General features: G+C 69.9%; 48 protein-coding genes and 1 tRNA gene (1 of these 49 running past the window's edge). 20 read left to right on the top strand and 29 right to left on the bottom strand.

From position 1 onward, the window contains the following. The 8 genes from VGN50_RS11685 to VGN50_RS11720 form a co-directional block, all read right to left on the bottom strand. Positions 1-5,674: DUF4082 domain-containing protein (locus VGN50_RS11685; protein ID WP_327444959.1), on the bottom strand; the 5,674-nt coding region annotated here is incomplete at its 3' end. Next, positions 5,671-6,666, bottom strand: coding sequence for an NAD-dependent epimerase/dehydratase family protein (locus VGN50_RS11690; protein WP_327444960.1), 996 nt, complete (start codon positions 6,664-6,666; stop codon positions 5,671-5,673). The genes VGN50_RS11690 and VGN50_RS11685, both read right to left, overlap by 4 nt. Further along, on the bottom strand, positions 6,663-7,757 hold the full coding sequence (locus tag VGN50_RS11695; protein WP_327444961.1) for a Gfo/Idh/MocA family oxidoreductase: 1,095 nt from the start codon (positions 7,755-7,757) through the stop codon (positions 6,663-6,665). The genes VGN50_RS11690 and VGN50_RS11695 overlap by 4 nt, the downstream gene beginning before the upstream one ends. Before the next feature lie 202 nt (positions 7,758-7,959). Continuing rightward, on the bottom strand, positions 7,960-9,321 hold the full coding sequence (locus VGN50_RS11700) for a sugar transferase (RefSeq protein ID WP_327444963.1): 1,362 nt from the start codon (positions 9,319-9,321) through the stop codon (positions 7,960-7,962). A gap of 534 nt (positions 9,322-9,855) precedes the next feature. After that, entirely contained in the window at positions 9,856-10,494 is a 639-nt protein-coding gene (locus VGN50_RS11705; RefSeq protein ID WP_327444964.1) for a NeuD/PglB/VioB family sugar acetyltransferase, read from the bottom strand. A 39-nt stretch (positions 10,495-10,533) separates the two neighbouring features. Beyond that, positions 10,534-11,145, bottom strand: coding sequence for an aminoacyl-tRNA hydrolase (gene pth / locus VGN50_RS11710; RefSeq protein WP_327444965.1), 612 nt, complete (start codon positions 11,143-11,145; stop codon positions 10,534-10,536). A 72-nt stretch (positions 11,146-11,217) separates the two neighbouring features. Then, a complete protein-coding gene (locus VGN50_RS11715) occupies positions 11,218-11,889 on the bottom strand; it encodes a 50S ribosomal protein L25/general stress protein Ctc (RefSeq protein ID WP_327444966.1) in 672 nt (223 codons plus the stop codon). 147 nt (positions 11,890-12,036) lie between these two features. Continuing rightward, positions 12,037-13,029, bottom strand: coding sequence for a DMT family transporter (locus VGN50_RS11720; RefSeq protein WP_327444967.1), 993 nt, complete (start codon positions 13,027-13,029; stop codon positions 12,037-12,039). A gap of 73 nt (positions 13,030-13,102) precedes the next feature. Here VGN50_RS11720 and VGN50_RS11725 point away from each other — a divergent pair, with 73 nt between their 5' ends. Next, the gene (locus tag VGN50_RS11725; RefSeq protein WP_327444968.1) at positions 13,103-13,657 is read left to right on the top strand and encodes a CGNR zinc finger domain-containing protein; all 555 of its coding nucleotides are present in this window, start codon (positions 13,103-13,105) and stop codon (positions 13,655-13,657) included. A gap of 105 nt (positions 13,658-13,762) precedes the next feature. On the opposite strand, the gene VGN50_RS11730 is transcribed toward VGN50_RS11725, so the two are convergent. Further along, positions 13,763-14,743, bottom strand: a complete 981-nt coding sequence (locus VGN50_RS11730; RefSeq protein WP_327444969.1) for a ribose-phosphate diphosphokinase — start codon at positions 14,741-14,743, stop codon at positions 13,763-13,765. Next, positions 14,740-16,218, bottom strand: a complete 1,479-nt coding sequence (gene glmU, locus VGN50_RS11735; RefSeq protein WP_327444970.1) for a bifunctional UDP-N-acetylglucosamine diphosphorylase/glucosamine-1-phosphate N-acetyltransferase GlmU — start codon at positions 16,216-16,218, stop codon at positions 14,740-14,742. Before glmU ends, VGN50_RS11730 begins: the two co-directional genes overlap by 4 nt. Positions 16,219-16,511: 293 nt before the next feature. On the opposite strand from glmU, the gene VGN50_RS11740 reads away from it, so the two are divergent. After that, positions 16,512-17,237, top strand: coding sequence for a pyridoxamine 5'-phosphate oxidase family protein (locus tag VGN50_RS11740; protein WP_327444971.1), 726 nt, complete (start codon positions 16,512-16,514; stop codon positions 17,235-17,237). 127 nt (positions 17,238-17,364) lie between these two features. Continuing rightward, complete coding sequence (locus tag VGN50_RS11745; RefSeq protein ID WP_327444972.1) at positions 17,365-17,925, top strand: GNAT family protein; 561 nt, start codon at positions 17,365-17,367, stop codon at positions 17,923-17,925. A 329-nt stretch (positions 17,926-18,254) separates the two neighbouring features. On the opposite strand, the gene VGN50_RS11750 is transcribed toward VGN50_RS11745, so the two are convergent. After that, complete coding sequence (locus tag VGN50_RS11750; protein WP_327444974.1) at positions 18,255-18,740, bottom strand: hypothetical protein; 486 nt, start codon at positions 18,738-18,740, stop codon at positions 18,255-18,257. Positions 18,741-19,488: 748 nt separating this feature from the next. Further along, positions 19,489-19,941 (bottom strand): hypothetical protein, encoded by a 453-nt coding sequence (locus VGN50_RS11755; RefSeq protein ID WP_327444975.1) that lies wholly within the window; start codon positions 19,939-19,941, stop codon positions 19,489-19,491. 302 nt (positions 19,942-20,243) lie between these two features. Here VGN50_RS11755 and VGN50_RS11760 point away from each other — a divergent pair, with 302 nt between their 5' ends. The 4 genes from VGN50_RS11760 to VGN50_RS11770 all read left to right on the top strand — a co-directional run bounded on the left by VGN50_RS11760 (position 20,244) and on the right by VGN50_RS11770 (position 24,895). Next, entirely contained in the window at positions 20,244-20,630 is a 387-nt protein-coding gene (locus tag VGN50_RS11760; protein ID WP_327444976.1) for a hypothetical protein, read from the top strand. A gap of 1,263 nt (positions 20,631-21,893) precedes the next feature. After that, positions 21,894-23,447, top strand: coding sequence for a replication initiator (locus VGN50_RS11765; RefSeq protein WP_327444977.1), 1,554 nt, complete (start codon positions 21,894-21,896; stop codon positions 23,445-23,447). Between the two features lie 15 nt (positions 23,448-23,462). Next, positions 23,463-23,642, top strand: coding sequence for a helix-turn-helix domain-containing protein (locus VGN50_RS13185; RefSeq protein ID WP_414694595.1), 180 nt, complete (start codon positions 23,463-23,465; stop codon positions 23,640-23,642). Beyond that, positions 23,642-24,895, top strand: coding sequence for a site-specific integrase (locus VGN50_RS11770; RefSeq protein WP_327444979.1), 1,254 nt, complete (start codon positions 23,642-23,644; stop codon positions 24,893-24,895). The genes VGN50_RS13185 and VGN50_RS11770 overlap by 1 nt, the downstream gene beginning before the upstream one ends. A gap of 12 nt (positions 24,896-24,907) precedes the next feature. Here VGN50_RS11770 and VGN50_RS11775 read toward each other — a convergent pair. Further along, positions 24,908-24,986, bottom strand: a tRNA-Gln gene (locus VGN50_RS11775). A 155-nt stretch (positions 24,987-25,141) separates the two neighbouring features. Between VGN50_RS11775 and VGN50_RS11780 the strand changes: the two genes are divergently transcribed. Both VGN50_RS11780 and VGN50_RS11785 read left to right on the top strand, forming a co-directional pair. Continuing rightward, positions 25,142-26,176 (top strand): acyl-CoA desaturase, encoded by a 1,035-nt coding sequence (locus VGN50_RS11780; protein WP_327444980.1) that lies wholly within the window; start codon positions 25,142-25,144, stop codon positions 26,174-26,176. 25 nt (positions 26,177-26,201) lie between these two features. Further along, positions 26,202-26,858 (top strand): TetR/AcrR family transcriptional regulator, encoded by a 657-nt coding sequence (locus VGN50_RS11785; RefSeq protein ID WP_414694596.1) that lies wholly within the window; start codon positions 26,202-26,204, stop codon positions 26,856-26,858. On the opposite strand, the gene VGN50_RS11790 is transcribed toward VGN50_RS11785, so the two are convergent. Next, entirely contained in the window at positions 26,855-27,664 is an 810-nt protein-coding gene (locus VGN50_RS11790; protein ID WP_327444981.1) for a methyltransferase domain-containing protein, read from the bottom strand. The two genes, VGN50_RS11785 and VGN50_RS11790, sit on opposite strands and share 4 nt — an antisense overlap. A 67-nt stretch (positions 27,665-27,731) precedes the next feature. On the opposite strand from VGN50_RS11790, the gene VGN50_RS11795 reads away from it, so the two are divergent. Beyond that, positions 27,732-28,253 carry a MarR family transcriptional regulator gene (locus tag VGN50_RS11795; RefSeq protein WP_327444982.1) on the top strand — a complete coding sequence of 174 codons (522 nt, stop codon included), beginning with the start codon at positions 27,732-27,734 and terminating at the stop codon, positions 28,251-28,253. 5 nt (positions 28,254-28,258) lie between these two features. Here the strand turns inward: VGN50_RS11795 and VGN50_RS11800 are convergent, their stop codons facing one another. The 6 genes from VGN50_RS11800 to metG all read right to left on the bottom strand — a co-directional run bounded on the left by VGN50_RS11800 (position 28,259) and on the right by metG (position 36,127). After that, entirely contained in the window at positions 28,259-30,085 is a 1,827-nt protein-coding gene (locus tag VGN50_RS11800) for an ABC-F family ATP-binding cassette domain-containing protein (RefSeq protein WP_327444983.1), read from the bottom strand. 10 nt (positions 30,086-30,095) lie between these two features. Beyond that, entirely contained in the window at positions 30,096-31,031 is a 936-nt protein-coding gene (locus VGN50_RS11805) for a 4-(cytidine 5'-diphospho)-2-C-methyl-D-erythritol kinase (RefSeq protein ID WP_327444984.1), read from the bottom strand. 45 nt (positions 31,032-31,076) lie between these two features. Continuing rightward, entirely contained in the window at positions 31,077-31,949 is an 873-nt protein-coding gene (gene rsmA, locus VGN50_RS11810; protein ID WP_327444985.1) for a 16S rRNA (adenine(1518)-N(6)/adenine(1519)-N(6))-dimethyltransferase RsmA, read from the bottom strand. Positions 31,950-32,039: 90 nt separating this feature from the next. Continuing rightward, entirely contained in the window at positions 32,040-33,209 is a 1,170-nt protein-coding gene (locus tag VGN50_RS11815) for a ubiquitin-like domain-containing protein (RefSeq protein WP_327444987.1), read from the bottom strand. Positions 33,210-33,453: 244 nt separating this feature from the next. Next, the gene (locus VGN50_RS11820; protein ID WP_327444988.1) at positions 33,454-34,317 is read right to left on the bottom strand and encodes a TatD family hydrolase; all 864 of its coding nucleotides are present in this window, start codon (positions 34,315-34,317) and stop codon (positions 33,454-33,456) included. Beyond that, positions 34,304-36,127: a methionine--tRNA ligase gene (gene metG / locus VGN50_RS11825; RefSeq protein WP_327444989.1), complete on the bottom strand. Its 1,824-nt coding sequence runs from the start codon at positions 36,125-36,127 to the stop codon at positions 34,304-34,306. The genes VGN50_RS11820 and metG overlap by 14 nt, the downstream gene beginning before the upstream one ends. Positions 36,128-36,211: 84 nt before the next feature. Here metG and VGN50_RS11830 point away from each other — a divergent pair, with 84 nt between their 5' ends. Continuing rightward, a complete protein-coding gene (locus tag VGN50_RS11830) occupies positions 36,212-36,982 on the top strand; it encodes a type II CAAX endopeptidase family protein (RefSeq protein ID WP_327445030.1) in 771 nt (256 codons plus the stop codon). 48 nt (positions 36,983-37,030) lie between these two features. Here VGN50_RS11830 and rsmI read toward each other — a convergent pair whose 3' ends face one another. Then, positions 37,031-37,873, bottom strand: a complete 843-nt coding sequence (gene rsmI / locus VGN50_RS11835) for a 16S rRNA (cytidine(1402)-2'-O)-methyltransferase (RefSeq protein WP_327444990.1) — start codon at positions 37,871-37,873, stop codon at positions 37,031-37,033. Positions 37,874-37,913: 40 nt separating this feature from the next. On the opposite strand from rsmI, the gene VGN50_RS11840 reads away from it, so the two are divergent. From VGN50_RS11840 to VGN50_RS11850, 3 genes are all read left to right on the top strand, one after another. Beyond that, complete coding sequence (locus VGN50_RS11840) at positions 37,914-39,467, top strand: dolichyl-phosphate-mannose--protein mannosyltransferase (protein ID WP_327444991.1); 1,554 nt, start codon at positions 37,914-37,916, stop codon at positions 39,465-39,467. 82 nt (positions 39,468-39,549) lie between these two features. Next, entirely contained in the window at positions 39,550-41,385 is a 1,836-nt protein-coding gene (locus tag VGN50_RS11845; protein WP_327444992.1) for a GAF domain-containing SpoIIE family protein phosphatase, read from the top strand. 78 nt (positions 41,386-41,463) lie between these two features. Continuing rightward, entirely contained in the window at positions 41,464-42,456 is a 993-nt protein-coding gene (locus tag VGN50_RS11850) for an MEDS domain-containing protein (protein ID WP_327444993.1), read from the top strand. Positions 42,457-42,557: 101 nt separating this feature from the next. On the opposite strand, the gene VGN50_RS11855 is transcribed toward VGN50_RS11850, so the two are convergent. Next, positions 42,558-44,978, bottom strand: coding sequence for a glycoside hydrolase family 31 protein (locus VGN50_RS11855; protein WP_327444994.1), 2,421 nt, complete (start codon positions 44,976-44,978; stop codon positions 42,558-42,560). Between the two features lie 183 nt (positions 44,979-45,161). On the opposite strand from VGN50_RS11855, the gene VGN50_RS11860 reads away from it, so the two are divergent. Further along, positions 45,162-46,205 carry an NAD(P)-dependent alcohol dehydrogenase gene (locus VGN50_RS11860; protein ID WP_327444995.1) on the top strand — a complete coding sequence of 348 codons (1,044 nt, stop codon included), beginning with the start codon at positions 45,162-45,164 and terminating at the stop codon, positions 46,203-46,205. Positions 46,206-46,269: 64 nt separating this feature from the next. Here VGN50_RS11860 and VGN50_RS11865 read toward each other — a convergent pair whose 3' ends face one another. Continuing rightward, positions 46,270-47,166: an oxidoreductase gene (locus VGN50_RS11865; RefSeq protein WP_327444996.1), complete on the bottom strand. Its 897-nt coding sequence runs from the start codon at positions 47,164-47,166 to the stop codon at positions 46,270-46,272. Positions 47,167-47,278: 112 nt separating this feature from the next. Here VGN50_RS11865 and VGN50_RS11870 point away from each other — a divergent pair, with 112 nt between their 5' ends. Beyond that, a complete protein-coding gene (locus VGN50_RS11870; protein WP_327444998.1) occupies positions 47,279-47,548 on the top strand; it encodes a hypothetical protein in 270 nt (89 codons plus the stop codon). Between the two features lie 19 nt (positions 47,549-47,567). On the opposite strand, the gene ppsA is transcribed toward VGN50_RS11870, so the two are convergent. Both ppsA and VGN50_RS11880 read right to left on the bottom strand, forming a co-directional pair. Continuing rightward, on the bottom strand, positions 47,568-49,934 hold the full coding sequence (gene ppsA / locus VGN50_RS11875; RefSeq protein ID WP_327444999.1) for a phosphoenolpyruvate synthase: 2,367 nt from the start codon (positions 49,932-49,934) through the stop codon (positions 47,568-47,570). After that, entirely contained in the window at positions 49,931-50,779 is an 849-nt protein-coding gene (locus VGN50_RS11880) for a pyruvate, phosphate dikinase/phosphoenolpyruvate synthase regulator (protein ID WP_327445000.1), read from the bottom strand. The genes ppsA and VGN50_RS11880 overlap by 4 nt, the downstream gene beginning before the upstream one ends. A gap of 523 nt (positions 50,780-51,302) precedes the next feature. Here VGN50_RS11880 and VGN50_RS11885 point away from each other — a divergent pair. Then, a complete protein-coding gene (locus tag VGN50_RS11885; RefSeq protein ID WP_327445001.1) occupies positions 51,303-53,096 on the top strand; it encodes an FG-GAP-like repeat-containing protein in 1,794 nt (597 codons plus the stop codon). A 10-nt stretch (positions 53,097-53,106) separates the two neighbouring features. Here the strand turns inward: VGN50_RS11885 and VGN50_RS11890 are convergent, their stop codons facing one another. Next, positions 53,107-53,583, bottom strand: a complete 477-nt coding sequence (locus VGN50_RS11890; protein ID WP_327445002.1) for a hypothetical protein — start codon at positions 53,581-53,583, stop codon at positions 53,107-53,109. A 95-nt stretch (positions 53,584-53,678) separates the two neighbouring features. Between VGN50_RS11890 and VGN50_RS11895 the strand changes: the two genes are divergently transcribed. After that, positions 53,679-54,383 carry an ANTAR domain-containing protein gene (locus tag VGN50_RS11895; protein ID WP_327445003.1) on the top strand — a complete coding sequence of 235 codons (705 nt, stop codon included), beginning with the start codon at positions 53,679-53,681 and terminating at the stop codon, positions 54,381-54,383. 90 nt (positions 54,384-54,473) lie between these two features. On the opposite strand, the gene VGN50_RS11900 is transcribed toward VGN50_RS11895, so the two are convergent. From VGN50_RS11900 to VGN50_RS11910, 3 genes are all read right to left on the bottom strand, one after another. Next, positions 54,474-55,004, bottom strand: coding sequence for a DinB family protein (locus tag VGN50_RS11900; protein ID WP_327445004.1), 531 nt, complete (start codon positions 55,002-55,004; stop codon positions 54,474-54,476). A gap of 119 nt (positions 55,005-55,123) precedes the next feature. Further along, positions 55,124-55,507, bottom strand: coding sequence for a hypothetical protein (locus VGN50_RS11905; RefSeq protein WP_327445005.1), 384 nt, complete (start codon positions 55,505-55,507; stop codon positions 55,124-55,126). A gap of 142 nt (positions 55,508-55,649) precedes the next feature. Then, positions 55,650-55,997: a YciI family protein gene (locus tag VGN50_RS11910; protein ID WP_327445007.1), complete on the bottom strand. Its 348-nt coding sequence runs from the start codon at positions 55,995-55,997 to the stop codon at positions 55,650-55,652. A 165-nt stretch (positions 55,998-56,162) separates the two neighbouring features. Between VGN50_RS11910 and VGN50_RS11915 the strand changes: the two genes are divergently transcribed. Together VGN50_RS11915 and VGN50_RS11920 are read left to right on the top strand one after the other, a co-directional pair. Next, on the top strand, positions 56,163-56,591 hold the full coding sequence (locus tag VGN50_RS11915; RefSeq protein WP_327445008.1) for a hypothetical protein: 429 nt from the start codon (positions 56,163-56,165) through the stop codon (positions 56,589-56,591). Positions 56,592-56,781: 190 nt separating this feature from the next. Further along, positions 56,782-57,671, top strand: the 5' portion of a protein-coding gene (locus tag VGN50_RS11920) for a hypothetical protein (RefSeq protein WP_327445009.1). It continues 136 nt past the right edge of the window; only the first 890 of its 1,026 coding nucleotides appear in the window; its start codon is at positions 56,782-56,784; the stop codon falls past the right edge of the window.

Here is a 57,671-nt window from a genome sequence, read left to right on the forward strand (position 1 = left end):
TCGGCGCCTGCGCGGTCGTGCCGATGTACGGCGTCACCGTGTACAGCGTGATCGCGCTGCCACCGTTGGAGGGCGCAGTCCAGCTCACCACCGCCGAGCCACTACCCGCCGTCGCCGTCACCGCAGTGGGCGCAGCCGGTGCGGTCACAGCGACCGGAGTGACAGCGGACGAGGCCGCCGAGGCCGCTCCGGCGCCCACCGCGTTGGTCGCCGAGACGGTGAACGTATATGCCGTGCCGTTGGTCAGCCCGGTCACCGTCGCCGTGGTGGCGGGCGGGTTGCCGCTCACAGTGGTCGGCGCGAGAGCCGTGGCACCGGCATACGGCGTCACGGTGTAGCCGGTGATAGCGCTGCCCCCGTTGGCGGGCGCAGTCCAGCTGACGGTCGCGGACGCGTCCCCAGCCGTGGCACTCACGGCAGTCGGCGCCTCAGGAGTCGTCGCCGGGGTGACCGCCGGTGAAGGCTGGGAGTCGGGGCTGGTCCCCATGGTGTTGGTGGCGGACACGGTGAAGGTGTAGGCCGTGCCATTGGTCAGGCCGCTCACGGTGACGGACGCCGACGGTGGGCTACCGCTCACCGTGGTGGCCGTCAGAGCAGTGGACCCGGCGTACGGCGTCACGCGGTAGCTGGTGATCGGGCTGCCACCGTTGGAGGGCGCGGTCCAGCTCACGACCGCGGATCCCGGGCCTGCAGTGGCCGTGACGCCTGGAGGCGCAGCCGGTGCGGTGGCAGGGGTGACCGCGCCCGAGGGCGCAGACTCCGGCCCGGTGCCGACTCCGTTGGTCGCCGACACCGTGAACGTGTATATCGTCCCGTTGGTCAGCCCGGTCACCGTCGCCGCGGTCGCCGGGGGGCTGCCCGCAACGATCGTGGGCGACTGCGCGGTCGTGCCGATGTACGGGGTGAGCGTGTAGCTCGTGATGCCGTCGCCGCCGCTGGAGGGCGCGGTCCAGCTCACGGTCGCCGAGCCGTTCCCCGCGTTGGCCGTGACGGCGGTCGGGGTACCGGGGGCGGACACCGTCACGGGCGTGACGGTGTTCGACACGGGCGAGTCGGGTCCGGTGCCGACTGCGTTGGTCGCCGACACCTTGAACGTGTAGGCAGTCCCGTTCGTGAGCCCCGTCACGGCTGCGCTCGTCGAGGGGGGGTTGCCGGTCACGACGGTGGGTGTCAGGGCGGTGGTCCCGGAGAACGGGGTGACGGTGTAGCCGGTGATCGGGCTGCCACCGGTGAACGGCGCCGTCCAGCTCACCGCGGCCGAGCCGCTGGCGGCCGTCGCGGTCACGCCGCTCGGCGCGGCTGGGGCCGTCGGGGCGCTGACGAAGGAGACGTCGACCCAGTAGTTCTCGGAGTTGTACGTGCTCGTGGGGAACGCGCTCGCGGAGCCGTAGCCGTAGACCCCGTTGCCCCCGCTGACCCCGTCCTTGAGGGCGTGCAGCGGTGGGTTGTCCACGCCGGCGGTGGCGAAGAAACCCGAGTCCCCTGCGTAGTGTCCGACCGGCGCGAAGTACGACGCGACATAGACGGTCCCGGCCGTGATCGGCACCGGTGTCGCGAAGGTCAGCCGCTGCCAGCCCGACGCCGACTCGTTGGTGAACGTCCCGGTGGCCAGCTTGGTCCCGGTCGAGGTCCACAGGTTGCCGATGTGCGTCCCGGTGTTGGCGGTGCTCTTGTAGAAGCGCATCCCGGTGATCGAGCCGTTGGCATCCGCCTTGAACTTCACGCCCAGCTCCGTCGACTGGGGGTCGTTCTCGTCAGGGGTCGTCGGCGTGGCCGTCGCCGACCAGATGGAGCACACGCTCGCGCAGCCGGCGGTCGACGGGACGACGGGGTTCGAGGCGGCCGACGCCGGCCCGGTCCCGACTCCGTTGGTCGCGCTGACGACAAAGGTGTAGGTGCTGCCGTTCGTCAGACCGGTGACCGTCGTGGTCGTCGCCGGCGGGCTGCCCGCGACCGTCTTGGCGGCCTGCGCGATGGAGCCGAGGTAGGGCGTGACGGTGTAGCTCGTGACGGCGTTGCCGTTGTTGGCGGCCGCGGTCCAGCTCACCTGGGCCGAGGCGTTGCCGGCCGAGGCGGTGACACTCCCTGGCGAGCCCGGCACGGTGGGTACCGCGGGCACGACCGGGGTCGATGCCGCGGAGCTCGCGCTCGTGCCCACTGGGTTGACCGCGCTCACAGTGAACGTGTACGCCGTGCCGTTCGTCAGCCCCGTCACGGTGGTGCTCGTGGCCGGGGGCGTGCCCGTCACCGTGGTCGGCGCCAGGGCCGTCGTTCCCGAGTAGGGAGTGACGATGTAGCTCCCGAGGGGGCTGCCACCGTCGGCCGGCGCAGTCCAGGTCACCGTCGCGGACTGGTCACCAGTCGTCGCGCTCACACCCGTGGGGACGTCTGGCACCGTCGCCGGTGAGGTGGCGAAGCTGACGTCAACCCAGTAGTTCTCGGAGTTGAAGGTACTGACGGGGAAGACACTGGAGCCGCTGTAGCTGTAGACACCGTCGGCCCCACTGACCCCGTCCTTCAGGGCGTGCAGAGGGACGTTGTCCACGCCGGCGGAGGCGAAGTAGCTGCTGTCTCCGGCATAGTGCCCGTTCGGCGCGAAGTAGGAGGCGACATACACCGCACCGGCCGTGACCGGCACAGGGCTCGCGAACGTCAGCTTCTGCCAGCCCGTCGCACTCTCCCCGCTGAACGTCCCAGTCGCCAGCTTGGTCCCGTCAGCGGCCCAGAGGTTCCCGATGTGGGTCCCGGTGTTGGATGTGCTCTTGTAGAACCGGATCCCCGTGATGACCCCGTTGAGGTCGGCCTTGAACCTCACACCCAGCTCCGTCGACTGAGGGTCACCCTCGTCCGGCCTCGTCGGCGTCGCCGACGCCGGCCAGATCGTGCACGCGCTGCAGCTGAGCGACGACGGAGTGGTGGCGTTCGACGCCGCCGAGGCGGCCCCGGTGCCGACCGCGTTGGTCGTCGCCACAGTGAACGTGTATGCCGTGCCGTTGGTCAGCCCCGTCACCGTCGCCGAGGTGGCCGGTGGGCTACCGGAGACGGTCGTCGGCGCCAAGGCGGTGGAGCCGGCATACGGCGTCACCATGTAGCTGGTGATGAGGCTGCCGCCGTCCGAAGGCGCCGTCCAGCTGACCACGGCAGAGGAGTGCCCGGGCGTCGCCGTCACGGACGACGCCACTCCCGGCACGGTCGCGGGTCCGGTGTTCTGGGTGAACATCACATCCACCCAGTAGTTGCGTGCGTTGGTGTTTCCCATCGGGAAGGTGCTCGTGCTGCTGTTCTGGAACAGGCCGTTGACGGTGCCGTTGACGTTGCGCAGGGCGTGCAGTGGTGGGCTGTCCACGGTGCTGTAGGTCTGGGGCAGTGGGGAGGGGTTCGGGTAGAAGTACGAGTCGTCCTGGGCGGTATGACCTGAAGGGGCGAAGTAGGAAGCGACATAGACGGTGCCCGCATTGATCGGGACGGGGCTGGCGAAGCTGACCTGCTGCCACCCCGAGGCCGACTCACCCGAGAACGTGGCCGAGGCGATCTTCGTGCCCGAGGCGGTCCACAGGTTCCCGACGTGGGTTCCGGTGTTCGTGCTGGCCTTGTAGAAGCGGATGCCGGTGACCTTGCCGGACACGTCGGACTTGAACTTCACGCCGACCTCGACGGCCGTCGCGGTGCCCGAGTCGCTCTTGGTCGGAGCGCTGGACGTGCCCCAGATCGAGCAGGTGCAGCCGACGTCGACGGTGACACCGGCAGAGGGTGTCTCCATGTTGCCCGAGTCGTCCACTGCGCGGGTCTTGATGGTCGCGGTCGGGCTGCCGTGCACGGTCCAGCTGTAGGTCCAGCTGGTCGTCCCGGTGGCCGGGTGCCAGGTGCTGCCGCCGTCGGTGGACACCTCGACCCCGGCCACCACGCCGCCGCCGGTGTCCGAGGCCGTGCCCGAGACGGTGACCTTGGTGCCGTCACCGAGGTTGGCCGCGCTCGCCGGCGAGGTGATCGTGGAGGTCGGGGCGGCCGTGTCAGCCGAGGCGGTCGCGCGGGTCACCCCGGAGATCGGCGCGTAGGGCTGGGCGCCCATGTCAGCGAACAGGTTGACCGTGGCCTGTTGCATCGTCGGGTCGGGCGTTCCTCCGGCGCTGTCCAGCCCGAAGGACCACTGGACCGTCCCTGCCCCGAAGACGAGCGCCCCGCTGGGGGCCCGGTACAGCGAGAGGTGGTGGGTGGCCGTGCTCCCGGTCTGGGTGGTGCTGCCGTAGTCGGTGAACACCTCGGCCGAGGTCGACGTCGTGGAGGAGAGGTCGAACTCACCCGCCGGCCTGAAGCCGTTGTCCGGCTCGGCATCCCACTCATAACCCAGGGTCCCGTCGCCGGCGCCCAGCGTGACCGACTGTGACCCGGTCAGGCTCGCCACCGGCGTGTTGCGCCAGAACCGGAGCTTGGCGTAGGCCGCCGGGACCTTGATGTCCGTAGTTCCGGAGTTGACGACGAAGAGCTGGCCGGTGAGAGCATTCTGCGGCCGCCCACCATCGCCAGGCGGGCTGAACCGCGGGTCCTGCCAGGTGCCCGTCCACGTCGGCGGGTCCTTGGGATCCACTACTCCGTCGTAGTGAGTCTCCTTGTAGCAGACGAGGGTTCGCTCGGCCGTAGCCGTGCCGTCGATGCTCGGCTCGGTCCGGGTCTTCCAGAACGTCTCGTTGCCGGTGAAGAAGGCCAGGTTCACCCCGGCGTCCCTGGCCGCTTCGACGTTCGTGCGCTGGGTGCCCGACCAGTACTCGTCGTGACCGGCCGTCATGAAGGTCTTGTGGTTGGTCAGCAGGGCGCCCCCGGCGGCCGTGCCGACGTCGATACCGGTCGTGTAGGACACGTCGTAGCCGTTGGCCTCCATGAACCGGATCATCGGGTACTCGGCATACATCAACCAGCTGTGGCCCTGGTCGTCATCCGCACTGTGGAACGGCCGGTTGTACGAGACCTTCGCGGCACCCTGGTACGCGTGAGGGGTGCCCGGCGGGCAGTTCACCGTGCAGGAGTACAGGCTGTTGCCGCCATAGGTGTTGTACGCCTGCCACGTCTCGTCGTCGGTCTGGAACAGGACGTCGGAGTGGCTGGTGTCGTTGCGCACGATGAAGACGATGTGGCTCGCCGCACCCGTGACGTCGTCCCGCACCAGGTGGGCGATGTACACCCCGGACACCGCGGTCGTGGGCACAGTCCAGGACGCCGACACGCCCCAGTTCCCGCAGTCGATCAAGCCCGTGGGGTTGGGGTCGTTGAGACAGGCCGGCTGGGTCTGCGGCAGAGCCACGCTCGGCTTGAGGCCAGACGCCAGCTTGCGGGCTCCGTTGCCCTGGTAGTAACCCAGGCGAAGGATGTCGAAGTGGTAGTTCTTCGACGGGGTGTTGACCTTGAACTGGACGGTCTCGCCCGGACTCACGCTGATCGACGTCGCGAAGCCCTGGATCGTCGACGACCCGGAGCCGGAGATCTGCCAGTCGCTGGCCGGGTCACCCGTCTGCGTGTTCTCGCAGGCGATCACGCTCACGACCGGGGGACCACACGGGTTGGCCGCGGCCGCCGTACCTGCCGGCAGGACCACCAGCGAGCCCAACGCCATCGCCGCGCTCGCCACGAGGCCGAACAGGGCGCGGCGTATCCGCGAATGGTCCAGACCGAGTCGCCTCATGACACACGCACTCCCCTGCCCGCGGCCACAGCCTCACGCTGGGGCTGCCACCACGTGACCAGCTCACGTAGTCCCTGCTCGAGACCGACCTGAGCGTGGAACCCGAGATCCCTCGCGGCCGCCCGGGTGTCGGCCAGCCGGCGCGTGACGCCGTTGACCGCGCGATCTGGACCGTGTTCGACAGACAGATCGGAGTCCATCGCGCGCAGCAGCGCCTCTGCCAGCCCGAGCAGGCTGGTCTCGGTGCCGCTGGCGACGTTGTAGATCCCCTCGCGCACCTCGCTCGCCGCCGCGAGCAGGTTCGCCCGCGCGATGTCGCGCGTGAAGACGAAGTCCATCGTCTGCTGCCCGTCACCGAAGATGAGCGGCGGCACGCCGTCGGCGATCCGCTCCATCCACCGCACCAGCACCTCGGTGTAGAGGCCGTGCACGTCCATCCGGGGCCCGTAGACGTTGAAGTACCGCAGGCCCACGTAGTCGAGACCGGACATGGCCCGGAAGCTGCGCGCCATGCCCTCGTTGAAGGACTTCGCGGCACCGTAGAAGGTGTCGTTGTTGTGGTGGTGGTGCCGCTCCCCCGTCGGGAACTCCTCGGCAAGGCCATAGACCGACGCCGAGGAGGCGAAGACCAGCTTGTCGACGTGGTGCTCGGCCGCCGCCTCCAGAACGGTGAAGGTCCCGTCGACGAGCACCTCGAGCGCCAGGCGCGGCTCCTCCGCACACTGCGTGATCCGGATTGCCGCCTGGTGGAAGACCAGGTCCTTGCCGCAGGTCAGGTCGTGGACGAGGTCACGGTCCCGCAGGTCGCCCCGGACCAGGCTGACCCGGCCGGATGCCAGGGCCCAGCCGAGGTTCTCGACCCGTCCTCGCACCAGGTTGTCGAGGACGTCGACGTGGGTGACGCCTGCGCACAACAGCTCGTCGACGATCGTCGACCCGATCGTTCCCGCGCCCCCCGTGACCAGCACGGTCGCGCCCTTCAAGGAGCTCACCACGCACCTCCCCAGCCGACGCCCACCGAGGCCGCGGCGAGTGACCGGCCCATCGGCATACCCACAGGGGCCATCGCGCCCGCGCGGCGTTGGCTCTCGGAGGCGGCCTCGAGTACGGCCAGGACCCGCAGCCCGGCGTTCCCGTCCGTGAGCGGTGCGCGCTCCTCCGTGATGGCCGACGCGAACTCGGCCACCATCGCGCCCAGCGCCTCCCGCTCGGGCAGCGCCGGCGCATGCATGTCGCCGAGCCGGTAGTTGACGTTGACCGCACGCCGCTCGGCGGCGTCAGCTGTCTCCGCTGTGAGGTCGAGGTCAACGCCGCGGTCATAGACGGAGAGTCTTTGCTGGGGGTTCAGGTCGTCCCACACGACGGTCCTGCGGCTGCCGCCGATGACCATGTGCCGGATCTTGGTGGGGCTGAGCCAGTTCACGTGGATGCTTGCCATGCCGTGGCCAGGCAGCGGCATCGTCAGATACCCCAGGCAGGAGCTTCCGGCGCCGATCGGGTCGGCGCCATGCGCAGAGACCTCCAGCGGCGAAAGTCCTTGCGGAAGAATGAAATCCAGGATCGAGAGGTCATGTGGCGCCAGGTCCCAGAAGACGTCGACATCTCCTCGGACGAGCCCGAGGTTGATCCGTACCGAGTCGACGAACAGGATGTCGCCCAGCTCACCGCCGTGCGCCAGCGCACGCAGGTGCTGCACCGCCGGCGTGTAGCAGTAGGTGTGGTCGCACATGAGCACCAGGCCCAGCTGCTCGGCGCGGGTCACCATCAGCTCGGCGTCGGCGCGCGTGGAGGCCACAGGCTTCTCGACGAGTACGTGCTTGCCCGCGTCCAGGGCGGCAAGCGCGATCGAGCAGTGGGAGGCAGCGGGCGTGGCCACGGCCACCGCATCGAGGTCAGGGCGCGCCAGCAGAGCGTCGAGGGACGTCTCCACCTCGACAGTGCTGCGTTCTCCGATGACGCGGCGGGCCCGGTCCCGGTCGAGGTCGCAGACGGCCACGAGGTCCCATTCCCCACTGGCCCGGAACGTCCTCACCAGGTTGGGGCCCCAGTACCCCGCTCCCACCACACCGACACGTAGCGTCATGCCACAACCCCCTTCGCGGACCGCCCTGCTGCACCTGACGCAACCCTGCCGGGGGTGCGGGAGGCGCGCCTCGTCCTGATGCGGTAGTGCGGAAGTACTGCAGCGGTGGCGAACCCGTTGGGGGGCAATGCACTAGGCGCGACAGATCGCCACTTCTCGCATCCCCCTGCATCCGCGATCATGACGTCCCGCCACCTCTCATCTAGTACGCCCCAGCACCCCGAAGCACGGCCCGAGCGGTGCGCATCAGGATCTGCAGGTCGAGTACGAGGCACCAGTTGTCCACGTACCACAGGTCGAGCCGTAGGGACTCGTCCCACGACAGGTCGCTGCGACCACTGACCTGCCACAGCCCCGTCAGGCCCGGCTTCACCCGAAGCCGCCGCACCGCGTCGGGCTCGTACGCCTCGACCTCGCGCTCCAGCGGCGGACGCGGTCCCACCAGAGACATCTCGCCCCGGGCGACGTTGATCAGCTGAGGGAGCTCGTCGATGGAGAACCTGCGCAGGAAGCGGCCCACCCGGGTCACCCGAGGGTCCGACTTCATCTTGAAGAGGACGTCGTTGCCAGCGTCGGGAGCCAAACCAGTCTCGGCCCGGAGCGCCGTCAGCCGCGCCTCCGCATCGACACACATCGTGCGGAACTTGACCATGTCGAACACCCGGCCCTCGGCTCCGACTCGCTTCTGCCGGAACAGGACCGGCCCGGGTGAGTCCATGCGGATGACGAACGCAACGACCAGCATGAGCGGCAGCGCCAGAAGGGCGAGGCCACCGGTCAGGATCCGGTCGAACGCCACCTTGACCACCCTGCGCCCTCCGGACATGACGGGGCGCTCCACGTGCAGCAACGGCATACCGGCGGTGGGGCGGATGGACAGTCGCGGGCCCGCGACGCCGAGCAGTCCCGGAGAGACCACGAGGTCCACCTCGCGCTCCTCCAGGGACCACGCGAGGCGTCGCAGCTCTGCGCCGTCGAGGTCAGGGTCGCTGGAGACCGCGACGACATCGGCGTCGAACAGGTCGACGGCCGACATGGCCTCCTCCGGGTAGCCGAACACCGGGATGCCGTCCACGTCGGAGGGCGCGTCGCGAGGACCGTCGAGGCCCGAGACGCAGGCCGCGACGACGCGCATCCCCTGTTCGGGGGCCCGGTTGATCTCCCGGATCATGGAGTGAACCGTCCTGGCATTGCCGATCACGACGGTGGCCTGGGTCTCCGCGCCGCGGGCTCGACGACGGTAGAGGTCCCTGCGCAGGACGGCCCGGCCCCACAGACCGAGGCCGCCCAGCAGGACTGCGACGACGGCAAGGACATCGCGAGGCACGTCCCAGTGCAGGGCGTAGGAGACCAGCGCAACCAGGCCGACGAGGACCACGCTGGAACGGAATACCGCCCGATACTCCTCGGGGCCCACTCCGAGGTAGCGGCGTTCGTACCCGTGAGCCATCGCCAGGGCGGACAGCCACAGCACCGGGACGAGTCCCACCAGGGCAAGGCGATACGGCCTGCTCTCGTCCGACGCAACGGTCAGCGCGGCGAAGATCCCAGTGCTCAGGGACATGCCGAGGTCCGTGGCGACCGCCCGGCGACGGTAGGGCGTCTCCCAGGTGAGCCGATGTGGGCGCAGCAGCCTCTCAGCCTCGGCGTCTCGCCGACGGCCGCTCCGATGTGCGTTCGACTGCGCTCGAGCTGAGCCGGCGCCGACAGCGCTCAGCTGCGTCTCACGTCCCGACACGAGGATCTCGCGCCGCCCCCACCCTGCTGACTCCGCCATTTCTCTCTCCCCCGAGTGACTCTGCCGAGCACGCTAGTCCCGCACCAGGGCTTCCCCATAGGTCATTTGGTGGAGCGACAAGCGGTCGGATGCCCTTGCGGCAGAGGCAAACTCGCGGCATACGCCGGGCGCCGGACGCCGGACCACCCACCCTGTCCTACGTCACCCGGCGTAACCGCGTCCGCCACCGGGGGGAGCGTCCGGGGGCCCGAACAGCCGATGGACTGCGGTTCCCTTCGTTTGCCGACGCCTCGCACGCACTCGCAGCGCGCGGAGCCGCGGGCGCGCCTGGTCCCGGCTGACGGGAAAGATGGTCAGTGACTAGTCACTGACCAGCCGTCGGGCTGGGACGCCCACCCAGGTCTCGCCAGGGGGCACGTCCCGGGTCACCACCGCGCCCATGCCGAGGATCGACCCGGCCCCCACCGTCACCCTTTCGCGGACGGAGCACGACATCCCGAGGTATGCCGCGCGGCCCACGCGGACGCCTCCCCCCAGCGTCACGCCCGCACACAGGGTGGCGAAGTCCCCCACGACATCGTCATGGGTCAGGGTCACCTTGGGCATGGCCACCACGTGGCTCCCCACCGTGACCGCAGCCGTGAGGACGACACCAGCGAGCAGGACCGTGCCGGCACCAACGGAGCACGAGCCCGGGACCGCGACCGACGGGTGGACCACCCGGGCGTACCGACCAGGGTCGACCCCGGCCACCTCCAGGCGGGCAGCGAGCTGCTCACGGACCGCCCCCCTCCCGGCGCACAGGACGAGCGGAGCGTCGCCACGCAGGACCACCTCCTCGACCCCACCGAGAACCGGAAGCCAGCCTCCGGCCGCCGTCCCCCATCGGGTCGAGTCGTCGTCGACGCAGCCCGCGACCTCCAGGCCGGCGGCCGTCGCCGCCTCGGCCGTCTCGAGCGCGAGGCCACCCGCCGCGACCAGCACCAGTCCGTTCCCCACGCCCTCACGGTAGGGGCGGGAGCGCCGGTGCGCAGGTGTTCAGGCCGGAGAGTGGAACTTCTGCTGCGCCACCGCCAGCCCCTCAGTGACGACCAGCTCGACGGCGTCGGCAGCGTCTCCCACGAGGAACGGCAGCTCCTTGCGCTCGGCGCCGGAGAAGTCGCGCAGGACGAAGTCGGCGGCATCCATGCGTCCCGGCGGCCGGCCGATGCCCACCCGCACGCGCAGGTAGTCCTTGGTGCCCAGGGCCGAGCTGATCGAGCGCAGGCCGTTGTGGCCGCCCTCGCCCCCACCCCTCTTCAGGCGCACGTCACCCGCCGGGATGTCGAGCTCGTCGTGCACCACCACGAGCCGGTCGGGCTCAGTGGAGAAGAAGGACATCAGCGCCTTGACCGGGCCGCCGGACTCGTTCATGTACGAGGACGGCACGGCGACGACGGCTGCCGGCCCGGGAGCGCCACCGGCCAGCATCCCGATCCGGACGGTCGCCGCCGCGGCGCGCGCCTTGTGGGCCGTGAGCTTGGCGCCCGAGCGGGCGGCCAGCTCGTCGACGACCATGGCACCGACGTTGTGCCGGTTGCCCGCATACCGCGGCCCGGGGTTGCCGAGACCGACGACCAGCCAGCGGCCTCCCGCACTGTCACTGCTCACGGGCCGCAAGTATGCCGGAAGGCCAGGCCCGCGACGGACCTGGCCTTCCGGCATACCCAAAGGGAGTGAGGCTCAGGCCTCCTCGGCGGGAGCCTCTGCGGCAGGAGCCTCGGCGCCCTCGGCGGTCTCGGCGGTCTCGGTCGGCTCCTCGTGCTCGATGCCGGCCTCCTCCTCGGCCTCGGCCAGCTCGGCGTCCAGGGCCTCCTGGGAGATCTGGGCCGTGACGTTGACGACGAGGGTCTCGCCGTCGAGGACGAGCGTGGAGCCCGCGGGCAGCTCGAGGTCGGCCGCCTTGATCTGCGTGCCGGCCTCGAGACCCTCGACGGAGACGACGACGTTCTCGGGGATGTGCGTGGCCTCGACCTCGAGCTGAACGGTCTGGGCGTCGATCGTGACGACGGTCTCGGGTGCGGCCTCGCCCTCGACGTGGACGGGCACGTCGACCGTGACCTTCTCGCCACGACGGACGACGACGAGGTCGACGTGCTCGATGACCGGCTTGATCGGGTCGCGCTGGACGTCCTTGGCGAGCGCCATCTGCTCGTCACCGTCGATGACGATGGTGAGCAGGGCGTTGGCGACCTTGAGGGCCATCATCGTGTCGTGGCCCGGCAGGGTGATGTGCACCGGCTCGGCGCCGTGGCCGTACATGACGGCGGGGATCTTGTGGTCGCGGCGGATCTTGCGGGCTGCGCCCTTGCCGAACTGCGTGCGCTTCTCTGCGACGAGCTTGTTGTCAGACACGAGAACTCCTGGGACAGATGGGACGTGGTCTCGCCAGATGGCGGTGGGCCTCGACGCGGGGCGCAGCACGGAGGGCTCCACCGCGTCGATCACGGACGGTGCCGGCCTGAGCCGTGCGGTGTCCCTCGCCGAGGCAACCCCGAGAGTCTAGGCGACGCCTGCGGGCAGAGGGAAATCCGTCTGCTCTTCCAGCCCGGTCGCACCGGTCTCCCGTGCTCTGCGCAGCTCTCCGACCCGCACGGCAGCCACGCCCGCGACGATGCAGACCCCGCCACCCAGCTGCATCAGTCCCGGCAGCTCGCCGAGGATGAGCCAGGCGAAGACCACCGCGAAGAGGACCTCGGTGAGGCCCACGAACGACGCCACGGTCGCGCCCAGCATGCGCGTGGCCGTCACGCCCAGCAGGTATGCCACCGCGGCAGCCACCAGGGCCAGCTCACCCACCGCGAACCACCAGGGCGCATGCCGCCCCATGAGGACGACCTGACCACCGCCGAAGTGGAGCGGGATCACGCCGGCGGCACCGAGCAGGCCCAGGATGACGGCGCCCGCGCCCATGCCGAGCCCGGCCAGCGCCACAGGGGGCAGTTCACTCTCCTCGGCCGCGAGGATGAAGAAGGTCGCGAGCCCGGTCGCCGCGACCAGGCCCCAGGCCACGCCGACGAGGTCGGGCCGGGACTGCCCCGCGAGGTCGAGCACGAGCACCAGACCCAGGAGCGCCAGCACGACGCCCAGGCCCGTCAGCCCGCTCGGGGCGCGCCGAGCCCGGATCCAGGCCACGAGGACCACGAGGACGACCCCGAGATACTCCAGCAGCAGGGCCACGCCGACGTCGAGGCGCTGGACGGCATAGAAGTAGGCGACCTGGCAGCCGGCCACGGCCACCGCCCCGTAGGCCAGGATGCCCGGGGCGCCGGCCCGCACGAGCGCCCAACGGCCACGGAGCGCCAGCACCGTGGGGACGGCGAGGACGAGCGTCGCGCCCGAGACCCGCAGCAGGACGATGGCTCCCGAGCTCCAGCCCTCGACGAGCAGGGACTTGGCGAATGGCCCGCTGCTGCCGAACGTCGCCGCCGAGGCGAGGGCCAGCCATAGTCCGAGACCTTGGTGACGGCCCTGCTGGCTGGTCGTGCTGGTCATCGCGCGGTTCCCATCGTCATGAGCAAAACGTCTTATACTGATGACGCTAACGAGGGTGGAGTCAGGAGTCAAGATGCTTTTTGCCCATGACACCGAGGTGGCGCTGCGCGGGGCGGCCGCCCTGGTCAACACTGCTGCGACCCGGCCCACCGGCACCGACGACCTCACCAGTGTGGAGGCGCTCGACGCGTTCGTCACCGAGTGGGGGTGGACTGGCTCACGGGCTCACGACGAGGCCGAGCTGCAGGCGGTCCGTGAGCTGCGCCCGAGGCTGCGAGCGCTGTGGACCGCGGACGAGGACACCGCCGTCCGGGACGTCAACGGGCTCCTCGCCGAGGCGGGGGCGCTCCCCCAGCTGGTCCGGCACGGCGAGTGGTCCTGGCACCTGCATGCCACGTCGCCCGACGCGCCCTTGGCCACCCGGATGGCGGTCGAGGCGGCGATGGCGGTGGTGGACGTCCTCCGGGCCGGCGAGCTCGACCGGCTGCGGATCTGCGCGGCCGACGACTGCGACGATGCCGTCGTCGACCTGTCGAAGAACCGCTCCAAACGCTACTGCGACGGGGGCTGTGGCAACCGCCGCAACGTCGCGGCATACCGAGCCCGCAAGTCCGCCACCCTCCCCTGAGGCTTCCCCACCCCACCCCGCGCCCCGTCCTCTCCCCACCCGCGCCCTTTCTCCCTAACCTCTGCTAGCGCTAGCAGAGGTTAGGGAGAGCGCTAGGGAGACCCGTCAGGCGTGCCCGTCGAACAGGCTCGTCACGGACCCGTCCTCGAAGACCTCTTGGATCGCCCGGCTGATCAGCGGTGCGATCGACAGGACGGTGAGCTTGTCGAACTCGTGAGCCTCGTCGATCGGCAGCGTGTTCGTGACGATGACCTCGGACGCCGTGCAGGCCTTGAGCCGGTCGATCGCAGGACCCGACAGGATCGCGTGGGTCGCTGCGATGACCACCCCAGCAGCGCCATCGGCCATCAGCGCGTCAGCGGCCTTGGTGATGGTGCCGCCGGTGTCGATCATGTCGTCGACCAGGACGCAGACGCGCCCCTGCACCTCACCGACGACCCGGTTCGCCACGGTCTCGTTGGGCCGGTAGATGTCACGGGTCTTGTGGATGAACGCCAGCGGCGCGCCACCCAACCGCTCCGACCACTGCTCGGCGACCTTGATCCGGCCCGCGTCGGGCGAGACGACGGCGAGCTGCTCGTCTCCGTACTTGTCGCGCACATACTCGGACAGGATCGGCAGCGCCATGAGGTGGTCCACGGGCCCGTCGAAGAAGCCCTGGATCTGCGCGGTGTGCAGGTCGACGGCCATCAGGCGGTTCGCGCCCGCAGTCTTGAACAGGTCGGCCATCAGCCGGGCCGAGATCGGCTCGCGGCCGCGGTGCTTCTTGTCCTGGCGGGCATAGCCGTAGAACGGCAGCACGACCGTGATCCGTTTGGCCGAGGCGCGCTTGAGGGCGTCGACCATGATCAGCTGCTCCATGATCGCCTCGTTGATCGGCGTCGTGTGGCTCTGGATCACGAACGCGTCCGACCCGCGCACCGACTCCTCGTACCGCACGTAGATCTCGCCGTTGGCGAAGTCATAGGCGCTGGTCGGCACGAGCTCGGTCTTGAGGAGCGCGGCAACCTCGTGCGCCAGCTCGGGGTTGGCTCGCCCGGCGAAGACCATGAGGTTCTTCTCGGTCGCCTTGAGAATGCCGGTCACGCCTCGGCCCGCCCTTCGCTGGATGCATCGGTATGCCGCGTGCTCGCGGCCTCGGCCGCCGCGGCGGTCTTCGTGCCAGCCCGGGCCGCTGCGACCCAGCCGTCGATGTTGCGCTGCCGGCCTCGGGCCACGGCGATCTGGCCGGGGTCGACGTCGCCGGTGACCGCAGACCCGGCCCCGACGTAGGCGCCGTCCGCGATGGTGACTGGGGCGACGAGCACGGAGTTGGACCCGACGAAGCTGTAGCGGCCCACCGTGGTGTGGTGCTTACCGACGCCGTCGTAGTTGGCGAAGATGGTGCCCGCGCCGATGTTGGCGCCCTCCTCGATGGTGACGTCACCGGCATACGTGAGGTGGGGGACCTTGGCCCCCTCGCCGATGGTGGCGTTCTTGGTCTCGACGAACCCGCCGATCTTGCCCCTGGCACCGAGCTCGGTGCCCGCGCGCAGGTAGGAGAACGGACCCACCCTCGCCTCGGGGCCGATCACGGCGAGGATCGCCTCGCTGCGCTTGACCTCGGCCCCATCGCCCACCTCGGTGTCGGTCAGGGTGGTGTCCGGCCCGACCGTGACGCGCTCGCCGATCGTCGTCGCGCCGTGCAGCTGGGTGCCGGGCAGGATCGTCGTGTCGCGGCCGATGGCGACGTCGGCGTCGACCCAGGTCGTGTCGGGGTCGACGATGGTGACACCCTCGCGCATCCAGCGCTCGGTGATCCGGCGGTTCAGCTCCTTGCCCAGCCGCGCCAGCTGCACGCGGTCGTTGACGCCCTCGGTCTGCCAGAGGTCCTCGATCAGGTGGGCGCTGACGCGGCCACCGGAGGCGCGGGCGATGGAGAGCACGTCGGTGAGGTACTTCTCGCCCTGGGCGTTGTCGGTGCCGACCTTGCCGAGGGCCTGCTGGAGCACCTGCGCGTCGAAGGCGTAGATGCCCGAGTTGATCTCGGTGATCGCGTGCTGGTCGGGCGTGGCGTCCTTCTGCTCGACGATCCCCTCCACGTCGCCGCTCGCGCCGCGCAGGATGCGGCCGTATCCGGTGGGGTTGTCCAGGTGGGCGGTGATGACGGTGACGGCGCTCTGGGTCGCGGCGTGCTCCTCGACGAGGGCGTGCAGCGTGGCGCCATCCAGCAGCGGGACGTCGCCGTAGGTCACGAGGATGGTGCCCTCGAGACCCTCCGGCAGGGCTGCGAGCGCGCACTCGGTCGCTCGACCGGTGCCCTTGATCTCGTCCTGGTCGGCGATCACGGCCGCCGGGTCGACCTCCGCCACGTGGGCGGCGACGAGGTCTCGCTCATGGCGCACCACCACGGCCAGGTGCTCGGGGCCCACGCTGCGCGCTGCCGCGATCGCGTGCCCGAGCAGCGTGCGTCCGCCGATCCGGTGCAGGACCTTCGGAGTCGCGGACTTCATCCGGGTGCCCTCGCCCGCGGCGAGGACGATGACGGCGGCAGGTCGGGACGAGCCGGTGGCTGAGTTCACTCGCGAAGCTCCAACGGGGGTGGGTGGCGGTGCGGCAGACGGCGTCATGCTACCCGGCAGGCCGGCGCACTGAACCCCGCGTGGGCGCGCACCGCGGGGTGGGCTGCTCTCGCGCGCCAGCTCGGCTCGTGGCAGACGGTGTCGTGGGCCCTCGTGGTCACCTCGCCGCTGATGGTCCCGCGGACGGTTCTCGGGGTGCTCGCCGTCATCGGCTGCGCCGACGTGGCAGTCCGGGCCAGACTGACCGCCAACGCCACCGCCAGTCCCGCTACCCCCACCCGGAGAGCTCGTCCATGACTGAGACACCAGACCTGCAGGTCCGCCGCAAGAGCTACCGGCAGAGCACCGATCCCGCGGTCCTCGAGGAGATCCTCGCCGACGGCTGGGTCGCCCATGTCGCGCTCGTGCGCGACGGACTCCCCGTCGTCCTGCCTTTCATGTATGCCGTCGGCGACCTCGGCGACGGGAACGGGCGCCAGCTGCTGCTGCATGGGTCCACCGCCGGCGGGCTGTTCCGCGACGCGGACGGCTCGGGCGTTCCGGTGTCCGTCGGCGTCACGCACCTGGACGGCCTCGTGCTGGCCCGCTCGCTCAACGACAGCTCGGCCAACTTCCGCAGCGCGATGATCTTCGGCCACGCCCACGTCGTCCCGGCCGAGCTCAAGCAAGAGGCGCTGTGGCTCATCGGCGACCACCTGCTGCCGGGGCGCCGGGACGAGATCCGTGACATGACGGCGAAAGAGCTTGCTGCGACTCAGGTTCTGCGCGTCGGACTCGACCACACGAGCGTGAAGGTCCGGTTCGACAACGTGCTCGGCGAGGCGCCGGACGATGGCGAGGACCACTCCGTCTGGGCAGGGGTCGTCCCGGTGGCCCTGCGCGCGCAGGACCCGGTCACGAGCGCCGGCACCGAGCCAGGCGCCACCGTTTCCGCCTCCGTCGGCATCGTCCGGTCACTGCTGGACGAGCGAGCCGCCGCCCGCGCCGAGGCCCTGCGCGCTCTGCCCGACAACATCTGACCCCGGCACCCCGCCCAGGTGGTGGCAGATCGACCCGCCTCGTCACATCCAGGTCGATCTGCCACCACCTCACTCCCGGCAGCCTCGGGCGTTGCCCCTGACAGCGCATCCCGGAACGATGAGGGGCGTGCTTCCGACCACAGTGCCGCGACTCGAGCATCCCCCCGTCCTCCTGCGACCCTTCGCGGCCAAGGACCAGGACGTGGTCGCGTCTGTCGCATCAGACCCGCTGATCCCGCTGGTCACGACCGTCCCCGCCAGTGGGCGAGCCGAGGAGGTGGCTGCGTACATCCAGCGGCAGCATGACCGCCTGGGCGAAGGTGCCGGGTACTCGTTCGCCATCGCCGACAGCACGACCGACGAGGCAGTGGGCCAGATCGGGCTCTGGACCCGCGAGGTTCACCTGGGTCGGGCGTCCGTCGGCTACTGGGTCGCGCCAGCGTTCCGTCGCCACGGGTACGCGCGAGCCGCCCTCATGACCTTGTCCCAGTGGGCGAGCACGCTCGATGGCATCCATCGACTCCAGCTGTTCGTCGAGCCGTGGAACGAAGGGTCGTGGCGTGCGGCGGAGGCGTGCGGCTACCACCGCGAGGGTCTGCTGCGCCGCTGGGAACGGGTCGGAGACGAGTACAGGGACATGTATGCGTACAGCCGGCTCACGACCGAGGGGCGCCCACCTCCTGGGTGACACGGTCGGAACGACCATCGGTGACCGACGCGTCACGGATGGTCGTCGGTCGGCCCGAGCATCAGCCATCCGTGACATCAGGAACCGGATGACTGCGGGCGCGACCGCCGCGCAGCCCTGTGCTCCCCGGGATGGAATCGAACCATCGTCGCTAATCCTGATTCAAAGTTCGCGCCGCCCCGGGCTCGTGGCATGGGCTGTCTCCGGTTCGTGCTTGCCCGAGGAGAATCGAGTCCACCCATGTCCGTCGCCGGAGACCCTCCGGTTAGCAAAGTCGTTAGCAAGGCATGCCACCGCGGAACCATTTTGGTCAAGGCCACGTGGGTCGGTCAGGCGGTCTGTTGCTTTCGACCGGTTCGGTGCCATCGGGGGGCGGCAAAGGCGATGAGCGTTGGGGTGGTCAGGCCGACCCACAGGCACAGCACCGAGGGGTCGGTCACCAGTTGGCCCTGGTAGACCCAGGCCCAGCCAGCCGCGAGCCCCAACAGCAGGCCCGAGGCACTCCTCACCAACCCCCGACTGACGGGCTTACCCCGGTAGTACCGGACGGCCGTGCTACCAAGCACCACCGCGCAGGCCAGGTTTCCCCAGATCGCAAACAGGGCCCAGGCCTGCAGTCGGCTCTTGAGAGCGAGGTCGCCGCCCTCGAACAGGCTGAATGCCACCGTGAGCAGGAGAACGGGGAGGCAGGCGAGCAGGATCGCGCTGTGAGCGCCCAATATGACTGCCCGGCCGCGGTGGGTGAGCTGCTCGTGGCCCTGCGTTGGCGCGGCACCGTCGGAGTCGCGCTCGTTGGGCCCACCCGTTTCGGACACCGCTGATCCTCCCCTAGGTGGCGCTGGGCGTGGTGATGCCTTCTGGCCTTTGATGATGGAGCAAAGCCCGCTCACCCGCACAGGCATTCCCAGACTTTTTCGGTAGGCGACGTCGTGGACCTGCCCGTGGCTGTCTGCTCCCTCCTAGCCGATTCGTCTCTGTCTCAGGCCACGAGAGAGCCACCGACCCATAGCGGAGCCAGTAGGCAGGCCGCAGAGGCTGTCAAGCCCTCCCTTTGCGCGCCATGGTGGCCCGGCGGTACACGGAGTGTGCACCTGGACCAGCCTGGGACCGAGGGCTTGACCGGCTCGGAGGGCTGGCGGATGCTGCGGCGTCGGGTCGGCGGCTCGAAGGTGAGATCTGACCGCGAGGATCCTGGGCTGCAGTGCCAACGACCGGGCAACATCGCGTCGACTTTGCGTTGGGAGGGCCGGGGTGCGGTGGGGTGCGCGTGGCGCGAAGCGCCTAAGCGCGGGGCCCCATCGCGGGGCCCTGGCCCAGCGGCGCGAAGCGCCGCCTTGATGGCTTTTCAGAGGTCAATTCGTCAAAATACTTCCCCCGGCTGAGTTCCATCGGATCGCGGGACGACAGATGAGCTCTAACTGATGGGCGTCAACTCGGCGCGCGGATCGCGGCAGATCCGGGCATTGGCCGACTCGCCCTCCGCCGCGAAGCGCATGCCGTGGTGTGCTCGGGTAGAGATTCGTGCGTCTACGCCGCTGACCGGAGTACGGGTGGTCCCGACAATCAGTGCTTCATGCGGCGCGCCCCGGGCGGCAGCACCCCGGACATTGATGTCTCGATGAACTGAGCGATGCTGTGCTCTGAGCCGACGTGGAGGCGTTTGGCGACCTTGAAGGTTGGGAACGCCTGTAGCCCTGAGGTGAGGATGACCGAGGGCGCGTCCACCTCGAGGCTGTAGCGCCAGCGCCCGCCTCCGTTGCGGGTGATGAGTTCTCCGACGTAGGCACCCATGAGGGCTTGCATGCTGTGGACATCGTTCTTTCCGGGTTGGCTGGCGAGGAAGAGGTCGACAACAGCGTCAAGTCGGGCCGCGTTTGCAACCGCGTAGTCGAAGTGGTGTCCCTCGGTGGCGATGCCATTCACGAAGGCTTCGGCAAGAGAAGCCATGGCCTCAGCAAGGGTGGCATCGTCGGGCGCGTCCCCCTTGCTGGAGCGATTCCTCAAGCGACTGAACACGAGCTCAGTCTCTCGCAGGCTCCCACGTGTGGTGGCGGATTGCAGGAGACCGCCTCAACAGATCGGATCGCGGCACGTCCGGACGTTCACCTGGGGAAGGTCTGAGTCTCGAGACCCTCATACCCTTGCCGGTAGATCCTGGGTTCGGGCGAACTGCCCCGCCTGGGTCCGGGGCGTGTGAGAAGGTGACGGCCATGGTCAGGCGTCGGGGTGCGTGGGGTGTGTTGGCTTTGGTTCTGGCGGGGTGCTCCAGCACCCCAGCCCACACGCCGCAGCCGGTGGCATCAGTGAAGGCCGCCTCGATGACTGCAGCCGCCGCGGACCTCGCGGCATGCAAGGAGTACCACCGCCAGGCTCCCGCCGACGACGCCAAGGTGAGCGAGATGCTGACCCGTACAACCGACCTCGGCGAGATCGAGGACACGTTCAGGGTCATGGCCGGCAATCTCGAGTCGGACACCTCAACCGCCAATGGGTCGGCGTTGGTGACAGCCCTTAGAGGAACTGTCGCCGGAATGCGCCAGACCCAAGCGATCGCCAATGCGTGGACGGATGACAGCTCGCTGGACCTATTCCCGGGCGTCGACGCCACGAACAAGGCGTCATCGAAGGTGGCTCAGATCTGCTCGATCTTGGACCCGAGCATGGCGTACACGCCCATCGGCACCATGCGGGGCACTGCCCCGTGACAGCCGGTGCAGCACCGTAGGCCCACGACAAGACCGGCGTGCGCGGGAAACGCCGAGTCACACGCATCGCACCACGGCACCCTCGGCATGCTCGCCCGGCAGCGGCGTGAACCGGTGGAAGCAATCGTGATGGGACTGAAAACGCGGCCGCGGCCAAGCGCCTCCAACTGGCCCGCGAACAGCTGCGGTCGACCATCGGCGACGCTTGGAGCCTGGAACCAGAAGGCAGCGCGCTAACGCTACCCCGTCGAAGCTCAGATGACGGAACCGAATCACAGACCGCGCTGAACGCCGGCATGTCCGGACGAACCGCTGAGGCATGCTTCCGGTCAACGGCAGCTCTCTTGATGCAGTTGTCTATCCGGCGGGGACCAGCCTTGGCGTAGCAGGCGAGCAGCCCTGAAGGGTGAGCCGGGCTCCATATGTGTTGAGAAACCACAAGGTCGCAGCTGGCAGCTTGACCAATGAAGCTTGGCCCTCGACGACATCAGTGGTCGCCAGGGTGCCCGAGACGGTGGACGGGCCGGAATGGTAGACGGGGGGTGTGGACGCGAGCCCCCAGACGACGGTGGTGCGGCCCACGGGCGGGTCCAGCAAACCCCCGTGAAGGAAACCGGTCGCGGCAATCCGATACCAGCCAGCCCGGGTCCGGACGTGTCGAGTCGGGACCTGGTCGTACGCCAGAGCTCCGAGGTCCACCTTCGGGCCGGCCGCGACGCAGGGCGGGCCACTCGTGGCAGACGCAGACCCCGCGCTGCCCGAGCCGACTGGGGGCGCTCCAGTCCCGCATGCACCCAGCACCGACACGACGAGTGCGGACGTGGCGATCAGCCCGGCGGACATCATGGCTCCATCCTTGCTGAAGAGTCAGCACCGCCAACGGAGATTGGTGCTTCCACCCCCTTTCCGCGGCCGACGCGCTGTGAGGCAACATCCTCAATTCGGCAGATCCGGTTATCAGGCATTGCAGGGATCCATGCCTGCCTCGCAGCCTTGTGACGTGGTCGTGGCTTTGGTCCCTGATCAACCGCAGCCGACGGGTTGCGGGGGGCGACGGCGGTTCGCACCAGCCTGGTCCGCTTGGATCCTCTGGTTGTTTACGGTTGTTGCCGGTCAGTATGCGGTTGTTACTGGTTGTTTCCCGTGCGGCGTGTCCTTCTCGAAATCTGTTGGGAGACAGCGACTTTCAAGACTTGGTAAAGGATGACCCGATCGGTTGACGATCGCTGGACGCGCGTGTTCTGACGGGTCTGAATGGTGGGCATGACAGCCCCAAAGTTCCCCGATCACGTCGTGCGGCACATCGCCGCCCGCGAAGGGGTGTGCGTGCGCCCGGTGGTCCGCCGGGTCACCGACCGTGTCACCGGAGAGTCCGTGGTCCGGGCCCTGGCGTGCGGGACGACGTTGGAGTCCAAATGCCCCGCCTGCGCGGCCAAGGCGCGTCGGTTGCGGATGACACAGTGCACCGAGGGCTGGCATTTGGCCCAGGAACCCGAGCCCGCCGACGCCGGGAATACCCCCGAGGACGACGGCGACCCGGCCAGCATCGTCGACGACGACACGGGCGATAAGGAGGACGGGACGACAGAGCAGCGGCGGGTTCGGTCGACGAGGCGGCTGGAGGGGATGCCCGAGCTGCCGCAGCAACCGGTCGAGGATCGCACCGTGGGGGCCGTGTTCGGGCCAGGGGATGGCAAGGAGTACCGGCCGTCGATGTTCGTCACCCTGACCCTGGGCTCCTACGGGCGGGTGTACCCCGGCCGGGGTGTGCCGGTGCACCCGGACCGGTACGACTACCGGGCCGCGGCGTTGGACGCGTTGCACTTCCCCAAGCTGATGGACCGCTGGTTTCAGAACCTGCGCCGCTGCGCCGGGTACCGGGTGCAGTACTTCGGCGCGATCGAGGCCCAGAAGCGCCTGGCGCCGCACTTCCACGTCGCCCTGCGCGGAGCGATCCCACGGGCCACCCTCAAGGCCGTCACCAGGGCCACCTACCTGGCCCTGTGGTGGCCCCAGATGGAGGTCCCGGTGTATGTGGAGCGGACCCCGTTGTGGGCCGACGGCGCATACCGGGACCCCGACACCGGCTACCCGCTGCGGACGTGGGAGCAGGCCCTCGACGACGTCGCCGACGACCCGCAAGCAGAACCGGCGCACGTGGTGACGTTCGGGCGGCAGGTCGACGTCAAGGGCCTCCTGGGCGGGACGAAGGACTCCGAGCGGGCGGTGCGGTACCTGACCAAGTACCTGACCAAGTCCATCACCGACACCTACACCGTCGAGGACGACCCCGACCCAGCGTATGAGGCGCACATCGACCGGCTCCACGACCAGATCCGGTGGCTGCCCTGCACCCCCGAATGCGCGAACTGGCTGCGCTACGGGGTCCAGCCCAGGAACCCCGGACCCGGCCTGGTCCCCGGACACTGCGCGTCCAAGGCCCACGACCGCGACCACCTCGGCCTCGGCGGACGCCGGGTGCTGGTCTCCCGCGGCTGGTCCGGCAAAACCCTGACCCAACACAAGGCCGACCGCCGCACCGTCGTCGAACAAGTCCTGGCCGCCGCCGGCATCGAACCCGACGACGCGAACCGGATGGCCACCGACACCCTCACCGAAGACGGCCGACCCCGGTACGTCTGGGAGGAAGTGCCCGTCACCCAGGCCGACTGGGCCACCGTCGTCATCGACTCCCTGCGCGAACGCCACCGCCGACAAGACCAGTACAAGCTCGCCAAAACAATCCTCGCCGGCACCGACCCACCTGTGGACAACCATTCGGCAAACCAAACCCCAGCCGCCCCAGGTGCGGCCTGAAGAGAGGACCAAATGATGGACGACAAACTGCTGTATCGGATCCCCGAAGTTGCTCGCTACCTGAGTCTGAGCCGCTCTAAGACCTACGAGCTTGTGCGAGCTGGTGTGCTCCCCTCCGTAAGGATCGACAGCGTTCGTCGTATCCGGGGGGCGGATGTGACGGCCTATATCGACTCGCTCCGATCGGTGGCGTGATGACTGGCCTTCGCGACGGAGTGATCCGTCGTGGCTCCTCGTGGTCATACGTCATCCGAGTCACCGACTCCTCCGGCGCCAATAAGCCCCGCTGGGTGAGTGGTTTTCGAACGGAGGCCGACGCCAAGGCCGCCCGCGATGCAGCGAGAGTCGCCGCTCGTCGTGGCGAGTTCGTCGACCGGAGCCGGATCACCGTCGAGCAGTACCTCGCACAGTGGCTCGAGGCGCACGCCTTGGAGGTCAAGCCCAAAACACATGAGGACTACCGCTCACTGATCGCCACCTACGTGGCGCCCAGGATCGGCCAGTTGCCACTGCAGAACGTCCGGCCAAGCACCCTGAGTGGGCTGTACCGGACGCTGCTCGCCCAAGGCGGGCGCCATGGCCAGCCCCTGTCCCCCCGGACCGTCAGCTACGTCCATGCTGTCCTGCGCAAGGCGTTCAACGACGCGGTACGGACCGACCAGATCCTGGCCACGAATCCGGCCGAGCGAGCTAAGCGACCCAAGACCTCAGCCATCGAACAGGTTCACGAGGTCTGGGATGCGGGACAACTGCGGGTGTTCCTCGATGCCGTCTCGACGCACCGGCTATACCCCTTCTTCCGGCTCGCCGCCTACACCGGGGCCCGCCGCGGAGAGCTACTCCATCTGCGTTGGGACGACGTGCGCCTGGACGGAGACGACCCGCATATCCGAATCCGGGGATCGGTGACCATGGTGGCGGGCAAGCGCGTCGAAGGCACAACGAAGAGTGGACGGATCCGCTCGGTTGGCTTGGATGCCGGAACTGTCGCCGTGATGCGCGAGCACGCAGAGCGCCAGTCCAAGGAGCGGGAGACCGCGCTCGGGTCGTGGGTTGAAGGGGACCACGTCTTCCGAATGGAGATGGGCTCGCAGCTGGCTCCTGACGTCGCCGGGTCGCTGTTGCGAAGGACGGTCCAGGAGCTCAACCAGAGCCAGGCCAAGCCCATGCTGCCGCAGATGCGACTTCACGATCTACGCCATGTCCACGCCACGCTGCTGCTCAAGGCAGGGGTACCCGTTCATGTGGTTGCAGCTCGGCTCGGGCATGCGGACCCAGCCATCACGCTCAGGGTCTACGCCCACGTGCTCCGCGATCAGGCGGTCGAGGTGGCCCAGATCTTCGCTTCCGTCGTCGACAGGCCCCTAGACCCGGACAATGGCGCGTTAGCAAATCTGTTAGCAACGCAGACCTCGACGTCGGTCGAAGACGAGGCCAGCACGGACTGACCTGCGGTTTTGCTCCCCGGGATGGAATCGAACCATCGTCGCTAATCCTGATTCAAAGTCAGGCGGGCCCTGCCAGCAGACCAACCGGGGAACGCCCCACACCTGCCGGGGACCCGCCAAGGGTAGCCAACGGGGAGGCACCGCCACGCCGCCGGCTCGTGATGACAACCTACGGAAACGTAGGTTACGGTTTCGTAGGTTGATGGGCGTGGCTGACGCCCTGTTCTCAACGGAAAGGCGCACGCGATGACGACCGTGACCCCCTCCGCCGGAGCCGGCCCCAAGCCCAGCACGACCCTGACCGACGGCGGGGCCGCCGCCGCGACCACACCTGAGACTGCCGCCCCGACCACGCCCGAGACTGCTGCCGAGACGACCCCCGAGGACACGCCGGAGCGCAAGCGCGGCGGCGAGCAGGTCGCCCTGGGACTGTTCATCGGCATCCCGTTCCTCGCGCTCCTGGCCGCTGTACCGGTGGCCTGGGGGTGGGGGCTGGGCTGGCACGACGTCGTGATCGCACTGGTGATGTATGCCGTGGCCGGCCATGGCATCACCGTGGGTTTCCACCGCCACTTCACGCACGGCTCGTTCAAGGCCAACCGCGGCCTCAAGCTCGCGCTGGCCGTCGCCGGTTCGCTCGCCATCGAGGGCCCCGTGGTGCGCTGGGTCGCCGACCACCGACGCCACCACGCCTTCTCCGACCGCGAGGGCGACCCCCACTCGCCGTGGCGTTACGGCGAGACCGTCCCGGCTCTCGCCAAGGGCCTGTGGTGGGCCCACACGGGCTGGCTCTTCGACGTCGAGCAGACGCCCCGGAGCAAGTACGCGCCCGACCTCATGGGCGACAAGGACCTCCAACGGGTGGACCGGGCCTTCCCATGGCTGGTGGCCGTCTCGATGCTGCTGCCCCCGCTCGTCGGCGGGCTCTGGTCGATGAGCTGGCAGGGGGCCCTCACCGCCTTCTTCTGGGCGAGCCTCGTCCGGGTCGCCCTGCTCCACCACGTGACCTGGTCGATCAACTCGATCTGCCACGCCATGGGCGAGCGGCCGTTCAAGAGCCGCGACCGGTCCGGCAACGTCTGGTGGCTGGCCGTCCTGTCCATGGGCGAGTCCTGGCACAACCTGCACCACGCCGACCCCACGTGCGCCCGGCATGGCGTCGAGCCCGGCCAGGTCGACTCCAGCGCCCGCGTCATCTGGGCCTTCGAGAAGCTGGGCTGGGCGCGCGACGTGCGCTGGCCCGTCGCCAAGCGCCTCGACGCCCGGCGCGTGGCCGCCTGAGCCGCATCCCGGCGCCCGAGGCATGATGGATCGTGTGAGCGAACCCCTCGAGAAGCCGTCCACCACCAGCTCACGACCCCGCATGACCGGCAAGCAGCGCCGCGAGCAGCTCATCGAGGTGGGCCGGAAACTGTTTGCCGACAAGGGTTTCGAGGGCACTAGCGTCGAGGAGATCGCCGCCAAGGCGAGCGTCTCCAAGCCCATGGTCTACGAGCACTTCGGGGGCAAGGAGGGCCTGTACGCCGTCGTCGTCGACCGCGAGATCGCGGCCCTGCTGGGGGGCATCACCGGCACCCTGAGCGCCGAGCTCGGCAGTCGCGAGACCTTGGAGCGGGCAGCCGGAGCGCTGCTGGACTACATCGAGAGCAACACCGACGGCTTCCGGATCCTGGTGCGCGACAGCCCCGCCGGCCAGCCCACGGGCTCGTTCGCCAGCCTCATCTCCGATGTCGCCAGCCAGGTCGAGCACATCCTCGCGGCGGAGTTCAAGAGACGGAAGCTCGACCCGAAGACCGCTCCCCTCTATGCCCAGATGCTCGTCGGCATGGTGGCGCTGACCGGGCAGTGGTGGCTCGACTCGCGCAAGATGAAGAAGACGGATGTGGCGGCGCACCTGGTCAACCTCGCCTGGAACGGCCTGGCCAACCTGGAGAAGAAGCCCGCCCTCTCGGTCGACCGCTAGGCCGTCGACGGGCGGTGACCCACTGCGAAGATCCGCCGGAAGGGGAAGACGACGCCCACAGGCGTGCGGGGGTATGCCGCGCGCAGGGCTGCGTCGTACCGCTCCAGGAACGCGGCGCGCTCCGCCGGGTCGGTCAGGGTCTGGAGCACCGGGCGGAGCCCGGTGCCGACGACCCACTCCAGCACCGGGTTCGCCTGAGCGCCCTGGGGGTCGAGGACGTGCTGGTAGGTCGTCTCCCACGCATCGACCTCCAGACCCGTACCGCCCAGCAGCTCGACGTACTGCGCCGGCGTCGCCACGGCCAGCCGTTGCAGCGCCGGCGCCAGCCTTTCGGCTGCGGGGTGATGCCGAGCCACCTCGCGCATGAGGGCGTGAGAGGGCGCTTCGAGGTTGCCGGGCACCTGCATGGCCAGCCAGCCATCGGGTGCCAGCGCCATAGCCCATCGGGCGAGCAGGTCCAGGTGTCCCGGGACCCACTGAAGGGTGGCGTTGCTGACGATGACGTCGGGCGCCGCCCCCAGGGAGGCTGGGTCCCACCGTGCCACGTCGGCCTGAACCCACTCCACGCGGCCCTCGCTGTCGAGCTCACGCGCGGCCCGCAGCATCTCCGGCGACTGGTCCACGCCGACCAGCCGCGCCTGCGGCCACCTGCGAGCCAGCGACAGTGTCAGGGGGCCGTTGCCACAGCCGAGGTCCACGACGACGCCGGGGCCCTGCGCCCCCACCCGGGCCAGGAGGTCCGCGAAGGGCCGTGAGCGCTCGTCGGCGAACGCGGCATACCGCTGCGGGTCCCAGGTCACGTTCACGCAGCCACCTCCGGCTCACCCAACTGTCTTGATATCAAGATACTTGACGGAAGGTACACTCGCGCCCATGAGCGCGCAACCCCTGGGCGGCCCCAACCCGCCGGCCGACGATGTGGACGCCATCGTGGATGCGTGGGTGCGCGAACGTCCCGACCTCGACGTCGCGCCTCTGCACGTCTTCTCCCGGGTGTCCCGCCTGGCCCGCCGGCTCGACCTCGACCGCGTCCAGGCCTTCGCCAGCCACCAGCTCGAGGGCTGGGAGTTCGACGTCCTGTCCGCCCTGCGCCGGGCCGGCGCACCCTACGAGCTCTCCCCGGGCCAGCTCGTCCGCCAGACGCTCGTCACGAGCGGGACGATGACCAACCGGGTGGACCGCCTCGAGCGGCGCGGTCTGGTCGAGCGCAGCCCCAGTCCCAGCGACCGGCGCGGGGTGATCGTGCGGCTGACGCCCAGCGGGCAGCAGACCGTCGACGCGGCCATGGCCGATCTGCTCGACCGCGAGCGCGACCTGCTCGCCGAGCTGCCCGCGAGCGAGCGCGACGCCCTGGCGGCACTGCTGCGCCGGCTGCTCTCGCCGTTCGAGGCCTGACAGGCCTAGCCCGCCACCTCGGCCGCGGCCAACCACTCCAGCTCCAGCCGCTCGCGCTCGTCGACGATCTCGCGCAGCTGACCGTTCAGCTCCAGCACGCGGCCGTGGTCGGTCGCCGCCTCTGCCATGGCCACGTGGATCCGGTCCTCGCGCTCGGCGAGGCGGGCCAGCTGCTTCTCGACACGGGCCATGTCCTTGCGAGCGTCCCTCAGCTCCGCCGGGGTGGGGCCCGCCGGTGCCGAAACCGTCGCCGAAGCAGACGCGGACTCACGCGCCGCAGACGAGCCGCCCTGTGCCGCAACGGGTTCCATCGCATGCAGGAGCTCGAGATACTGCTCCACACCACCGGGCATCTCGCGGATCTTGCCGTCACCGAGCAGGGCCACCTGGGTGTCGCACACCCGCTCGAGCAGGTAGCGGTCATGGGACACGACGATCAGCGTCCCGGCCCAGCCGTCCAGCACGTCCTCGAGCGACGTCAGCGTCTCGATGTCGAGGTCGTTGGTCGGCTCGTCGAGAAGCAAGACGTTGGGCTCGTCCATGAGCAGGCGCGTGAGCTGCAGCCGCCTGCGCTCGCCACCGGACAGGTCGCGCACGCGGGTCTGCTGCCGTCCACCGCTGAACCCCAGCCGCTGGGCGAGCTGAGAGGCACTGATCTCCTTGCGCCCCAAGGTGATGTACGCGCGGACGTCCTCGATCGCCTCGATGACGCGCCAGTCGGCGAACCGCTCGAGCTCGCGGACCTCCTGGGTGAGATAGGCGAGGCGGACAGTCACACCCTGCCGTCGCTTGCCCGACGTGAGTGGCAGCTCACCGGCAATGGCCCGGAGCAGGGTCGACTTGCCCGCACCGTTGACGCCCACGATGCCCACCCGCTCCCCCGGCGCGAGCCGCCAGGTCACGCGGTCGAGCAGCACCCGGTCGCCCAGCTGGACCGTCGCGTCGATGAGGTCGATGACGTCCTTGCCTAGCCGGGTGGTGGCGAACCGCGTCAGCTCGACGTTGTCACGCGGTGCCGGCTCGTCGGCGATGAGAGTGTTGGCCGCCTCGATCCGGAACTTGGGCTTCGAGGTCCGGGCAGGAGCACCGCGTCGCAGCCACGCCAGCTCCTTGCGGAGCAGGTTGTCACGGCGCTCTGCCGTCACGGCCGCCATCCGCTCGCGCTCCGCCTTGGCGAGGACGTAGGCGGCATAACCGCCCTCGAACGAGCTCACCGTGCCGTCGACGACCTCCCACGTGGCTGTCGCGACCGCGTCGAGGAACCAGCGGTCGTGGGTGATCGCGACGAGCGCGTTGTCGGGGCGGGCGCGGTGGCGCACAAGGTGCTCGGCCAGCCAGGCGACGCCCTCGACGTCGAGATGGTTGGTCGGCTCGTCGAGCATGAGCACGGTGGGGTCCTGGACGAGCAGACGCGCGAGGGCCAGCCGGCGGCGCTCACCACCGGACAGCGGCCCGACGGTCGCGTCGAGGCCGCCGACGGCCTCGGCCCCCAGGCCGCCGAGCAGTCCGGTGAGGACGTCACGGATGCGCGGGTCGCCCGCCCAGACGTGCTCGGGGAGGTCGCCGAGGACGGCCGCGTGCACGGTCGACGACGGGTCGAGCGCGTCATCCTGGGCCAGCACGCCCACCGTCGCGCTCCCCGCCCGCGTCACGCGCCCCGAGTCGACCTCGCGAAGCCCGGCCAGCACCCGCAGCAGCGTGGTCTTGCCCCCACCGTTGCGTCCGACGATGCCGATGCGGTCGCCGCCGAGGACCCCGAGCGAGACCTCGTCGAGGACCTGGGCCGTCCCGAGTGCCAGCGAGGCGCGCTCCACCGAGATGAGGTTGGCCATCAACGGGTCCTCAGGCGGTCCGCGACGCGCCGAGCACCTGCGCGCCGTGGGCGGGGCCGGTGGCGCGTCGCACGTCCTGGACCGCTCCGGAGGCGGTCAGCGAGACGGCGAGGTCCAGTGCGGACTCGTGGTCCTCGGCCAGGAAGGCGACGGTCGGCCCGGACCCCGAGACCACGCCGCCGAGAGCACCGAACTCCAGCCCGGCGTCGAGCACGTCGCCCAGGGCCGGCATCAGCGAGATCGCGGCCGCCTGCAGGTCGTTGGTCAGCGCGGGGCCCAGCGCACGCGGGTCACCCGAGCGCAGCGCCTGCATCATCTCCGGGCTCGGGGTGGGGTCCGGGATGCGCCGACCGGCCCGCAGCCGGTCGCACTCGGCATACACGTCGGGGGTCGAGAGGCCACCCTCGCTCAGCGCGAACACCCAGTGGTACGTCCCCCGCGCCAGGACGGGAGCGAGGATCTCGCCCCGCCCCGAGCCCATGGACGTGCCACCGGCGAGCAGGAACGGCACATCGCTGCCCAGCTCGCTCGCAGCCTGGTCGAGCTGCGTGCGCGGCAGCGCAAGCCCCCACAGCGCGTCACAAGCCACGAGCGTCGCCGCCGCGTCGGCCGAGCCACCGGCCATGCCTCCCGCCACCGGGATGTCCTTGTGGATGCTGATGTGCACCGCGTCTTCGACACCACCCAGCTCGGCCAGCCGGCGCGCCGCCCGCAGCGCGAGGTTGGACTCGTCGAGGGGCACCCCGAGAGACTGGGAGCCGGTGACGCTGACGCCCCACTCCTGGGCACGCGTCACGGTCACCTCGTCATAGAGCCGCACGGCGTGGAAGACGGTCGACAGCGGGTGGTAGCCGTCGGAGCGCGGGGCGCCGACCAGCAGCTCGAGGTTGACCTTCGCCGGCACGCGCGCCGTCACCGAGGGCGGCGTCGGCGCGACTGAGGTCATGAGCGCCACCCTAACGGGATGGCAGGGGGCGGCCGGTTCACGCGGTCAGCCGAGACCCAGCCGAGCCCGGGCTGCGGCAATGGCCGCGAACTGCGTCACGTCGAGCTGCTCACCTCTCGTGCGTGGCTCCACGCCCGCCGCCCGCAGGCACTCCTCGGCACGCGCCGCCGAGCCCGCCCAGCCCGCGAGCGCGGCCCGTAGGGTCTTGCGCCGCTGCGCGAAGGCGGCGTCGATGCAGGCGAAGGTGTCGGCACGAGACGCGTCGGTGGCCGGAGCGGGACGCCGCTCCAGGAACACCAGACCGGAGTCGACGTTCGGGACAGGCCAGAAGACGCTGCGGGGCACCGTGCCCGCGAGGCGCACGGCGGCATACCAGGCGGCTTTGACGCTGGGCACGCCGTAGGCCTTCGAACCCGGCCGCGCAGCCAGCCGCTCGGCCACCTCCAGCTGCACCATGACGAGCGCCCGCTCGAGGGTCGGGAACGCCTCCAGGAAGCTCAGCACCACCGGGACCGACACGTTGTACGGGAGGTTGGCCACGAGGGCGGTCGGCTGGGGGTCGGGCAGCGTGCGCACCTGCATCGCGTCCGCCTGCACCAGCGTGAGCCGGTCGGCGTATGCCGGTGCCAGCCGGCTCACGGTGCCCGGCAGGGCCTGGGCGAGGGTCGGGTCGACCTCGACCGCGGTCACCCGGCCGGCCTCCGGCAGCAGGGCCAGGGTCAGGGAGCCCAGGCCCGGGCCCACCTCGACGACCGAGTCCTCGGGAGTCACCCCCGACAGCCGCACGATCCGCTTGACGGTGTTGGCGTCGACCACGAAGTTCTGACCCCACTGCTTGGTGGGACGCACGCCCAGACCCGCGGCGATCTCGCGGATCTGCGCGGCTCCGAGGTATCCGCTCGTCTCCTGCCCGACCATGCCGCCGACTCTAGGGGACAGACGACAGCGCCCCGGACCAGGTGGTCCGGGGCGCTGTTGCGGTGCCGGGGTGGCCGACACGGTGTGGCGTCAGGCCGCGTGGGCGCAGCCCCACGGGCCGAGGCCCGCCTTGGCGTAGTACCGGTTCGCCACGGTGATCTGCTGCTCGCGCGAGGCGAGGTCGGCGCGCGGGGCGAAGTCGCCGCCACCGTTGGCCAGCCAGGAGCCGTAGTCGAACTGCAGCCCGCCGTAGTAGCCGTTGCCGCTGTTGATGTGCCAGTTGCCGCCGGACTCGCACTGGGCGATGCGGTCCCACATGGCGGCGTTCGACAGGTTGAGGCCCGCGCCGGAGGTGTTGCCGGCCGAGGGAGCCGCGGCGGGCGCAGGCGCGGCAGCCGGCTGCCGGGTGCCCTGCTCGACGATGCGGGCGACCGGCTGCTGGGTGACGTTGCTGGCCACGAGCTGCTTGCTCTCGACCTTGCCGTCGACCTTGGTGACCTTGAAGGTCAGGATCTTGGCGCCGTCCGAGCCCGCCTGCAGCGTCGTCGACTGGCCCACGGGCAGCGAGGAGTTCGAACGCGTCGTCACGGGGGCGGGGATGCCGACGGTCTCGCTCACCTGGCTGGAGGTGACGCGCTCGACAGCGATCTTGAGGCCCTGGGTGACCGCAGTCGTCAGCGCGGGCTGCACGCGGTCGGCCGGGCCCATGGTCACGTTGAGCTCGGAGAGCACGTCGGCCACGGTCGCGCCGGTCGAGGAGTCGGTGAGGTTCTTGCCGTCCACCCGGAGCACGACGGCCTTGGGGGTGGTGACGGACAGGGCCAGGCCCTGGCGCCCGAGAGGCTCCGAGCGCGAGGCCGACAGCTTGGCGGAGTCGGCGCGGATGCCGAGGTCCTGGAGCGCGGCGGCGACCGTGGTGGCGGTCGTCCAGTACTCGTGCGTCCTGCCGTCGATCGTAACGGTGAGCTTGCGGCCGTAGCGGACGACGACCTTCTCGCCGTCGGACAGTGGCGACCCCGGGCTAGGCACCACGACGTCGTGGGCGCCTGTGGTGATGTGCTGGTCGCTGAGGACGTCGCCCACGGTGCTGCCGAAGGCGTGAACCGTCGAGCTGGTGCCATCGACGGAAAGGGTGACGGACTTGTCGAGGTACGAGACCCCGATTGCGCCGGCGACGAGGGTCGTCAGCACGGCGGCTTGCGCGATGCGCCGAACGGGACGGGTGATCACAATGCTCCAGAGGTCGTGCTCCCCGGGCATCGGAAGGGGCGTCGCGTCCCATCTCGAGTGCTTCCCGAGATGTGGAAAAGGGGCGGTTCAGATGACGCCGTCCTGGCGGTCTGAGCGGCCCCTGCTCGCGTCACCCGGGGGTCCGACCCCGGCCAACAGTCATCCACCATGACGGCCGGTTCGCCAAAGGTCAAATTTCGATAACGGTCACTTCAAGTTTTCACCAAGATGACAACGCTGGCATTCCTGACCTGCCAAGGGAGCCCAGCGGCCGTCACCAGGGTCCGTAGACCGCCTCCGAGCTCTCGCTGACCGCCTGGCAGAGGGTGGGCACGGCCACGCCGAGCACCCCGGCCATCGCCCGCACGGTGAGGGGGACGAGGTAGGGCGAGTTCGCGGCCCCGCGCCAGGGCGACGGGGTCAGGTAGGGCGCGTCGGTCTCCACGAGCACCTGGTCCAGCGGGGTCACCGAGAGAGCGTCGCGCAGCCCGCGGGCGTTCTTGAACGTGACGGTCCCGGCGAAGGAGAGGAAGTAGCCGCGCTCGACGCAGCGCCGAGCCATGGCGACGTCACCGGAGAAGCAGTGCAGCACCGTCCGCTCCGGGGCTCCCTCCTCCTCCAGGATCCGCAGCACGTCCTCATGGGCGTCGCGGTCGTGGATCTGCAGGGCCTTGCCCGTGCGCTTGGCCAGGTCGATGTGCCAGCGGAACGAGTCCTGTTGCACCCCAACGCCGTCCGGGCCCGTGCGGAAGTAGTCCAGACCCGTCTCGCCGACCACCCGCACCCGAGGGTGCTTCGCGAGCGCCTCGATCTCCGCGTATGCCGCGTCGAGCCTGCCGTCGGCCGCCAACTTGGGTGCCTCGTTGGGGTGGATCGCCACTCCCCCGAGGAGCGCGGAGTGTCGCTCGATGAGCTCGATGGTGAGCCGGGCGCCCGGCAGGTCGCACCCGATCTGCACCAGCCGGTCGACGCCGACCGCCTTGGCCCGGGCGAGCGCGGCGTCGACGTCGACGGGGGGCTCGCCCTCCCGGGACATGTCCAGGTGGGTGTGGTTGTCGACCACCGGGATGGGCAGCGGGTCGGGGGCGGTCGGCACCCGGTCGTGCCCGCTGCGCCGTTCCGGCTCAGGCTCCGTCATCGCCGGGGACCTGCTCGTCGCCCCTCAGGCGTGCAAGCTCGTCCTCGACGACCGACTCGTCGAGCTTGCGGAATATCGGTGTGGGCTTGTTCACAGGGGCGCCGACCCGGACCGGCTCGGACCGCCACGGCGGAGTCCCGGAGTACTCCCCGGTGATGACGGGGTAGGGCCGGCCGTCGTCGAGGTCCGCGACGTGCTCCACCACCGGCATGGGCATGAAGTCGCCCTCGCCACCGAACGTCGCGTGCACGGCATTCGAGGCGTGCGGCAGGAACGGGCTCAGCATGGTGTTGAGATCGGCAACGGACTGCGCGAGCGTGTGCAGGACCGTCGCGAGGCGCTCCCGCTCGGAGTCACCCTTGAGCTTGAACGGCTCCGTGTCCGTCACGTACTTGTTGACCTCGCCGACGGTGCGCATGGCCTCGGCGACGGCGGCTTTGACCCGTTGGTGCGCCAGGAGGTCGCCAACGCTGTCGAACGCGGCCGTCACCTTGGCCCGCACCGCCTCGTCGACCGGCTCGAGCGCGCCGGGCTGCGGGATCTCGCCGAAGCTCTTGGCGATCATCGCCGCCGTGCGGTTGACGAGGTTGCCCCAGCCCGCGACGAGCTCGGAGTTGTTGCGCTGGACGAATTCGGCCCAGGTGAAGTTGGCGTCCTGGCTCTCCGGCCCGGCGGCACAGATGAAGTAGCGGATCGCGTCGGGACCGTACCGATCCAGGACGTCGCGGACGTAGATGACGTAGCCCCGCGAGGTGGAGAACTGCTTGCCCTCCATCGTCAGGTACTCGCTGGACACGACCTCGGTGGGCAGGTTCAGGACCCCGAAGCCGCCGGGCTCGCCCCCGCGGCTGCCGTGGCCGGCATACGCGAGCAGCTCGGCTGGCCAGATCTGGGAGTGGAAGGTGATGTTGTCCTTGCCCATGAAGTAGTAGGACAGGGCCTGCGGGTCGTTCCACCACTCGCGCCAGCGCTCGGGCTCGCCGGTGCGGCGTGCCCACTCGACCGACGCCGAGAGGTAGCCGATGACCGCGTCGAACCACACGTAGAGGCGCTTCGTCGGTTGGTCGCGCCACCCGTCGAGCGGCACGGGGATGCCCCAGTCGATGTCTCGGGTCATCGCCCGCGGACGGATCTCCTGGAGGATGTTGAGGCTGAACTTGATGACGTTGGGGCGCCAGCTGCCGGACGCCTCACGCCCCTCGAGCCACTCGCGCAGTGCGTCGGCGAGCGCGGGCAGGTCGAGGAAGAAGTGCTGCGTCTCGATGAACTCCGGCACCTCGCCGTCGATCTTCGACCGCGGGTTGATCAGGTCGGTGGGGTCGAGCTGGTTGCCGCAGTTGTCGCACTGGTCGCCGCGGGCCTCGGGGTAGCCGCAGATCGGGCAGGTGCCCTCGATGTAGCGGTCGGGCAGGGTGCGACCGGTCGAGGGCGAGATGGCCCCACGGGTGGTCTGCTCGACCATGTAGCCGTTCTTCCAGACCTGGGTGAACAGCTCCTGAGCGACGGCGTAGTGGTTGGCCGTGGTGGTGCGGGTGTAGAGGTCGTAGGAGCAGCCCATGTCGGCGAGCTCGGCCGCGATGACGGCGTGGTTGCGGTCGACGAGCTCGCGAGCGCTGACCCCCTCCTTGTCCGCGAGGACCAGGATCGGCGTGCCGTGCTCGTCGGAGCCGCTCACCATCAGGACGTCGTGCCCGGCCATCCGCATGTAGCGGCTGAACACGTCGGAGGGCACGGCGAACCCGGCCACGTGACCGAGATGCCGGGGCCCGTTGGCGTACGGCCAGGCGACGGCGGACAGGACTTTGCTCACGGGGGAATCCTAGGGGTGGGCCTGTGGCTGGTAGACATTGACCAACGGGTGCATCCCATCGAAGGAGGCTGCTGCGTGAGCGCCATGTCGACCGCCGAGGCGCCCACCACCCGCCGCACGCTCGTGACCGAGACGGTCCTCGTCCTGGGGGTGAGCCTCGGCGCCTCGGCGATCTGGTCGCTGTTGGACCTGGTGAACAAGCTGACCCAGCACGTGGCGCTCAACCACCAGACGACTGCCATGAACAGCTCCGTCACCCCCGACCGGCCGTGGCTCGACCTGACCTACCAGCTCGTCGGCATCGTCGTCGCCCTCGTCCCCGTGGCGCTGGCCCTGCACCTGCTGACGCGCGACCGCGCCGATGCGCGCCACGCCATGGGCTTCGACCTGAACGAGCCCGGCCGAGACCTCGTGCGCGGGCTGGCGCTGGCCGCCGCGGTGGGGGTGCCCGGGCTCGGCCTGTATGCCGCGGCCCGCGCCGTGGGTCTCAACACCACCATCGCCGCGGCGAACCTGACCCACACGTGGTGGACGATCCCCGTGCTGGTCCTCTCGGCCGTCCAGAACGCCGTCCTCGAAGAGGTCGTCATGGTCGGCTACCTGTTCACCAGGTGGCGCCGGGCCGGCTGGTCGGTCCCCGCGGTGGTCCTGGTCTCGGCCACGATCCGTGGCTCCTACCACCTGTACCAGGGGTTCGGCGGGTTCGCGGGCAACCTCGTCATGGGCGTGCTGTTCGGCTTGGTCTACCTGCGCACCCGCCGGGTCGGCCCGCTCGTCGTCGCCCACACCGTGCTCGACGTGGTCGCCTTCGTCGGCTACGCCCTGCTCAAGGGCCACCTCGCCTGGCTCAGCTGACCCCATCCCGGCGGGTCGAGGTGAACAGGCCACATCTGCCGGGCTCGTTCACCTCGAACGGAGAACCACCGCGGCGTCATACAGCGCCTTCTTCGACAGGCCGGTGCGCGCGGCCACGTCGGCGCACACGTCCTTGAGCCGCTCACCCGCGGCAACCCGCTCCCGTATCCCGGGCAGCGCCTCCTCGAGGCTGGTCACCTGAGCCGTGGCTCCGGCCACCACGACCGTGATCTCGCCGCGGACCCCGTCGGCCGCCCATTCGGCGAGCTCGGCCACCGCGCCACGGCGCACCTCCTCGTAGGTCTTGGTGAGCTCGCGGCATACGGCTGCCTGGCGCTGCGGGCCGAACGCCTCGGCCATGGCGGCCAGGGTCGCCTCGATCCGGTGCGGCGCCTCGAAGAAGACCATGGTGCGGCGCTCGTCGGCCAGGCCGGCCAGCACCCGCGAGCGCTCCCCCGCCTTGCGCGGCAGGAAGCCCTCGAAGCAGAAGCGGTCCACCGGTAGGCCCGAGACGGCCAGCGCCATCAGCACGGCGCTCGGCCCCGGCACGCAGGTGACCCGGATGCCGGCGGTCACGGCGGCGTCGACCAGGCGGTACCCCGGGTCGGACACCGACGGCATACCGGCGTCCGTGACGACGAGGACACGCGCCCCGCCCACCAGGCGCTCGACGAGGTCGGAGGTGCGCGACGCCTCGTTGTGCTCGTGGTAGCTCACCACCGAGCCGGCCGGCGACACGCCCAGCTCGGAGCAGAGCCTGCGCAGCCGTCGGGTGTCCTCGGCAGCGACCACATCGGCCGTGGACAGCTCGTGCGCCAGCCTCGGCGCGGCGTCGCGAGGATCGCCGATCGGGGTGGCGGCGAGGACGAGCACACCAGCAGAGTCGGTCACCCTGTCATCCTGTCAGGCGCTGTTGCATACGATGACGCGCATGACCCGCGCCGAGCAGCTGCGTCTACGTCTGCTCGGGTTCCGGCCGACGGACACCCTGTGGGGCTGGCTGGGTCCGCTGTTCTTCGCCGCGGTCGGTGGGCTGATGCGGTTCTGGTCACTGGGGCGGCCCCACCAGCTGGTCTTCGACGAGACCTACTACGTCAAGCAGGGCGTGTCGATGCTCGACTACGGAGTCGAGATGCGCGTCCCCGACTCGCTGAAGACGCCGGACGCCCTCTTCACCGCCGGCACCCCCGACGTGTTCGGCACCGAGGGCGACCTCGTGGTGCACCCGCCCGTCGGCAAGTGGATCATCGCCATCGGCGAACAGCTGTTCGGACAGACGTCGTCGTTCGGCTGGCGCTTCTCGGTGTGTGTCCTCGGGACGCTGTCGATCCTGATGATCGGCCGCGCGGCACGGCGCATGTTCGGGTCCTCGCTGCTCGGCACGATCGCGGCCTTCCTCGTCGCGTTCGAGGGTCATCACTTCGTGCAGTCGCGCACCGGGCTGCTCGACCTGATCGTCATGTTCTGGGCGCTCGCCGCCTTCTGCGCGCTGCTCATCGACCGCGACCGGTCCCGCGTGCTGCTGGCCGAGCGGGTCGCCGCCATGTCGCCGGCGCAGCTGGCCCGTGGCACCGGGCCGTGGCTGGGAGCCCGGCCCTGGCGGTGGGTCGCGGGCGTCTGCCTGGGGCTGTCTACGGGCACGAAGTGGTCGGGCCTGTTCTTCCTCGTCGCGTTCGGGCTCATGACAGTGCTGTGGGACGTGGGCGCGAGGCGGGCGGCCGGGGTGCGCCACTGGTTCTGGGGTGCGGTGCTGCGCGACGGCATGCCCGCAGCCCTGGTCATGTGCGGCACGGCGCTGGTCGTCTATGTCGCCTCGTGGACCGGCTGGTTCGTCTCCAGCGGCGGCTACGACCGGCAGTGGGCCGCCTCCCACCCTGACAAGGGCACCTGGGTGCCCGCGGCGCTGCGCTCTCTCTGGGAGTACCACCAGGAGGTCTACCGGTTCCACATCAACCTCCACGACAACCACCCTTACAAGACCAACCCGTGGTCGTGGGTCATCCAGGGTCGGCCCACGTCGTTCTTCTACGAGGGCCCGAAGCGCGGCACGGACGGGTGCATGGTGGCCCAGTGCTCCAAGGCCATCACCTCGATCGGCACCGTCTCGGTCTGGTGGCTCGGAGCCGCGGCCATCGTGGTCTGCCTCTACTGGTGGCTGTTCCGGCGCGACTGGCGCGCGGGCGCGATCCTCGCCGGGCTGGCAGGCGGCTACCTGCCGTGGTTCGGGCTGGAGGAGCGCACCATCTACTCCTTCTACACCGTCGCCTTCGAGCCGTGGATCATCTTCGGGGTGGTGTTCGTCCTGGGCCTGGTCCTGGGTCCGCGGACCGCGTCACGGCGGCGCCGCGAGATCGGCCTGTATGCCGTGGGCGCCTACTGCCTGCTCACCCTCGCCCTCTTCGCCTACTTCTGGCCGATCTACACCGCCCAGGTGATCCCCCAGGACCAGTGGTCGGCGCGGATGTGGTTCCCCAGCTGGATCTGACGGGCATCAGCCATATGGGCATCCGTGCTGGTCATTTCCTGAATCGCACCAGTGCGGGCGTCCGCACTGCCAAACTGGCCCCGTGACGGATCGGGCGACGGAGCCGGACCGGTCGGAGGGCGACGACCTCGGCGACCGGCTCACCCGCCTTGCACGAGTGACAGCCTCGCTCGTGCGGGCCGAGGACGTCGACACCGTCGTGAAGATCGTGGTCCAGCAGAGCGCCGACGCCGTCGGAGCGACGATCGCCTCCATGTCGCTGCGGGACGGTGCTGACCGGGTCCGACTCGTGGGTCTGCGTGGTCTCGGGGACGGGGAGTTCGCGCGCTGGAAGTCCTATCCGGTCACGGTGTCCACCCCGACCTCCGACGTCATCCGTTCGGGGAGGCGGCTCACCCTCACCGGCCGTCAGGAGATCCACCGACGGTATCCCGATCTGCCCGACGCCGACCCCCTCCAGGGCGACCGCTCGATCGTCTGCCTGCCGCTGCACGTGCCCAGCGGGACGATCGGCGCCATCGGCCTGTCGTTCCCCGGCAGCGGGGCGCCCGACGAGGCCGAGCTGGACTTCTTCGAGATCCTCGCGGACACCTGCGCCCAGGCGCTGGTGCGCATCGAGGCGCAGGCCGCCGCAGCCGAGCGACAGGCGAAGCTCACCTTCCTCGCGGAGGCGTCGGCGGAGCTCGCCAGCAGCCTCGACTACGAGGCCACGCTCAGCAGGGTCGCTCGCCTCGCGGTCCCGACGTTCGCGGACTGGTGCGCCATCGACCTGCTCCGCGACGGACGCCTCCAGCGGCTGGCCGTGGCTCACGTCGACCCGGCCAAGGTCGACCTCGCCCGAGAGCTGGCCGAGCGCTACCCGAGTGACCCCGACTCACCCACGGGCGCCTGGCACGTCATCAAGGCAGGCGAGAGCGAGCTGATCCCGGAGATCACCGACGAGATGCTCGTGGCAGGAAGCCAGGACGAGGAGATGCTGCGCCTCGCGCGCGAGCTCCAGCTGCGCAGCGCAGTCACGGTCCCGCTGATCGCCCGTGAGCGCATCCTCGGCGTGATCACCTGGGTCTCGGCCGAGTCGGGGCGCACCTACACCCAGGAGGACGTGTCGTTCGGCGAGGACCTCGCCAAGCGCGCCGCTGTCGCCATCGACAACTCCGAGCTCCACAGCGAGACGCTGGCCGCCGCGGTCCGGCTGCAGCATGCCGTGCTGCCCGAGAGCATGCCCGTGGTCGACGACTGGGAGATCGCCGCGCACTACAGCCCCTCAGGCCGCACCGAGGTCGGGGGCGACTTCTACGACGCGATCCCCCTGGCGGACGGCCGGCTCGCCTTCTTCGTCGGCGACGTCATGGGCCGGGGAGTCGCCGCCGCAGCGGCCATGGCGCAGATGCGGTCCGCGGTGCGGGCCTACGTCGCCCTGGACCCGACTCCGGAGGTGGTCCTCCGGCGCCTCGACCGGATGCTCCTGCAGTACGGCGGAGAGCAGCTGGTGACGCTCGTATACCTGCTGGCCGACCCCAGCCGCGACGAGGTGGTGGTGGCCAACGCCGGTCACCCGCCGCCGGTGCTGCTGTGCGCGTCCGGCGAGGTCGAGCAGCTCCCGAACGCCTCCGGCAGCCCACTCGGTGTGCTGGAGCAGGAGCGACTGGCACACACCGTGTCGTTGCGCGCGGGAGACACCGTCCTGGCCTTCACCGACGGCCTCATCGAGCGACGTGACGAGGACATCGACCAGGGACAGGACCGCCTCTTGACGGCGCTGCACCTCCTGGCGGAGGGTGATCTGCATAGCTCGCTCGACGAGCTGGCCAGGCGTGTTCGCGAGCCCAGCCGCGACGACGACGTGGCCGCACTCGCGATCCGTCGCAGCCGGAGCCCGGAACGAGCAGGGAAAGGGCCCGGAACGAGCAGTCGATGAGCAGTCGATGCGCAGTCGATGCGCAGTCGATGAGCAGTCGATGAGCACGGAGATGTCCCACACAGGGAGAGGGGCGTGATGGCGCACGAAGTCGACTTCTACGACGACGAGCCGGCGATCGTCGACGCGCTCGCGGCATACGTCCTCGAGGGCTGGGCCCGTCACGAGACCGTGGTCCTCGTCGCCACCGAGGCGCACCGCCGTGACACCGACGCAGCCCTGGCGGCAGCCGGCGCCAGCCCGGTGGCCGCGCGAGCAGCGGGCCACTACCTCACGCTGGACGCCGCCGAGACCCTGCGGACCTTCGTCGTGGACGGCGTCCCGGAGCCGGAGGCGTTCGCCACGCAGGTGGGTGGTCTGGTGGAGGGCGCGCTGGGACGCGGTCGCCCGGTCCGGGTCTTCGGCGAGATGGTCGTGTTGCTCTGGCAGGACGGGAACGTCACCGGGGCCCTCGCCGTCGAGTCGCTGTGGAACGCCTTGTCGGTTCGGCTGCCGTTCACACTGCTGTGCGCCTACCCCACCCAGGTCCTCGGCGAGTCGTGGCTGTCCGACCTTCGCCGGCTGTGCGATCTCCACTCCCAGCTGCAGCCGCCCACGAGCTATGCGGGGACAGTCCTCTCGCGCGACGACCCGCATGGCATGCAGAGCCGGGTATTTCTACCCGCTCCCCAGTCCGTTCCCGCCGTGCGCCGCTTCGTGACGGGCGTCCTTCAGACCTGGGATGAGGAGCACCAGCTGGCTCGCGAGGGCCACGGGGATGCGGAGGGCATCATCTCGGACACGCTGCTGGCCTGCTCAGAGATGGCGACCAACGCGGTTCTGCATGCGCGCTCGCCGTTCCTGCTCTCCCTCAACCGCTCGGACAACGGCGTGCTCGTGGCGGTGGAGGACGCGGCCGGCGGTAGCGCGCGCCGGCAGGCGTCGCCGCCCACCGCCCTGGGCGGGCGTGGGCTGGCCATCGTCCAGTCCGTCGCGGACCGTTGGGGCTGCGAGCCACTGGCTCACGGCAAGGTGGTCTGGGCCGAGGTCGCCCCTCATCCCACACCCGTCGCGGGCACCCGCGCCCTCTGACGTCACCCGGACTTCTTGCCCCGAATCCACCGTGTCGAGCCTTCTGGACCCCGAATCCGGTCGATTCAGGGCAAGAAGTCAGACTCGCGGGGGCGGCACCGCTAGAGCGTGAGCCGCGCGCTGAACCCTGCGCCCTCGTCGGGCACGACGAAACCACCGTCGGTCGCAGGGATCTCGCCGCCGTCGACCACCAGGGTGGACGGCGCCCCACCGTGCACCACCACGTGGAAGGCCTGGCGACGGAACTCGGGATAGCCGTCGCCCTCCACCCGCGCCTCGAGCGTCAGCTCGCGACCGTGCCGCTCCAGGACGAACGTCGTGCGATAGGAGGCGCCGCCCTCCGCAGCGGTGGTCAGCCCGTCGTCCTCGACGAGACGTGAGACGTGCGACCCGTCGCGCGATGGGACGAAGACATGCAGCTCGACCACCTCGGCGTGGTACCCGCTGGTCGTGGGGGGCGCATCGGTCCACATCGGCACGACCGCGCCACCACGGGCGAAGATCGGGATGCGGTCCATCGGCGTGCGCGCGACCACGAACTGTCCACCGTCGAGCAGCTCGTCGCTGTGCCAGTCGTACCAGCCGGCACCATCGGGGAGGTAGACCTGACGCGAGGTCGCCCCCGCCGCCGTCACCGGAGCGACGAGCAGGTCGGTCCCGAACAGGTACTGGTCGTCGAGGTCGCGCACCACCCCGTCGTACTGGAAGTCGAAGACCATCGGTCGCTGGATGGGCTCGCCGGTCTCGGACGACCGGACGAAGGCCGAGTAGATGTACGGCAGCAACCGGTAGCGCAGCTCGATGGCGGTGCGGACGAGATCCTGGATCGTCTCTCCCCAGGACCAGGCGTACTGGTCGACGTTGCCGATCTCGGAGTGGTTGCGGCAGAACGGGGTCAGCGTGCCGTACTGCATCCACCTCAGGAACAGCTCGGCGTTGGAGTTGCCCGCGAACCCGCCGATGTCGGCTCCCACGAACGGCTGCCCGGAGATGCCGAAGCCGGAGCCCATGGCTATGCCGAGCCACAGGTGGTCCCACCGAGACAGGTTGTCGCCCATCCAGTTGGCCGCGAAGCGCTGGATGCCCGCGAACCCGGCGCGCGACAGGATGAAGGTGCGCCGCTCCGGCATCGCCTCGAGGAGGCCTTCGCGGGTGGCCATCGCCATCAGCAGCGCGTACTGGTTGTGGTAACGCTCATGGGCGTACCGGCCCTTGCCGAACCGCATCGGCTGTGACGGGATCGTCCCCGTGGCCGGCTCGTTCATGTCGTTCCAGATCCCGGCCAGCCCGGACTTGACGTGGGCGGCGTTCAGCTCGCCCCACCACGCCCGCGCCTCCTCGGTGACGAAGTCGGGGAACGCCGTGTCGCCGGGCCACACCTGACCGATGTAGAGGTCCCCACCCTCCGTGGTGCAGAACACGCCACGTTCCACGCCCTCGTCGAACACGGCATACCCGAAGTCACGCTTCACGCCGGGGTCGATGATGGTGATGACCCGAAACCCCTTGTCCGACAACGTTTTCAGCATGCCCGCCGGGTCTGGGAAGCTCTCCTTGTCCCAGGTGAAGACGCGGTACCCATCCATGTACTCGATGTCGAGCCACAACGTGTCGCACGGGATGCCGAGCTCCCTGTGCCGATACCCGATCTCCTCGACCGTCTCCTGGGTGTAGTCGAACCATCTGCACTGGTGGTACCCGAGCGCCCAGAGCGGCGGGGGCGCCATGCGCCCGGTGAGCTCCGTGTATGCCGTGAGGATGTCCGGCATGTCGGGTCCGGCGAAGATGTACTCGGTGTACTGCCCGCCCGCGAAGCTCACGCGGTACTCGTCGGGCAGGGAGAAGTCGTACCAGCCGCGGAAGCCGTTGTCGACGAACGATCCCGACATCGTGCCCGTCGGGTAGCTCTGGTGGTAGTAGAACGGGATCGTCACGTAGAACGGGTCGAACTCGACGCTGGTGCGGTCGCCTCGTGGGTCACCGGGCGCCTTGCCTGCCGTGAACTCGCCACTCGCGGTGGGGCTCAGCACGTCGGTGTTCCACATCGTGAAGTCGCGACCCTTGCGGTTGTGGCGGCCGGACTTCTCCCCCAGGCCGAAGATCGCATCCTCCTGGCGGCACCGTCGCCGCACGGTGAACGCGTCGTTGAGCGTCGCGTAGGCCCAGTAGCGGCCCTGCTCGTCTGCGGCGGTCTCCACCACAGGCGTGCCGTCGCTGCGGTGCACGTCGATCCGGAACGGGTCCAGCCAGAGCGACACCACCAGGTCGTCGGTGACGACCCTGACCCGCTCGTCTTCGCGCTCGACATGGAAGTCGACAGCGTTCGCCAGGGGGTCGACGCACACGGCATAGGTCGGCGCCTCGTCGAACGCGCCGCCCCGGCTCATCGTGACCCGGACGACGTCGGGAGCGACGACGTCGACCCTCAGCCGTTCGGTCTCGACCTCCGCGACGACACCGTGCGCGGTCTCCGAGACGGAGTGGACCCGCTCGAAGCGGATGAAGTGGTCGGTGTCGAGCACGGCCCCACCCTAGGGGCACCCGTCGGGGGTCCGCCCGCGGAATCCACCTTGGGCTGCCTGCGGAAGAGGTACTGACACGTCTGCGGAATAGGTCAGGGGTGTCGACGTTGGACCAAGAGGTGCCCGTGCCCCTCGAGCACGAGGACACCCCCGAACCCCGCACGACCACAGACTGGAGAACGCATGTCCACCGTCAATGCTTACGCCGCCCACTCGGCCACCGACGCACTGCGGCCCACCGTCATCGAGCGCCGCGACGTCGGCCCGCGTGACGTCCTCATCGAGATCAAGTTCGCGGGTATCTGCCACTCGGACATCCACACCGTGCGTGGTGAGTGGGGCGAGGCCAGCTACCCGCTGGCGCCCGGGCACGAGATCGCGGGCATCGTGGCCGAGGTCGGCTCCGAGGTCACCAAGTACGCCGTAGGCGACCGCGTGGGCGTCGGCTGCATGGTCAACTCCTGCGGCGAGTGTGTGAACTGCCGCAAGGGCGAGGAGCAGTTCTGCGTCAAGGGCAACATCGGCACCTACGGCTCAGTGGACCGGGACGGCACCATCACCCAGGGTGGCTACTCGACCCATATCGTCGTCACCGAGGACTTCGTCCTCCGGATCCCCGACGGCATCGACCTCGACGTCGCCGCGCCGCTCCTCTGCGCCGGCATCACGACCTACTCGCCGCTCAACCACTGGGGCGCCGGCCCGGGCAAGAAGGTGGCCGTCGTCGGCCTCGGAGGCCTCGGACACATGGCGGTGAAGATCGCTCACGCCATGGGCGCCGAGGTGACCGTCCTGTCGCAGTCGCTGAAGAAGCAGGAGGACGGCCTGCGTCTCGGAGCCGACCACTACTTCGCGACCAGTGACCCGTCGACGTTCGAGACGCTGGCGGGTCGCTTCGACCTCATCGTCAACACGGTGAGCGCCTCCATCGACGTCAACGCCTACCTGGGCCTGCTCGCCGTCGACGGCGCGCTGGTCAACGTCGGCGCGCCGCCGGAGCCGCTGCCGGTGCAGGCGTTCTCCCTGATCGGCGGACGCCGCTCGTTCGCGGGGTCGCTGATCGGCGGCATCCGCGAGACCCAGGAGATGCTCGACTTCTGTGCCGAGCACGGGCTGGGCGCCGAGATCGAGGTCATCAGCGCCGACCAGATCAACGAGGCGTACGAGCGCGTCCTTGCCTCGGACGTCCGCTACCGGTTCGTCATCGACACCTCGACGCTGGCCTGAGCGTCAGGACGCTGAGCCTGAGGGCGCCGAGCGTCAGGACCCTGAGCGGTCCCGGCGCTCGGCGTCACAGCGAGATGCCCACCCCGGTGAGCTCCTCGCTGCGCGCCCACAGCCGCCGCGCGAGGTCCTCGTCGGTCGCCAGCCGGCTCAGCCTGGCCGGCCCGACGCCGCCGCGGACCTCACCCGGGCCCTGCGGTCCGCTGTAGGACCCGGGGGCGGCGACGGTCGCGGCATACAGGACCGCTTCCGCGCCGCCCTCGGCGCCGGGCAGCAGCAGGCGCATGAGCGGCGGCGCGAAAGTACGCGTGAGCCAGCGGGCGCCCATCCCGTCGCGGCTCGCGACCAGGTTGGTCACCGCCACGCCTGGGTGGGCCGCGGTCGAGGTCAGCCGCGAGGCCGCCGCGGTGGCCCTGCGGTGCAGCTCCAGGGCGAACAGCAGGTTGGCCAGCTTCGAGCGGCCATAGGTCGTCCTCGGGCTGTAGTCGCCGTCGGGACTCCCCTCCACGACTCGTGCGTCGCCCTGGTTGTGGGCCAGCGAGGCCACCGTGGTGACCCGCGGCGCCGGCGCCGCCAGGAGCGCCGGCAGGAGCAGCCCGGTCAGGGCGAAGTGCCCGAGGTGGTTCGTGCCGAACTGGAGCTCGAAACCGTCCTCGGTCGTGCGCCGCGTGGGCGGCGACATCACGCCGGCGTTGTTGACCAGCAGGTCGACCGGTCCACCCACCCGTGCCGCGAAGTCGCGGACGGAGCTGAGCGACGCCAGGTCGAGCCGTTCGACGGACGTGCTGCCACCGATGGTGTCCGCCGCTACCCGGCCCGCCTCGACATTGCGCACAGCGAGGACGACGTGAGCGCCGTGCTCGGCGAGCACCCTCGCCTCGACCAGTCCGATGCCGGAGGTGGCCCCGGTGACGATGGCGGTGGTGCCACTGAGGTCGCCGATCTGCGTGGGCTTCCAGGCCATGAGTGCTCCTCGTGCTGGGTCGTGTGCCGGCTGACCGCGGGCCTTCCGCAGCGTATGCCGTCGTCTCCATCGGGGGGAGGCGGCGGCTGCCGTTCGCGCGTACGATCCTTGCGTGCTGATGGCGCGCCGCACCAGGTGGGCCCGGCGCCGGAGCGGCCCTCCACGGTCCGGCGGCGGTCGCTCGGGTGGGCCGGGAGGCATCCGGACCGGCGGCGGGAACGGGGGCCGCGGCGGCGGCCACGTCAGGCGCGAGGGGGCCAGTGCCGAGTACCCGGAGTACTCCCTCGGTCAGATCATCGTGGGACTGCTCATCTTCCCGGTGTCCCTGATGTTGATCGGGTTCGTGATCCTGGCCTTGGGCATCCTGTTCACCGGCGACTGACGCGGTCCGGCGGTCGGCCCTAGCCCGAGGCCCGACCGAGCCTGACCCAGGTGTCGACCACCGAGTCAGGGTTGAGCGACATCGTGTCGATCCCCTGCTCGAGCAGCCATTCGGCCAGGTCGGCGTGGTCGCTGGGCCCTTGGCCGCAGATGCCCACGTACTTGCCGCGCGCCTTGCACGCCGAGATCGCCATGGCGAGCATCGCCTTGACGGCGGGGTCGCGCTCGTCGAAGGACGCCGCGACCAGGGCTGAGTCGCGGTCGAGCCCGAGGGTCAGCTGGGTCATGTCGTTGGAGCCGATGGAGAACCCGTCGAAGTGGTCGAGGAACTGGTCGGCGATGACCGCGTTGGAGGGGATCTCGCACATCATGATGACCTGCAGGTCGTTCTCGCCACGCCGCAGGCCGTGCCGGGCGAGCAGGTCGATGACGCCCTCGGCCTCCGCCACTGTGCGCACGAACGGGATCATGATCTTGACGTTCGTGAGGCCCATGTCGTCGCGGACGTAGCGCAGCGCCTCGCACTCCATCGCGAAGCACTCCTCGAAGTCCGGCGACAGGTACCGCGACGCGCCGCGGTACCCGATCATCGGGTTCTCCTCGTGTGGCTCGTAGAGGTCGCCGCCGACGAGGTTCGCGTACTCGTTGGACTTGAAGTCCGACATCCGCACGATCACGGGCTTCGGCGCGAAGGCCGCGGCGATGGTCGCCACACCTTCGGCGACGCGCTGGACGAAATAGTCCCGCGGGGATGCGTAGGGTGCCACCGCTGCGTCGACCGTCTCTCGGACGCTGCCCGTGAGCTCGTCGCGGTCAAGCAGGGCCTTGGGGTGGATGCCGATCTGCCGGTTGATGATGAACTCCAACCGGGCCAGGCCGACCCCTTGGTTGGGCAGCCGGGAGAACGCGAACGCCTGGTCCGGGGTGCCGACGTTCATCATGATGCCGACGGGGATCTCCGGCATGGCCTGCATGTCGGTCTCCTCGACCGCGAAGTCGAGCAGCCCGGCATACACATAGCCGGTGTCGCCCTCGGCGCACGAGACAGTGACCTCGCGCCCGTCGGCCAGCTCGGCCGTGGCGTTCCCGGCACCCACGACCGCCGGTATGCCGAGCTCGCGCGCGATGATCGCGGCGTGACAGGTGCGCCCGCCACGGTTCGTCACGATGGCACTGGCGCGCTTCATGATCGGCTCCCAGTCGGGGTCCGTCATGTCGGCCACGAGCACCTCGCCCGGGTGGAAGTCACGCATCTGGTCGGCGGACGAGAGCACCCGCACCGCACCGGCGCCCACCTTCTGGCCGATGGCGCGGCCCTCGACCAGCAGGGGTCCACGCTCGTTGATGCGGTACCGCGACACGGTGGTGGCGGACTGGCGCGACTTCACGGTCTCGGGGCGCGCCTGCAGGACGTAGAGCTCGCCGTCGACGCCGTCCTTGCCCCACTCGATGTCCATCGGGCGGCCGTAGTGCTCCTCGATGACCAGCGCGTGGCGGGCCAGCTGCTCGACCTCGGCGTCGGTCAGGCTCAGCCTGGTCTGCTCGGCAGGGTCGACGTCGACGAACTCGGTCGTCTTACCGACCGTGGCGTCGGAGGTGTAGACCATCTTGGTCGCCTTCGCCCCCACGCCCCGCTTGAGGATCGCGGGGCGCCCGGCGCGCAGGCCGGGCTTGTAGACGTAGAACTCGTCGGGGTTGACCGCACCCTGGACCACCGCCTCGCCGAGACCGTAGGACGAGGTGATGAACACGGCGTCGTCGAAGCCCGACTCGGTGTCCATCGTGAACATCACGCCCGACGCACCGATGTCGGAGCGGACCATGCGCTGAACGCCCGCGGACAGTGCCACCGTCTCGTGCTCGAAGCCGTGGTGCACCCGGTAGGCGATCGCCCGGTCGTTGTACAGGGACGCGAACACCTCCTTGACCGCCTGGAGCACCTCGTCGATGCCCCGGATGTTGAGGAAGGTCTCCTGCTGGCCCGCGAACGACGCATCCGGCAGGTCCTCCGCCGTGGCGCTGGACCGCACCGCGAACGAGGCGTCGGGGCTGTCGCCCACGAGCTGCTCGTACGCCTCTCGGATGTCCGCCTCGATGTCGGCCGGCAGTGGCTGGTTGACGATCGCCGCCCGCACGCGCGTGCCGACCTCGGCGAGCTGCACGACGTCCTCGGTGTCGAGCTTCGCCATCTCGCCCACGATCGTGTCGGCCAGCCCGGACTGGGCGATGAAGGCGCGATAGGCGTCCGCGGTGGTCGCGAACCCGTCAGGCACGCGCACCCCGGCCGAGGCCAGGTTGCTGACCATCTCGCCGAGCGAGGCGTTCTTGCCACCCACCTGGTCGAGGTCCTTCATCCCCAGGGTGGAGAACCACATCACGTTGCTCATGTCCGGCTTCTTTCGCGAGAGGGTCGGGTGCCGAGGGCCTGGAGGATCTGCGTGGACATCTCCTCCACCGACCTCGTGGTGGAGTTGATGACCGGTATGCCGTTGGCGCGGTAGAGCGCGTCGGCTCGACGCAGCTCGCGGGTGCACTGCTCCAGTGACGCGTACCGCGAGTTGGGGCGGCGCTGCTGGCGCACCTCGCTCAGCCGCGCGGGGGTGGCGAGCAGGCCGAAGCACCGCTCGCCGAGCTCGGCGATGGGCCGAGGCAGGTCGGTGCTCTCGAGGTCCTCGTCGAGGAGGGGGTAGTTCGCCACGAACAGGCCGTGCTGGAGCGCCAGGTACATCGTCGTCGGCGTCTTGCCGCAGCGCGAGGGCGCCACCAGGATCACCTCGGCTTGGTCCAGCGCGCGCAGGCTCTGACCGTCGTCATGCTCGATGGCGTACTCGATGGCCTGCATCCGCGTGTTGTAGCGCTTGACGTCACCCACCCCGTGCAGCCTGGCCGCGACCCGCGCCCCGGACACGCCCAGGATCGACTCCACCCGCTCCATGTGCATCTCGAAGAAGTCGATGATCGGGCACTTCGACGTGCGGAGGACCGCGCGGACCTCCTCCGTGGCCGCGGTCGTGAAGGCCAAGGGCGTCACGGGTCCCTCCATCGCGGCATCGAGGATGTCGACGACGCGGCGAGCCTCCTGCGCCGTGGCGATGAAGGGGATCAGCCGCCGCTCGAACCGCAGCTCCGGGAACTGGATGAGGAGCGCGTTGCCCATCGTCTCGGCACTGATGCCGGTGCTGTCGGACAGGAAGAAGACGGGAACCGGAGCCGGCTCCTGCTGCTGGTCCACAGGCCACTCCTTCCGCATCCGCACCCTCGCGCATCCCGACCCTGCGTGAAACTTACCCATGCCCGGGCGGTCACGACAGAAGGGGTCGACATCTGCGGTCTCGCGTTGGCTGCGCTGCGGGCCTGTCGTCAGAGTGGATGGCTGCCGACTAGACACTTGGGTCAGATTGCGACGTTCGAACGGGCAGAGCCTGCGCTGATTCGTGGAGAGCCTGCGTGACGACGACTTAGACTCGCTTGCACGCGTTCCGTTTCGATGGATCTCCTGCCCGGCCTCCAGTCGGCGGGACAGTGGCGATGTGTCCAGCTCGACGATTAGGAAGTGGCACGTGCGAGCGCAGTGGTCGCCAGTTGGGTTGGTCCTCATGGCTCTGGGGCTGGTCCTGGCTGGGGCATCCGCCCCCGCCAGCGCCGCGACTCCTGGTCCACGGCACGGCCTGGGGTGGCATCCGCGTCACCGGGCGTGTGCGGTCCCCCGTCCCCGCCATGCCGCTTGCCACGCCCAGGTCCGTGACGACGTCGCGGTGCCGGACCTCAGCCCCGGCGTGATCCCGGCGGGCTACGGGCCGGCAGACCTCCAAGCGGCATACCAGCTGCCATCCAGCACAGGGGGGCTCGGGCAGACTGTCGCAGTCATCGGTGCGTTCGACGCGCCCACCATCGAGGTCGACCTCAACATCTATCGCGAGCGGTACGGCCTGCCCGCCTGCACCACTGCCAACGGGTGCTTCCACAAGGTGAACCAGGACGGCAACGACCTTCCTTTGCCCAGGGTGGACTCCGGCTGGGGCCAGGAGATGTCCCTGGACACCGAGATGGTCTCGGCCGCCTGCCCGCGGTGCCACATCTTGCTGGTCGAGGCCAACATCGACTCGCTCTCGGGCCTCGGGAGCTCGGTCAACACCGCCGTCGCACTGGGCGCGAAGTTCGTCTCCAACTCCTACGGCGGCAACGTCTCGAGAAACGACGCCGCAGCCACCGCCGACTACTACGCCCACCCCGGAGTGGTCGTGACCGCCTCGAGCGGCGACAACGGCTATGGCGCGCAGTTTCCCGCCGCCTCGCCCGCTGTCGTCGCTGTAGGAGGGACGTCCTTGACGCGGTCCTCCTCGCCACGCGGGTGGACCGAGACGGTCTGGTCCGGAGCGGGCAGCGGATGCGCGGGCTATGACGCCAAACCCGCATGGCAGAAGGACACCGGATGCACCACGCGCGCCATCGCGGATGTCGCCGCGGTAGCCGACCCGGACACGGGAGTGGCCGTCTATGACTCCACCCCGGACTTCTCCGGGCAGAGCGGGTGGATGATCTTCGGAGGGACGAGCGCCGCCGCTCCCTTGATCGCGGGCACCTATGCCTTGGCGGGGACACCGGCGCCGGGGACCTCGGCCGCCGCCCTGCTGTACCACCAGCCCAACGAGCTGTTCGACGTCTTCGCCGGCGCCAACGGTGCGTGCGCCGGTTCCTACCTGTGCACGGCCACGGCCGGTTACGACGGCCCGACCGGCCTCGGGTCGCCGCACGGCGTGGCCGCGTTCAGTCCCGCGTCGGCGGGGCAGCCGCCTGCGGCCCGCGACTTCGACGGGGATGGGCACAACGACGTCCTGGCCCGAGACGGCGCAGGCAACCTGTGGCTCTATCCCGGGAACGGCAGGGGAGGCTGGCTCGCGCGTCGCCGCGTCGGCACGGGCTGGAACGGCTTCTCCCCCATCACGGCCCCGGGCGACTTCAACGGTGACGGCCACCCCGATGTCCTGGCCCGAGACGCTGCAGGCAACCTGTGGCTCTATCCCGGCGACGGCACGGCCGGCTGGCTCGCGCGTCGCCGCGTCGGCACGGGCTGGAACGGCTACTCCGTCATCACGCCCCCCGGCGACTTCAACGGCGACGGCCACCTCGACCTCCTCGCCCGAGACGGCGCGGGCACCCTGTGGCTCTACCCGGGCGACGGCCGGGGGGGCTGGCTCGCCCGAGTTCGAGTCGACACGAGCTGGAACCGGTACTCCGCTGTCGTGGGACCCGGCGACTTCGACGGCGACGGCCACCCCGACCTCCTGGCCCGAGACGGCGCCGGCGACCTGTGGCTCTACTCCGGCAACGGCAGGGGCGGCGCGCTGGCCCGAGTTCGCGTCGGCACGAGCTGGAACGGCTTCTCCGCCATCACCGCTCCGGGTGACTTCAACGGTGACGGCTACCCCGACCTCCTGGCCCGCGACAGCGCCGGCAACCTCTGGCTCTACCCGGGCAACGGCAGTGGAGGCTGGCTGACCCGCAGCCGGGTCGGCAACGGCTGGAACGCGCTGACGCTCACGCCGTGACCCGCGCGGCCTAGTGCGGATAGCTGGGACTTCCCTCACTCAGAGCGCGAGTACCCAGCGGACCGGACAGCTCGACTGATCCCACGGTGAGTATCTGGTGGTCGGGGCACAACGCTCCGGTCGGTCGGCTCACCAGCGTGCGCGGCGAGATGGTGACGAGCGCTGGCGTCTCGGTCACCTGCACGCCGGCGAACGCCGCGCAGCCGCCGGAAGCCACGGTCTCCAGCAGGATGCGACGGCCGCCGTCGGCGATCGCGAGCAGCGTCCACCGGGCGCCGAGCGACCCGGCGGGCGCCTTGGCGAGGACCGGCAGGGGCCGCGCCTGTGCGGCTGCCAGGGTCTGGGCGGACGCCGAGGTGGTCGCAGGAGAGAGGGGGCGTGACGTGCCTGCCGGGTGGCCCGCGGGGGTGCAGGCCGCCAGGACTGTGGCGACCACGCAGAGACCGACGGCAGCCACGGCCGTCCGGTCGCGCCCCACCCTCGTCACCCTCGCATCGTACGACCGGAGGCCGGACGTGCAGGGGGCGCGGCATAGGAGAGGCGGTGTAGGCGATCGCGAGGGAAAGCGAGACACTGGCGCACATGCACCCGTCCGTTCCCCCCGACGTCGCTCGCGTGTTCACCGAGCTCGCCGACATCGTGTACTCCGGCGCGCTCCCCCAGGAAGCACTCGACGCGGTAGTCCGGGTCACGGCGGAGGTCATCCCGGGTGCCGACCACGTGTCCATCTCCACGCTCGAGAGCGGGGCGCAGCTGCGCACCCAAGCGGCCACCGACGACATCGCCCGGATGATGGACCGGCTCGAGAGCGAGGCCCAGCAAGGCCCCTGCCTCGACAGCATCATCAAGGAGTCCGTGCAGCGCGACGACGATATCGCGGTCACGACCGCGTGGCCCGTGCTGGCCAAGCTCACCCTCGAGCGAACTCCCGTGCGCGGCATGCTGGGCTACCAGCTGTTCAACGGGGCCGACGGCCGCGCCGCGCTCAACGTGTTCTCGGATACGCCCCGCGCCCTGACCCGGGAGTCGGCCGACATCGGCGCGATGCTCGCCGCGTTCACGTCCGTGGCGCTGACTGCGGTGGAGGCGCGTGCCAGTGCCGAGAGCCTGCGGCACGGCCTGGAGAGCAACCGTGAGATCGGCAAGGCCATCGGCCTGCTCATGGCTGCGCACGACGTCGACGACGCGGAGGCGTTCGAGATCCTGCGGGCTACGTCGAACTCGACGAACGTACGTCTCGCGGAGCTCGCAGCACGCATCACGGCAAGCCGTAGGCACCGCGACTAGCCCCACCCCGGACCGCACCGCACCGCACCGCACCGCACGGATCGTGCTCGGCCAGTCCCCCTTGTTGGCAGGCCTGCCGAGGCCTTCGCGTCACTCGCCAGTGACGCCGTCGAGGGCCTCACGAAGCAGGTCGGCATGGCCGTTGTGGCGTGCGTACTCCTCGATCACGTGCACGTAGATCCAGCGCAGGTCGCGATGGCGCTCCGGGTGGTCGCCACGGCTCGGCACGACCAGGTCGAGCGGCTTGCCGGCTGTCGCCGCCCGGGCCGCCTCGACCTCGAGCCGGTATGCCTGCAGGTTGCTCGCGGCATCGGCGTCGGCCGTGTCGTCGAAGTCCGCCCCGGTCTGGTCCGGGTCGTAGGGGAAGCTCAGGTTCTCGCCGTTGGCGTGCATGCGGAACCACCAGCGTTCGACCTCTGTCATGTGGCGGACGAGGCCGAGTAACGAGAGCGTGGAGGGGGAAACCGCGCGCTCCTTGAGCTGCGCCGCGGTCAGACCGGAGCACTTCAGCAGGAGGGTCGCGCGGTGGTAGTCGAGCCACTGCTCGAGTGCTGCGCGTTCGCCGCCGACACGGTCTGGCTCGACGCGTTCGACGACAGGCGCTGTCCAGTCGCTGGTCACGAGACCAGGCTAGTCATCCGACGCGTCGCATCAGGTGGGCCGCCGCCGCGCGTCGGTCCTGGCGCGGCTACCCGTGACTGGGTGACGCGCTTCGCGTCACGCGCGACCGCAGGCGTTTCTCACCCGGTTGCTCGAGCCGATCTGACCGGCGATCGCAGCTCCACCGCGACGGTGATCGCCAGGACCACCGAGCCGATGGACTCGACCCAGAGCGTCGTGGGTACGAGCTTGAAGGTCAGGACCTCCCGTATGCCGAACAGGCCCACGGTCAGCGCGAGCACGAGCGCCAGCAGCGTGCCGACCATGAAGAGCAGGCCCAGGACAGTGGGCAGGGGCACGAGCCGGCTCGGCGGCGCCACGACCGCCACCGCGAGAACGACCCCGCCGATCACGTTGAGCACGAACAGCTTGCCGAGCAGTCCGCCCACGCCGTAGAAGATGAGGTACAGGTGGATCCCGGCCATCGCGAGCAGCATGAGCCCGCTGAGGAGCCTCCAGGCCATCACGGCACGGTGGCCGGCGCCGGTCGAACGGAGCGATCCTCGCGCCTGGGGCTGTGCTGACATGGCTCGACCTCACTCTTGACCTGTGCCCGCCGGCCAGCGGGCCCTCTAAGGAGGCAGACGGGTCAGCCTCCCGCGTGGTTCAGTCTCGCTGCAGGAACCGTCGCACCTCCTGCGGCCACCCGCAGGCGACCGCGACTCTCCCCGCCCAATACCGCGCCGCCTCCTCGTCGGGGACGTCCACCACCGCGAAGCCGCCGAGATGCTCCTTGGACTCGGCATACGGGCCGTCAGTGAAGAGGGGCGTGCCGCTCGAGGCGTCGACCGCGAACACCGTGGTGGTGTCGTCCAGGCCACCACTGAAGACGAAGACGCCCGCCTCCTTCATCTCCGCCATCAGGGCCTCGCCCGCCTCGACCTTGAAGCGCAGCTCCTCAGGCGCGTGGTCGGGTACCCACTCCGCATTGAAGGCGATGAGGTACTCGGTCATGTCTGCTCCTTTGCGCCGTGAGGCAGCCCGGGTCCAGGTTTCTGGTCCACTCTCCACCTCTCCACGGTCGGCCGCAGCCCGATCCGACAGGCTGCGCCGGCGGGATGTGACTCATCGCAGGTCACCGGGTGCGGGACGGTCCTTTCGATGCGAGACTCGCCGGCCATGCGACCGTCTCAGGAGCCCTTGCTGAGTCCCGGTCCGATGCTGGGCCCTCATCCGGGCGGTGGGGCGCCACCTGCCCCCATCCCGGTGCGCCAGCTCGCGGCCCGGGTGATGTCCCGCGAACGGGAAGCGTCGACCGGTCGCCGCCCACCGGCGCACAGTCTCCTGCAGAGGCTGACCCTGCTGGCCGACTTCGAGGCCACCCTTGCCCAGTACCCCTCGCGTGCCCACTTCGCCCGCAGCCACGGCGTGCGTCCGGACTACCTGCGCGACCTGATCCGCTGGGCCTGCACCGATGCCGCCGGCGCCCAGCTGTTCGTCCCGACATCGTCGGCCCGCGCGCCGGGTCACCTCACGCCCGTGGCGCGGTACCTGCTCACCGCCCTGCATTCCACTTGGCGCCGAGCGGGCGACCACTCTCCCTTTTGAGGCGATTCGTCAGGACTTCCTCTGTCGTTTGTATGCCGCCCGTGCGGTTCCGGTCAAGAACGCCGCAATTCTCTACCCCCGGTCAGAACTCGCCAGCAGTCTTCGCGGAAGCACCTGCTCACCAGGCAGTTGCTGGTCCGCGGGCGACACCACATCCGGCGATCTCCCGCCTTCTTCAAGGAGCGGAATCATGAAATCTGCACGGTACCTGGCCGTCCTGGGCGCCTCGGCCGCCTTGGCGGTCGCCGGCTCCCCGGCGTTCGCCTCGAACGGGGTCAACAGCAACGAGCTCCAGCAGCATGGGGCTGCGATGCGCACCGAACATGCCGCCGCCAGCAGCAAGACGGCACTCGCGACCTCGATCGCCGCAGAGCAGATGACCTACCACGGCGGACAGGTCCAGACCGCTCCCAAGGTGTACGTCGTGTACTACGGAAGCCAGTGGGGGACAACGGGATCCACAGGTCTGCCGACCACCGACCCGTCCGGCGTCGCTCCGCTCTATACGAAGTTCATCTCCAGCCTCTACGGCGCCGGTGACAACTGGTCGACCTCGACGACGCAGTACTGCTCCGGCGTCGCGGTGGGCAGCACGACCTGCGGCACGGGCGGCACGCACGTGGGCCACCCGGCGTCCAGCCCGCTGGCCGGCACCTGGGTCGACAACGGCGTCAGGTCGCCGAGCCGCGCCTCGCAGTCCCAGCTGACGGCTGAGGCGCAGCGGGCTGCCACCCACTTCGGCGTGAGCGGCAGCAACGTGCAGATCGTGGTCGCGTCACCGCACGGCGTCACGCCGTCCGGGTTCGGCACGCAGTACTGCGCCTGGCACACCGACACCACTGTCAACGGGCAGCCGATCACCTTCACCAACCTGCCCTACATCCCCGACGCAGGCGCCAGCTGCGGCTCCGGATACGTCGCCACGGGCACCAGCGGCGTGAACTCCGCGACGGAGGGCGTCACCATCGTCGGCGGTCACGAGTACGCCGAGACCGTCACCGACCCGCTGCCCAACACCCTCGAGGCATGGCGCGACGACGCGGACAGCACCACCGGTGGCGAGAACGGCGACAAGTGCGC

Source organism: Pedococcus sp., from assembly GCF_036000045.1.
Lineage (GTDB): Bacteria > Actinomycetota > Actinomycetes > Actinomycetales > Dermatophilaceae > Pedococcus.

Excerpts from the sequence above, each read along its gene's own strand:
- ppsA (WP_327444999.1), bottom strand. The coding sequence starts at position 49,934 with ATGAGCAACGTGATGTGGTTCTCCACCCTGGGGATGAAGGACCTCGAC.
- VGN50_RS11740 (WP_327444971.1), top strand. The coding sequence starts at position 16,512 with ATGACTGAGACACCAGACCTGCAGGTCCGCCGCAAGAGCTACCGGCAG.
- VGN50_RS11905 (WP_327445005.1), bottom strand. The coding sequence starts at position 55,507 with ATGGCCTGGAGGCTCCTCAGCGGGCTCATGCTGCTCGCGATGGCCGGG.
- VGN50_RS11865 (WP_327444996.1), bottom strand. The coding sequence starts at position 47,166 with ATGGCCTGGAAGCCCACGCAGATCGGCGACCTCAGTGGCACCACCGCC.
- VGN50_RS11795 (WP_327444982.1), top strand. The coding sequence starts at position 27,732 with ATGAGCGCGCAACCCCTGGGCGGCCCCAACCCGCCGGCCGACGATGTG.
- rsmA (WP_327444985.1), bottom strand. The coding sequence starts at position 31,949 with ATGGTCGGGCAGGAGACGAGCGGATACCTCGGAGCCGCGCAGATCCGC.
- VGN50_RS11840 (WP_327444991.1), top strand. The coding sequence starts at position 37,914 with ATGACCCGCGCCGAGCAGCTGCGTCTACGTCTGCTCGGGTTCCGGCCG.
- VGN50_RS11695 (WP_327444961.1), bottom strand. The coding sequence starts at position 7,757 with ATGACGCTACGTGTCGGTGTGGTGGGAGCGGGGTACTGGGGCCCCAAC.
- VGN50_RS11760 (WP_327444976.1), top strand. The coding sequence starts at position 20,244 with ATGACTGCAGCCGCCGCGGACCTCGCGGCATGCAAGGAGTACCACCGC.
- VGN50_RS11815 (WP_327444987.1), bottom strand. The coding sequence starts at position 33,209 with ATGCCCGGGGAGCACGACCTCTGGAGCATTGTGATCACCCGTCCCGTT.
- VGN50_RS11805 (WP_327444984.1), bottom strand. The coding sequence starts at position 31,031 with ATGACCTCAGTCGCGCCGACGCCGCCCTCGGTGACGGCGCGCGTGCCG.
- VGN50_RS11700 (WP_327444963.1), bottom strand. The coding sequence starts at position 9,321 with ATGTCCCTGAGCACTGGGATCTTCGCCGCGCTGACCGTTGCGTCGGAC.
- VGN50_RS11720 (WP_327444967.1), bottom strand. The coding sequence starts at position 13,029 with ATGACCAGCACGACCAGCCAGCAGGGCCGTCACCAAGGTCTCGGACTA.
- VGN50_RS11820 (WP_327444988.1), bottom strand. The coding sequence starts at position 34,317 with ATGACGGAGCCTGAGCCGGAACGGCGCAGCGGGCACGACCGGGTGCCG.
- VGN50_RS11725 (WP_327444968.1), top strand. The coding sequence starts at position 13,103 with ATGCTTTTTGCCCATGACACCGAGGTGGCGCTGCGCGGGGCGGCCGCC.
- VGN50_RS11785 (WP_414694596.1), top strand. The coding sequence starts at position 26,202 with ATGGATCGTGTGAGCGAACCCCTCGAGAAGCCGTCCACCACCAGCTCA.
- VGN50_RS11895 (WP_327445003.1), top strand. The coding sequence starts at position 53,679 with ATGCACCCGTCCGTTCCCCCCGACGTCGCTCGCGTGTTCACCGAGCTC.
- VGN50_RS11800 (WP_327444983.1), bottom strand. The coding sequence starts at position 30,085 with ATGGCCAACCTCATCTCGGTGGAGCGCGCCTCGCTGGCACTCGGGACG.
- VGN50_RS11830 (WP_327445030.1), top strand. The coding sequence starts at position 36,212 with ATGTCGACCGCCGAGGCGCCCACCACCCGCCGCACGCTCGTGACCGAG.
- VGN50_RS11915 (WP_327445008.1), top strand. The coding sequence starts at position 56,163 with ATGCGACCGTCTCAGGAGCCCTTGCTGAGTCCCGGTCCGATGCTGGGC.
- VGN50_RS11770 (WP_327444979.1), top strand. The coding sequence starts at position 23,642 with ATGACTGGCCTTCGCGACGGAGTGATCCGTCGTGGCTCCTCGTGGTCA.
- VGN50_RS11765 (WP_327444977.1), top strand. The coding sequence starts at position 21,894 with ATGACAGCCCCAAAGTTCCCCGATCACGTCGTGCGGCACATCGCCGCC.
- VGN50_RS11780 (WP_327444980.1), top strand. The coding sequence starts at position 25,142 with ATGACGACCGTGACCCCCTCCGCCGGAGCCGGCCCCAAGCCCAGCACG.
- VGN50_RS11860 (WP_327444995.1), top strand. The coding sequence starts at position 45,162 with ATGTCCACCGTCAATGCTTACGCCGCCCACTCGGCCACCGACGCACTG.
- VGN50_RS11910 (WP_327445007.1), bottom strand. The coding sequence starts at position 55,997 with ATGACCGAGTACCTCATCGCCTTCAATGCGGAGTGGGTACCCGACCAC.
- VGN50_RS13185 (WP_414694595.1), top strand. The coding sequence starts at position 23,463 with ATGGACGACAAACTGCTGTATCGGATCCCCGAAGTTGCTCGCTACCTG.
- VGN50_RS11850 (WP_327444993.1), top strand. The coding sequence starts at position 41,464 with ATGGCGCACGAAGTCGACTTCTACGACGACGAGCCGGCGATCGTCGAC.